This window comes from Enterococcus sp. 7E2_DIV0204 (genome assembly GCF_002140855.1).
Classification (GTDB): Bacteria; Bacillota; Bacilli; order Lactobacillales; family Enterococcaceae; genus Enterococcus_L; species Enterococcus_L lemimoniae.
On record NZ_NGKY01000001.1, the window covers coordinates 290,628 to 348,298 of the forward strand.

Consider the following 57,671-nt stretch of genomic DNA (forward strand, 5'->3'; position numbering starts at 1 on the left):
TCAGTTCATCTTCTATCTCTTCTACACGGTAGCCACAAATGACGCCCTTGATCAATGAGACATTCGGATTTATTTCGGGTGCTTGCGCAAAGAATGTTTGTAAATCAACTTTATCCTCAATTTGTTTCTGTAATCCCACTTCGTCATACCCTGTCAGCCAACAAATAACTTCATCGGCTTCGGCCTTTGTCCGACCTTTTTTTTCGACTTTTTGAATGTATAACGGGTAAATACTGGCAAACGACATTGCAAATACTCTTTGATTTTTTGCGTCCATTTTTCTTCCACCTTTTAGTATCAATTTTAATTGTTGTATACTATTATAGCCTGATTTTATTCATTATTACATTTTACTGTTTTAACTTTGTCTCTTTTAGATTATTTAGCACTACAACAAGCCGATTGATTGGTTGCTTTTTAGCTTGTGTGAGCACAGACGTAATTTGTTTGATTCCCATTGTTTTCTCTAGTTTTATTTTTTGATCTAGAGAAAAAGTCTTTACTGGTTTCTTTTTCTGGCCAATCGGACTAATTTGGTTGTTTTTATTTTTATCTATTCTTAATAGTAGAAAAAAGAATAAGACAATCGCCAGAATAATGATAAACATGCCTTTTCAGCTCCTTATTTACACCTTCATTGTTTGAATCTTGGCGAAGTATTGAGATAAGCGATCATCATACCAACAAGTACAATGATCACAACGATAGCTATTAACTGTATTTCTGGAAATAAGCTCGTTAGGCCTATTAAAGCTACGGAAATAAACAGAATTCCGCCATTGCTTTGCCTAACGCTCTTTCATTTAATGTTGCTTTTTCTTGCTTGGATGCTGTATTGTAACCAGCAATCAACCATAACCATTTCCCGCGCCACAGCTGAATCCCACAAAGTATAAAGATCAGCATCATAATCAACTTTACCATTCTTTTCACCTGTCCTTTTCCATCCTCTTGTCTTCTATTTTGCCAAATTTTTTAAGTGAATACTAGCTTTTTTGCAATAAAAAGAACCTTAACTATCACGTTAAAGTCCTTTTTATCTTTTATCCTTGTCCTAAAATATCCAAAATAATCTGCGTATGCATCCCGGCACCAACAGGGAAACATTCTTCCATAATTTTAAATTTTGGATGATGATTCATATAACCACAGCCTTCTGCTGCTGTTCCACCACCTAAAATAAAGAATGAACCGGGTCTCACATCAGTGTAAGCAGAGAAATCTTCACCGCCCATCATTTTAAGGGCTTCAAACATCCGTTCTTTGCCCACAACTTTTTCAGCTGCAGCCATCACAATATCCGTTGCGTCACTATCATTATTGACCTCACTATAACCAAGTAAATAATCTAGATCATAGGTTGCATCATACATCTTACAAATACCATCAATGATTCCTTCGATCCGTTTTTGGATAAACGCACGTACTTCTTTATTGTTCGTCCGAACTGTTCCTTGGATTTTAGCTGTATCGGGGATAACATTCGCTGTTTTCCCAGCATTGAATTCGCCAATTGAAATAACGGCATTGTCAAAAGGACTAACATTTCTAGAAACAATGTTATTCAAATTAGTGATGATCTCTACACCGATCATGATTGGATCAACAGATAAATCAGGTGTTGAACCATGTGAACCTTTTCCTTGAATTTTCAAAGTAAAGACATCAGACGCCGCACTAGCAGGACCTTTTCTAGTTCCCACCATCCCAACTGGAATATTCGGTGCAATATGCAAACCAAAAACTTGATCTACATCATCCATCACGCCTGCTTCAACCAATAACTTAGCCCCACCCGGCGGTTCTTCTTCGGCTGGTTGGAAAATAAATTTTACTGTACCAGCGATTTTATCTTGCATACCAGTCAACGTTTTGATGGCACCTAACAACATCGCAGTATGAGTATCATGACCACACGCATGCATCACACCAGGATTTTCAGACGGAAAATCTACATCTGCTTCTTCTACGATTGGTAATGCATCGATATCTGCTCTTAAAGCAATCGTTTTGCCTGGCTTACTCCCTTTTAAAATAGCAATCACACTATTTTCAGTCAATGAACTGACTTCTAGATTTGGAAAATCAGCAAGAACTTTTTTGATATATTTAGCTGTTTCTACTTCATGAAATGATAATTCTGGATGTTGATGCAAGTGTCTTCTCCATTTGACCATATCTGTCTGTGGCATTTTTTCTTGAATAGTTGTCATTTAAAATTCCTCCATTTTCCCTCAATCAATTATTTATATTGCTTATTCTATTTTTCTTATTTTTGCTTAATAAACATAATCGTCACAGCAGTCAGTAACCCAACAACTAAAAAGAAAATAAAGGTCGAAATATATTGTCCATTTGACAGTTCAACTAATTTTCCGATAAGCGTTGGTGAAACAAATCCCCCCAGAATTCCTCCTGTAGCCAGTGTTCCATAACTTGGTGCAAACTTGGCACCCTCAAAAATTCGTAATGGAATACTCATCATCGTAACAAATGAAATAATCAAAAAGAAGTTCGCTAGCCCCATCACGATCGATAGTAAAACAAGATTCGCAATATAATAAGAACCAAATGCGCTAAGTGCACCTAAAATAGCTGTAATAGCAACAATTGCTTTTTCTTTGTGTTGGAAAAATCGTCCCACAACATAGCTACCACCAATCGAACCAATCAACATAAATAAGCCACCTACACTACTGATCACGGCAGCACCATTCAAGTCTAGTCCTCGTTCACCAGTCAGGAAACTTGGTACCCAGCTGGACAATCCATACAATAGACAATTGATGAAGAATGAACTCAAAAACAAAATCCAAACCCGGATATCTGACCAAATCACCAAAATCGAGATTTTATCCGTTTTTGTTGCAACGGCCTCCGCCTGCTCTTTCCTTTTTTCATTTCTAGGAATAGCAATAATTAAGAAAATAGCAATCGCAACTGCTAAAGCAGTTAAAATCAGATACGCATTTTTCCAACCTGCATTAGTAATGATTGGTGACAGTGCCAATGGTCCGATAAAACCTGCTACTCCAGAGGATGAGAGTAAAATCCCTTGAGCAAATGTTCGTTTTTCAGGCGAAAAATTCATTGTGACTTCTTTACTTGCCGAAGAAGCATAACCTGAATGCGCCAATAGACCTGTTAAAAAGCGCAACGACATAAACATGATCAATGAAGTCCCAAAACCAAATAAAAATGAAAACAAGCCCATTCCTAACACCGAACCAATCAAGACCACCCTTGAACCAACTTTATTGATCACTAACCCCATTGGAATCTGCATGATGGCATACCCTAAGAAAAAGGCACTCATGATCATTCCTTTTGCTGCTGGCTCTAAGCCAAATTCAGTTGAAATTGGAATTAGTGAATAGCCCACTGAAAGCTTATCAATGTAAACCATGGTATAACCCAAAAATAATGCTACTAACAATAACCCAGTTTTCTTTGTCTCTTTTTTTTCCATAAATCCTCCTTATTTTAAAAGCTGAATGAGCTTGGTAATTCACCGTAACAATGAGCCATTTAGCATCGACGAAAAAATAGGAAAACATGACTGTGGCGTTTTTTATCACATTCAGTTTGTATCTTTTTTCCGAAAGGCTAGCCCGTGGAGCTGGATAACACACAGTAATAACCTTCCGCTCCATCGCATAAATAAATACCATTAGTTTAGTATAATATATTATCCCTAAAAAAAGAAGAGTAAAATGAGAAAACAATGAATAAAAGATTAGCTCAAAAACCCTCAGAATCAGGTAAATCTAATAAAAAAAACACCAATCAATAAAAACTATCGGTGTCTGGCTATATAAGTATTCATTCTTGTTACTAAAGTTACTGTACTCAGAAACTTAGCAATAAAAATAAACCTCCTAAAGCGAGTAACGTAAAAAAACCAAAAATATTATGCATGTTGATCCCAATTCCATATCCAACACGTTTAGAAATAAAATAGTGAGACTCAGAAAAATATTTCCCATTCTCTCGTTTTGATTTAATGATTGAAGGAATAGACAATATGGGATAAGCAAGTAAAATCAAAGCCACAAAACTATTTAATGTTTGATCCAAAAGAACCATCTTCTTTCAAGCATACTCCGTAATCCCCACTTTAGTACCAAATAATGTATATAGATTTTTTCTTTAATCCGTAAGTCCATTTACTTTCATCACATCAGCCTTCACAAACTTCAACATCGCAGTTTTGCCTAAACGAAAACCAAATTTCTGATAAAAAGCCTCTTTTCCTGGTGAAGCATACAACATCACATTCAACTGTTCCATTCCTTTCAACAGATTCTCCATAATCAGCCGACCAAGCCCAGTTCCTTGGTAATCTGGATCAATCGCCACATCATAGACAGCAGCCTGATAGCAACCATCTGATAAAACACGTCCGCAACCAATCAATTGAGTATGATCTTTTGTAAAAATCTGAACAATTTTGTAACTTTTTTCAAACGCTTTTTGATGTAACTCAGGTGTGTATGTACCCATACCACATTTCTTTAACAGTTGTTGAATCTCCAGACCTTGAAGTTCTTTTTTAGTCGTGCTTACGTTGTACTCCATATTTTTCACTTTTCTCCTTTTTTATGAATAAATCTTTCTTAATTCATTTACTTTCGCTTCCAATAGACTTACTAGCTCTTTTGGTGCAGTAACTGTTGCTTCTTTCCCTATGACTAGAAAAAAATCAGCTGTATAAGCAATATCTGTCTTATCAATCGTCAGTGACAATTTACCTTGTCCCTTTTTATTTTTCTGAACCCCTTTATATAAGTAACGATTTTCTAAGCATCGCATCACACCAACCTCAGTTAAATCGGCAACTAATTCTAAAGGCTCTTGTGGCTGATACTCATTTTCCCGTTGTTGAAGTGGAATCGAGGTGGTAAATGTTTCGTTGGTCACACTTAGTGTTTGGATTCGATCGATGCGAAAATGCCGTGCTTTTTTGACTTCTTGATCTAATGCAAATAAATACCAAAAGCCATTGCTAGTATATAGACCAATGGGTTCCAAGCTTTTTTGTGAAACCTGTTTAACGGACTGATAGCGAATAACCAACACCTTATGATCTAAGCAAGCGGTAATCAACTGGTTTATAAATGGTGCTGAAACAGCCTGCTTCGGGACAGAAATCTGAAAATGATCTGATAACTGGAGTAACTTTCGCTTCACCTCTCTCGGTACAACTTCCAAAAGTTTTTCTTTGGCTGTGATTGTGTTGACCTTGAATGGAAAATCTTCGTAATCAGTAAGTGACTGAATCGCAAAATACAGTGAAAATAATTCCGCTTCAGTAAACAAGACTGGCGGCAAAATCTGATTAGGCAAAACACTAAAACCACCGTTACGCCCCTTTTTCGACTCAACATACAAACCTAAATCAGCTAAATCAGAGATATAACGATAAACACTACGGATCGATAGTTGAAATTCATCTGACAATTCTTGTGCCGTAAATACTTGCTTGTTTTGAACATACCAAAGCATATCGTAAAGAAGCTTTTCTTTTTTGACTTTCCTCACTTCTTTCTATAAACTGACAATTTTTGTCATGTTTAGTCGTTATACTTAGGATAAAGGAGGAATGATCATGAGTCAAATCAAAATTCGCGGCGCACGTACAAGAAATTTAAAAAATATGGATATCACCATCGAAAAACACAAAATCAATGCTTTTGTTGGTGTTTCAGGATCGGGGAAGTCTTCATTGGTTTTTAATACGATTGCGGCCGAAGCACAACGGCAGATGAATGCAACTTATCCGAGCTATATCCGCAATCGGATGCCTCATATGGAAGCCGCGATCGTCGATTCCATTGAGAATATTTCACCTGCTGTAATCATCAATCAAAAGGCTTTAGGTGATAATATTCGTTCAACTGTAGGAACAGCAACGGACATTAATCCAACCTTACGTCTACTGTTCTCTCGGTTTGGTCAGCCCTTTGTTGGCTATTCAGATTTATTTTCCTTCAATAGTCCTACTGGTATGTGTAAAACCTGTGAGGGTTTAGGGATTGCTACTGAATTTATTTTAGAAGAGTTACTTGATTATGAGCGGTCTTTAAATCAGGGAGCAATTTGTTTTCCAACCTTTGAACCAGGTAGTTATCGTTGGAAACGTTATGTAGATTCAGGTTTATTCGATAATGGCAAACCATTGAAAGAGTATACTCAAACAGAAATGAATCTGTTATTATATTCGGAAGAAATCAAGCCACCAACCCCAAATGTGGATTGGCACAAATCGGCGACCTATGCAGGTCTGATTCCTAGAATCACTCAGACTTTTATTCAAAATCCCTCCAAGAGTTATCGACGTTATTTACCTGACATTCGACGTATCACAAAACAAGAAAAATGTCCTGTTTGCCAAGGCTATCGTTTAAACAAACAGGCACTATCGTGCAAAATCAAAGGAAAACATATTGGTCAATGTTTAGAGATGCAATTAGATGAGTTAAGAGATTTTTTGCGTAGTTTATCTCAAGAGGGTGTTCAACAAATGTTGGACAACATCTTACAACAGCTGGATCATTTTTGTCAGGTAGGACTAGAATATCTTAGTTTGGCTCGAGAAACAGGAACGCTGTCCGGTGGTGAATCACAACGAATCAAACTGATTCGTTCAATTGGAAGCAGCCTTGCAGATTTGATGTATATTTTTGACGAACCTAGTATAGGGCTCCATCCACAAGATATTCAAGCGATTGGACAGTTGCTTTGCGCCATTCAAGAAAAGGGCAACACAGTCTTATTGATCGATCATGATCCAGCTATTATCCAATTAGCAGATACTGTTTTTGAATTAGGTCCTAAAGCTGGTATCCATGGCGGTGAGCTAGTCAGTGTTGGCAGTTTTGAAGAATGGACTAGGCGGCAAGATTCACAAGAACCCTTAACTAGAGAGTGTCAGAATACCTCAGCCAATAGTTTTTTTTCAGTGGAGAATATTTCAAAAAATAACGTTAAGCATTTGTCTGTTCAACTGCCCAAACAACGATTGATTGCGATTACTGGTGTGGCAGGATCTGGAAAAAGTTCCTTTGCAAAAGCTTTAAAAGAACAATGTGGTGAAGAGATTTTTTATGTTTCACAAAAAAATCTACGTACAAGTCATCGTTCAACAGTTCTCTCTTCAATCAGTCTTTTTGACGAGATTCGTCAGTTATATAGCAACAAAAATCACGTTAATGCTAGTTATTTTAGCTTTAATGGTAAAGGTGCTTGCCCTGTATGTAAAGGTAAAGGCTTTATTGAAACTGAACTGGCTTTTCTTGATCCGATTCGTAGTATTTGTGAAGCGTGTCATGGAAACAAATACCGCAAAGACGTTCTGCAATACACTTACAATGGAAAAAATATTGTAGAATTACTTGAACTCTCCGTTGCAGACAGTTGTCATTTCTTTTCAACACAACAAAAAATTGCCAAACGGCTGTTTTGGCTCAATAAAATCGGCTTGGGATATCTCACATTGGGGCAAACATTAAACACTCTTTCTGGTGGAGAATTACAACGTTTAAAATTAGCTAGTAATCTTGATTGCCAAAATAAATTAATTATTTTAGACGAACCCACTACTGGATTAAGTACCCAAGATATTCAATCATTGTTACGTGTATTTGATGATTTACTTAGAAAGAATAATACACTTTTAGTGATTGAACACAATTTAGACTTGATTCGCCTGGCGGATTGGATGATTGAATTTGGCCCTAGTTCTGGTAAAAAAGGTGGGCAAGTGATTTTTGAAGGAATCCCGATTGACGCGATAAATGATCCTACATCAGTTACAGGTAGATTTTTACCATAAAAACCGGGGATGAGCCAAAAGTAAACATCACTTTTTGCTCATCCTCGGTTTTTAGTTACTTCTTCAACACTTCTTTTTTATGCAGATATTCTTCTTCAGTAAGATTTCCTTTCGCAAATTCTTCGTCTAATACGTCAAAAGCGGATGAATGTGTTGGTTGATACGGTGAATGGTTTGTTTCTCTTTGTTGATTCGTTCTATTTTTTAGAATATAAATAGCACCAATAATTACGACAGCAATTAAAATCCACCAAAGAATACCCATGCCAAACATTCCTCCTCTCATCATACCTCGACCGCCACTTAAAACAGTTGAACAATAACCCATATATAATCGCTCCTAACCTATTTTTGTTTAGTATAAAATAGAAATATGTCAAAAGTGTGTCGAATTATTCTTTTAGAAATGCTATAAGCTAATATGCTTGGTCAATTTTTGGTAAGAAGCATACGAAGGATACTTTGTCACTTCACTATTTTCAATCGTCAATGCCTGTTGATCAACAATTGCCTTAGTCAATTCATCTGAAAATGCTACAAATTCGTTATTCGTTGCTTCATTGTATTCTAAAGAATAGTATTTTGACTGACGATAATACTTTTTCAGCTGATCTGCACTAATTTTCTCAGGTTGATCTGCAAAGTATTCATCATAACGAGCACTATCGATTTTGCCATCCGTCACAGTCAATTGCAGTCTACCAATCAATCCATCACCAAAATCTTCAGCATAGCCAATGTATCTTGTTTTAGATGGTTGCTTGATTTCATCTGACAATTCTGCGGCAATCGCCATCAAGCCTTCTCTGGCTGTTGTGGAAGAACCTTTTACTGTTTCAAAATTTCCTGTAATACGATTTTCTTCCCGCATTTGCTTTTCAACAAAGGTGATACCGTTGACCACTGTTACTAAAGTTGTATCAGTTCTTGGATTTTGTGCTTGAAAAAAGGCGTAATCAGACAGACGCTTATTCGCTCCAGCATATTTTGAAGCATAGTAATTTTCAGCGCCGTATTCATTAAATTCAACATTGATGATCTTATTTGTATCATCTGTTACAATTTCAACGATTCCATGATTCCCTACATCAAAATAACCGTCATTAGTAAAATAGTTTCCTTCAAGTAATCCTAAAGGTGGTTGATTCGACCAGAACATTTTTTTGAGCTTTTCTTCGTAAGTATACAGGGGTTTGGGATTGGAGCCAAATGTTGTTTGGGTAGCACCAGTAACGACATCATAGTTGTATGATGTGTTCTCAAATGTGAGCTTGTTCTCCTTGTTTGCTTCTGCTGCCTCACTTGAGGCAACAGGTTCAGTTGAAGAACTATTGAAAATTGCCGGTCTTGTTGCTAGACTTGATTGTTCTGTGGTTTTTCTTTGATCTGGTTTGCATCCGACAAGTCCGATAACGCTGCCTAGGAAAAGAACAGCCAGCAGATAACTTTTTTTCATAAAATTTCTCCTTTTGATCTTCTTGTTAGGCATTAAAACGATAGCCGCTGCCCCAAATAGTTTCGATCGGAATCTCCGACAGTCTGCCTTTTTTTAGTTTTTCTCTAATTCGCCCTACATGCACAACTACTGTATAAATATCACTATCAAGCTCATCCATATCCCACACTTGTCGAAAAAGTTGTTCTTTCATCCAGACACGATTCGGATGCTCCATGAAAAAAAGTAGTAAATCAAATTCTTTGGTTGGAAAAAGGATTTCCTTCCCTAAAATAAAGACTCTACGAGCACTTTTATCAATCATAATTGCTCCTCTTTCCACTGTATCATTAACTGGATCAGTTCGAGTCAATAGCTGATACCGTTTGATGTGGGCTTTAACACGAGCAACTAATTCGCTTGGACTAAATGGTTTTGTCATATAATCATCTGCGCCTAGACCTAAGCCTCTGACCTTATCGATATCTTCTTTTTTAGCAGAAACGATCATCAATGGAATATTTTTCTTTTCTCTAATACGGCGACAAATTTCAAAACCATCCATTGACGGCAGCATGATATCAATCACAATCAAATCAAATTCTTCCGTTAACGCTCGATTCAGACCAACCAGTCCATCACGGGCAATTTCGGCTTTCATTTGATTGATTTCTAAATAATCTTTTTGCAATTCTGCAATACTTACATCATCTTCAATCAGTAAAATTCTGGATACTTCCTTTGACATCTGGCTGTCCTCCTCAAGCTTTTTTTAGTAAAATCGTGACCGTTGTTCCTTGGTGCAGTTCACTTTCGAGCTTCACCTGTCCTTTATGCATATCGATGATTTGCTTTACAATGGCAAGACCTAGACCGCTACCACCAGTATTCGTTGGCCGTGCTTCTTCTCCCCGATAGAAATGATCAAAAACAAAGGGTAACTGTTCAGTTGAAATCCCTTGTCCGTTATCAGATACACGAACTTCCACCCTTTCAGAGGTTTCAGATATAGCGATCTGAATTGACAGTGGTCGATCATGGGCTTTAAATTTCAAGCTATTTTGGAGTAAATTGATGAACACTCGATTTAACTGCATTCGATCGGCTAAGACATTGCTTATCGTTGTTCCTTGAGTAGATAATTGAAGTGACACTTGCGTTTCTTGTAACTGAAATTCTTCAATAATATGTTTTAAAAATTCATTGAGATTGATTCGTTCAAAATGAAACGGAATTGCGGCTGCATCTAATTTAGAATATAAAAAGAGTTCTTCAATCAAATCATTCAATGAGAGAGCTTTAGTGTGGATCGTTTGTAAGTATTTGTCACGTTTCTCTGGTGAATCCGCTACTCCCTCCAACAATCCTTCAACATAACCGATGATCGAAGTGATCGGTGTTTTTAGATCATGGGAGATACTAGCTACAAGCTCTTTACGGTTATTTTCAAGCTTTCCTTGTTCTTCTGTTGAATGAAGCAACGCTTCCCGCATCTTTTCAAAATCATCCGTCAACTGTTTCACTTCCATCGCAGTTTGTTTCACAGGTCTATCCACAGAGGTCTCCAAATAGCCATTACTGATTTCTGACATCCCTACGCCAAGCTTTTCTAATGGTTGGATAATTGTTTTCTTTAATAGATGATTTAAAAAAAATAGTCCGCCAAGTGCTACTAGCAATATCGTTACGATGACCAGTACGCCCCACTTTGTCATAAATTCTAAAAAGTTATTTTCTTTTTTTAAAACTAATAAGCTTCCCGGTACTTGATCACTAAAATAAAAATCAAATTTCATATAACGGTACAAACGCCCCGCATTATCGATTGTTCCTCTAGTTTCAATATTATTAGCATCAAATTGGGGAAAGTGGACAATCAGTGATTTTTCTACTAAATCCTGAGAATAATAGGCGATCGTTGCTTCCTTACGTACAACGACACCCAAGGCTTCTTTTTCAAATGTTTGGATCATTTTTTTTAACTCACCAGTTGGTTCAAGTAATTGATCAGGATCAGATTTTGCTATATTGCGTAATTTGATGTAGGCTAGTTCTTCCTCTGGGCTTAATGAGCGTTGCTGTGTAAACGTCTTATACAAACCACTGGGAGTTGGTACTTTCCCAGTTGTCACATAAAAAACAATACTGATGATTGAAAAAAGTGAAAGACAAGCGATTGCTATACCGCCAATATATGAAATGAGAAATCGTTTTTTTATGGTCATTTTTTTCTCCTTTGCTTTCATTTATAAAGGAAACAATCGCTTTGCTTCACTTCTGTTCAGGTATTTTTAGAAACTAAACGCAGGGTTGAATGCGCCTGTGTAAGGTTCATGTTCTACAAATACTGTGATATCTTGACCTGCTTGATTTTTTCCAGTTCGTTCATAGGTGAATTTCTTGCTGTTCAATTCAGTTAATTCTAGCGCTGCACCATATTTATTTTGTCCAATCGATACATGAGTCCGGATTTTATTATGGTTCAATACATCAAAATAACCAAAGTCACCACGACTAACACCAATCTCTAAATTGAAGAATTCATATTTATTCGTATCTGCAGCAAATTTTGCTAAACTAATAAAGTTTTTATTGAATGCTGTTACATCATTGCCCGACTCATCCAGCACTTTGGTCCCGTTCCATAATGTTTGACCTAAAATAGTCGCACCAGCTGTTTTTGTATCAATTTTGCCTGTAGTTGTATCTAACGGTTTTTCTTTCTCCGTAAAAGCTAACTTACTTTTATTATACGGGATATGTTCTACAAATACATCTACTTCATTTCCTGCTTTGTCTTTGCCTTTTCTAGTATAAGTAAATTTTTTATTCGTCAATTCAGTAAGGCCAACAACCGCTTGATAATTCATGGTTTCAGAAATCAACATTCGTTTCGTACCATCATTTGTAATGAAGAATGTACCACGATCGCCACGGCTTTCTTTTGTTTGAGCATCGAAAAATTCATAGCGACCCGTTTCAGCATCATATTTTGCCAAACCGATAAAGTTAGCATTTTCTGCTGTTAAATCATTTTTGTCTTTATCGTAGACCTTTGTCCCTTGCCAATCGGTTTTACCTAAAATTTTAGTCAGTTTGTCCCCTTTTGTTTTGCCATTCTCTCGTTTTGATTGCTCCGTTTGTTGTTGGCTGCTGCCTTTTGTCCCTAATGTCTCTTGTGCTCTCACACTACAACCTGCTAATAGTAAAACTAAACTTGAAACACCTGCGATAATTTTTTTGTTTTTCTTGATCATGATCATTTCTCCATTCAGTAATAAAGCTGTTTTCTTATTGCTTACTTTTATTATAGAAGAGAGATGTAAACAGGTTCTAACAAGAAAATAAACAATTTATAAACAATTTTCTGCTATGTAAGGTAGAACATTTTCATCACAAAAAAACCAGAAGTCATAAACTTCTGGTTTAACTAGCTTAAATCGCTGCTGTTTTTGGTAAATTTTCATAAAATGCTGCTTTGGTTGCAGTGATATATGGTGTTAGCCATAGATAACCGATTCCTAATGTTAACATTGCTAGGATATGCCAACCGATAAAGCTTAGGTCTAATAAGAACAATTGACCTTTATAGCCCTTCATAAGCTTTCTGCTGCGAGTGATTGAATCTAAGAATCCTGGACGTAACCCAGTTTCTTCATAACCATCATAATAAACAAAATAGGCTTGTGAATAAGAATAACCTTTGATAATTCCTGGAATAATGAATAGTAATGACCATAAAGTAACAAAAACGAGGGTCAATAGGCTAATACAAATAACACCTAAAATCACAGGTCCTGCAAAACCGCGGAATGCATCTGAAAAAGGTTTGATTTCTTGTTTTTTTCCTCTTAAAAGATCAAGGAATGTCCAAGAAATACCAGCACTAAACAACGCACCTATGATACCGCCAAAGAAACCTCCACCGCCACTGCCAGAACTACCTTCGTAGCTTGAAGTGCCGTTTACAAAATCAGGGTTGTTTTGAATGAATGTAATGGTTGGTAATAATAGTAGAAAAAATATAAGTAGTCCGATTGCAATTGAAACTAATGTCGGTACCAAACACATCAACACACTGTCTTTCCAACGTCCCCGTAAAATGTCTTTTGCTTCGTTTTTTAATTCAGCTCTTGTTTTCATAAAATTTTCCTCCTTTCATTTCATTAGTTTAGTATATCAAATAAATCATCTTAAAAGAAAACATATGCATTTTACCATTTTTTATTTAGTACAGATTATTTTTAATTAAGTTACCTTATATCAATCTATCATAAATCAGAGATGCTATAATTTATTTATACGAAAAATTTACTACTTAGAGTGGATCTGCTACTCACCAAAAATCGCATTTTCACAGCTATACTGGCGAAGCATGGAACTCTTTCCTTCTATATACTCACTCTGCAGGCTATACTTTCTTAAATATAACAAGATATCTCTTTATGCTTAAAGTACATTAACGAAAGGAATTTAGACTATGGAATTTGGAGAAAAGATCAAAGAGTTAAGAACAAAAAATCAGTTAACACAAGAAAAATTTGCGATCCGTTTGAATGTGACCCGACAAGCGGTCTCAAACTGGGAAAATAACCGAAATCTTCCCGATCTTGAATTATTGATCCTGATTTCTAGTATTTTTTATATTTCGCTTGATGAATTGATTCTAGGAGGAAGTAATGTGAATAATATGACTGAAAATCTGATCAAGGACGGTAGTAAGACACGACGAGCAAAACTAAATATGATCACCACATTGATTGGGAGTTTTTTGGTTTTGCCTGTTTTTTCATCAAAATGAATTCAGTAGAATATATTGATGAAACAGGCATTTTACACGAAAATTTTTTTCTTTTACCGATTGGATTTCTTTTCCTTTTTGCGGGAATATTGTCTTTTTAGTAACGGGGATTAGATTTATTATAGAGATTGTTCGTATAAAGGTAGAGAAAACAAACTAAATAAGCTTAAAGCGCAAGTTTAAATAATCTGCGCTTTAAGCTTTATTCTATTTACAATAAACGTTTGATCCAATAGAATTTCTTCTGATCATAAGGCGGATAAATCAATTTTGCCATTGAGTCTTTTCTACCAAAAACAACTGATTTCTTATGAGAGAATGTTTCAATACTATATTTACCGTGATAATTCCCCATTCCAGAAGCTCCAACTCCTCCAAATGGTAAATCATCGTTGGCTACATGAAGAATCGTTTGATTGATTCCACCACCGCCAAATGAAAGTTCATGTAAAATCTGTTTTTGAATTGTTCGATCATCTGAGAATAAATATACTGCTAAAGGTTTCTCCCCTTCTTTAACAAATTGAATGGCCTCACTTAATTGACCATATGTGCAAATTGGCAATAACGGACCAAATAATTCTTCTTTCATCAAACTATTCTCACGAGTCAAGCCAATATCAAATAGACTTGGCGCGACAAATCTTGTTTTCAGATCATACTCTCCTCCATAAATAAGAGAGTGACGATTTTCCTCGATTAATTGGATAAACTTATCAATCGATGAGCCCTGAACGATACGACCATAATCTGAGTTTTCTTGAATCGATTGACCGTAGAATTCGATAATTTTTTCTTTCAATACTTTGATGAATTGGTTTTTGACTTTTTCATCCACCAAGACATAATCTGTTGCAATACATGTTTGACCAGTATTCAATAATTTACTCCAAATGATTCGTTCAGCTGCAATTTCTATGTCAGCCTGTTCCGTTACGATTGCAGGACTTTTTCCTCCAAGTTCTAAGACAACTGGCGTTAAGTGTTTGGCCGCAGCTTCCATAACAATTTTCCCAACTTTAGTACTTCCTGTAAAAAAGATGAAATCCATACGCTCTTTTAAGACTGACGCATTATCAATAGAATTGGGCGATAGCACTTTGACATATTCCTCATCAAACGTTTCTCCAAGAATTGCACCAATCACCGCTGCTACATTGGGTGTTTTTGATGATGGTTTTACAATAGCACAATTGCCAGCAGCAAGAGCTCCTATCAAAGGAACAAGCGTCAATTGAAGCGGATAATTAAAGGGACCGATAATATAGACCGTTCCGAAAGGCTCTAAGAAAACCGTATTTTTGTTTAGTAAAGATGAAACTGCTCTTGGTTTATTTACAGGTTTCGTCCATTTATCTAGATTTTTAAGCATATCATTAATGGCAGAAAGAACTAGGCCTAACTCGGTAGCGTATACTTCTGCTTTAGGCTTTTTAAGATCTTTTTCAAAGGCCCAATAGAAATCTTCTTCGTGTTTTTTAACGTTTATTAGTAGCCGTTCAAGTTGTTCTTTTCTATATGAGATTGATTTTGTTTGGTTTGTGTTAAAAAAAGTATGTTGCTTTTTCATAATTGCTTGGAGATCAGATTGATTCATGGTAAGTCCTCCTCATTTTCTTTTAAGTATAGCATCGATTTTTTTATTTGAATAATAGAAGCCTGTCTTTATTGCTCAACCACTCTTTCTAAAATCAACGGTCGTGCCATTGTCCCTAAACTTTACTGAGTTGTAAAAAATTAATTAGCATCTTCGTTTTTTCATAAGTAGAAAATTTATGTCTGATTGCCTTGGTCTCATTTAAGTAGTTTAACTTTGTTTGTCCATTTCAATCATTAGTCGGAATGTTTCAACTTCATTAGTATTTTCATCTTTCATTTTCAACAGCTCTACTTTATTAAAATCAAACGTAGGCTTCATTTGTATTAATACTGGAGTTCATCTGACTTTCATCGACCTAAAATACTTTCTTGGGATAGTATCAGTTCATTTTTAAATTGATAGGAGCTAAATCTCCTCCTAAAATCAATTCATCTCCACTTTGCTCAACTTCATAATGAGGGTAAACGATAACCTCTTCTTCTTTCACTTCAAAAATGTAGTGAAATGTTTTATCATTCTTTTGATGTGTAAACACTCTATTATCTTCTGTGTACTCAATCTCCAGTTTCGTTGAATTGAAATTCAATACGTCATCATCATAAGTTATGTCATATTTTCCATAATCATAGTTCTTTGCAAACCACGAACCAACTAAAGCATGTACTAACTTTTCATCGTAATCTTTTTTCGTGTTGTCCGTTTTTTCTCTTTTTGCAGCACATGAACCCACCATAAGTGAAACGGACAATAAGAGTAGAACCTTTAAATTATTTTTCATTTTATCATTCCCTTCTTTACAATTAAGTATAGCTGAAAGTATTAGTTAGTTGAATATATAAAAAACCTCCACTTTTTCAAGAGGAGGTTTTACGTATGAGCACAAGATAAAAAATCAAAAGACCACTTGTCCCTTTTTACTTTATAAACAACTGAACATATTCATTTTTAATCGTATGAGATAAAATTTTCTCCTACCTCTGTTCTTCAAAACTGTTTTTTCTTCTTACTATGCGTTGAGAGTTATACTTTTTCTCCGTTAGAAGCTATTACTTCTTTATACCAGTAGAATGAATCTTTGGGATAACGTTCTAAACTGCCTTTTCCCGTGTCGTCTTGATCGACATAAATAAATCCATATCGTTTTGACATTTGCGATGTTCCACAACTAATTAAATCAATACATCCCCAAGGAGTATAGCCCATCAAATCAACTCCTTCTTTTACTGCTTCACGCATTTGCTGAATATGCTTCCTCATATAGTCAATTCGATACTCATCGTGAATCTTCTTATCTTCGGTTAATATATCCTTTGCTCCCAATCCATTTTCACATACAAATAATGGTTTTTGAAAACGATCATACAACTTCAGTAAAGAAATTCTCAACCCAATTGGATCGATTGGCCAATCCCACTGCGATAATTCCAAATACTCATTTTTAATTGGACTATCAAAGGTTCCAGCTAGCTTAGAAGCATCTTCTCTTGCTTCAGCCACATGAGACATATAGTAACTGATAGCAACAAAATCTACTGTACCATTTTTTAAAATTTCAATATCTTCTGCTTTACTATCAATTGTCAAATTATTTTCAGCAAAATAACTGTAAATATAGCTTGGATAATAGCCACGCGCTTGAACATCTGGATAGAACATATTCAATTGATTGGATTTTACCGCTTGCAGCTGATCTTCTGGTTTAGTCGTATGTGCATACGCTTCGATTTGATTGATCATACAGCCAATTTCAACATTAGGAACAATTGCTTTTGCCGCTTTTACAGCTAATGCACTAGCTAAAAACTGATGATGTGAGGCTTGGTAAGCAGCTTCTAAGGAATTTTCCACCAAATCTTCCAGAACTCCCGCTCCAGTGTACAAACTGTTTAAATTCATATTCATTTCATTAAACGTAATCCAGTAACGTACTTTGTTTTTATATCTTTCTAAAATAACTTTCGCATATTTTTCAAATAAAGGTACCAGTTCTCGGCTGATCCAGCCATTATATTTTTTTGTTAACGCAATTGGCATTTCATAGTGAGACATCGTTACTAGAGGTTCAATACCATACTTAGCACACTCATCAAAGACAGCATCATAAAAAGCTAATCCTTCCTCATTCGGCTCATTTTCTAAACCAGTAGGAAAAATTCGTGCCCATGAAATTGATAGTCGGAAGCACTTAAACCCCATTTCAGCAAACAACGCAATATCTTCTTTATAATGATGATAAAAATCAATTCCCCAACGTTTAGGAAATAGATAGCTCTCAGAATGCTTTGTATATTCTTCCAACTCACTAGACGTAACATTAAACGTAAAATTGTTCACCGCCCCAGAAGCATAAGGATCTTTGTAGGCTGCAAAGTCGGAAGTAGATAATCCTTTTCCGCCTTCCAAATAGGCTCCTTCAATTTGATTGGCTGCTGTAGCACCGCCCCATAGAAATCCTTTTTTAAATCCTTGATTTGTGTTCATATTTTATTTCCCCTTTTCTATTTATTGAATACACATCATTAATCTTGATGTTGTTGCTTCTACATTTTCATCGCCTGTAATAATAATATCTAGAAATTCTGCACTATTAGTGACAATCACCATTGTTGTTTCATCGTAGCTTAGACCAATAATTTCTTTCAAGTTGTACCTAAGCAAAGGTTGCCCTTTGTTTATTCTTTCTCCCTCTGAAACGAATCGCTCAAAATATTTTCCTTGTAAATTTACCGTATCGATTCCTACATGGATCAACACCTCTACCCCTTTAGCCGAACGCAATCCTATTGCATGATTTGTTGGGGTCGTCATGGTAATCTCACCATCAAAAGGAGCGTAAATCGTATCCCCCAATGGTTTAATCGCTACCCCTTTTCCCATCATTCCACTAGAAAAAGTCTCATCAGAGACATCATCTAAAGGAATTAAACACCCTTTCACAGGTGAAAAAATGTCAATAGGCTGGGTTGTTGCTTGTGGATCTGACTTTAAAGTAGTTATCTTTTTGTCTTTTGTTTCATCTTTTTTATCTTCTTCAAATCCCCATAGCATAGTCAAAACGAAAGAAATAACAAAGCTTGCAATGTAACCGATCAATGCATACATAAAATTATTGGAATTTTTCATAATGTATGTTGGTAACGCTGTAATTCCAGGAATTGAAAATGCGGTTGCTTTTACAGCGAAAAAACCAAATATTGTTCCGCCGACTCCGCCTCCAATTAAAGAGGCATAGAAAGGTTTTTTCAAACGTAAAGTGACTCCATAAATTGCGGGTTCCGTAATACCAAAGATTGCTGGAATAAACGTTGAAAATGCTAAAGATTTGGTTTCTGCCTTTTTTGATTTGAGAGTAACTCCCAAAACAGCCCCAGCTTGTGCACTATTGGCAACTAAATTCATTGGTAGTAACATAATGTCATAACCAAACTTTTGAAGACTGGCAAATGTTCCAGGAAAAAAAGCATAATGCATTCCTGTCAAAACAATTAGAGGCATTAGCCCTCCCATTAACAGCCCTGCTAATGGCCCAGCAACAGTAAATAAAGTTGTAAAGATTTGTTCCAAATATTTACCTAAAAAATTACCTAGCGGAGCAACGAATGCTAATAAAATCGGTGCTGTAATCAATAGCGATAACATTGGACTAAACACAATATTTACCGTTTTAGGAACAATTTTATCCATCCATTTATTCACAATACTTAATAACAAAACACCCAAAATAATAGGCAATACAGTAGAAGAATAATTATTTAATGGAATCGATAAACCAAACATGGATAGTGGACTTGCACCATCTGCTGCACCGTTTACTAATGTTGGATACATCAACATTGCTGCTAAAGCGACTGCTAATGATTCTTTTGTCTTAAATTTACGCGCTGCAGTCATAGCAACCAAAAATGGTAAGAAGTAAAAGACTCCATCAGAAAATACATTTAATACTACATATGATGAACTTTCCGAAGACAACCAGCCAAAAACGACAAACAGAGCCATCAAACCTTTAATTAAACCAGAACCAATAATTGCGGGCATTAAAGGCGTAAAAATCCCACTAATGACATCAAAAATAGTATCTAAGACGTTCATATTTTTCTTGTTATTCGTAGTCTTTTCGTTATTTGAATTAGTGAATTGCTTATCCATTTCCTGAAAGACCTCTGCTACTTTAGCACCGATGATTATTTGATATTGCCCACCACTAAACTGACTACCTATTACCCCATTCAACTGGTTAATTTCTTTCATATTGACCTTTGTATCATCGAACAGATTAAATCTCAAACGTGTAATACAATGCCAACTTTGGGAAACGTTTTTGCTCCCGCCTATTAGAGTCATTATTTGTTGTGCTAATAGTTGATTTTCCATATTCTTTCCCTCCTAAAAACGATAAAAAGCCCAAACGAAAAAGTTTCGTTTAGGCTTATGCTCTGTTAGATAACACACCTTTAAGTTATTTTGTTGTAATTCTTTCAATATGAATCACTAAGTAAACCAATTCATCGTCTGAGATTTTCCATCGATAATCCTTTTCTAGCATTTCTTTAATAATCAGTCCACAAGCATAGCTTTTCATATACCGTTCTTGAATAAGTTCTCTAATCTGTTCATCCATTTTTAAAGATTCTTGACTATTTTTTTGTCGAATGATGAAATAACGAATATGCGTAATAAATCGTGAATAATCGGCAGTCGTTTTATCCAGAATAGTGTCAAAGATTGTCTGCACACTTTTAACAATTTTTTTGATAACCTCAGTTATTTGTAACGTATCGGCCATATTTGGCTGATCGACTTGTGCATTGACAAAATGCAGAGCAATAAAAGACGCTTCTTCTGGTAGTAAGGATACGCTCATTTCATTTTGAACAATTTCCAATGCTTTTTTACCTATTTGATATTCCTTATAGTATAAATGAGGAACTTCCCACTTGATAGGGTTATCATTTTCCTGAATATGATTTATTGAAAATGTCAGATGATCCGCTAAAGAAAATAGTAAGCCTGTACCGAATTTTTGAGTTAAAATTATTTCGCCTGATTCAATAATTCTGGCAGCAACGCTTAAAATTTCCGGTTGAAAATTGTCAATTTTATGACCTGTTTGTTCCTCCGCATTTGGAGTAAAAATCTTGCTAATTAAACTCTCATCGATTGAATCACCTTGTTTTTTTTTAAATCCTATTCCTGTTCCAAATAAAACTTTTTCACTTCCCATTTGATCTTGAACTAAAACAATATTATTATTCAGTGTTTTTACTACGTTCATTATTCTCACCTCCTGAAAGACAAAAAAACACCAAATCGTAAAACCAAGCTTCTTTCATGAATACCTTAAGAATCACTTCGTTTTTTTGACTTGGTGGTGCCTGACTTTGGATCAGTAACACTCCTGCATCTGTGAATTTATGTTACTATATAAATTTTTAAATGTCAACCCTTACATTCCACCTATTACAAGGATATATTCGGAGCAAAATAGTCCTTTCAACCTGTATTTATAAATGCTAACTATTTTGAAACGTATACAATTAGCGATATTTAGGCTTAAGCAATTGGCTTAGAAAACAAGAAGAAGTTCACGAAAGTCACTCTTCGTATTTTTGTGAATTTCAGATTATTTACGAAATATTCTCTTCTGTTTCCAACATTTATTTAGATAGAACGATTCTGGGGCATAACATTTTAAATTATGTCTTAAACTCAAATTAATTTCTATTAGTTTATAGATCGTTTTTTTGATATTTTTTAATTCAATCTATGATAAATTTAATTCCGTTTTTTCAAACATATAGCAATTATAAAAAACTTACCAAAAATATCGCAATAAATTTATGCCTTCTTTTACCAAATAACTAAAAAAATTCCTCTTGATTGTACAAGAGGAATTTCACATATGAGTATAAGTCGAAAAGAGTCAAGAATCAGTTATCCCCTTTTGTTTTGTGACAAACCAACATTACCTATTTTTTAAATTGTAGAAAGATGTTAGGCCTTTTTACTCAGTAAGTCCACCTAATTGCTCCTCAATACATACTAATTGATTGTATTTCGCAAAACAATCTGGACAGCTTAGAGAATCAGTTTTGATATTTGTTACAAAAGCGATATCAGAGAGGATTAATTCTTCTGTTTCAAAGGCATAATAGCAATACCTTAAACCTATTTTTTCTAAAACTAACTATGGTCATTATAAAACACTCTTCTATAATTTGTGAACACCTATATAATAAATAAAACAGACAGTATTATTAAGTAAGAACCTTTGTACTTAACAATACGTTTAGATTAATCTGTAAGTTCTTTTAAAACCTTCAATCAACTATTCTATAAGAGATCATTTTAGTAGTTTATTTACTTTTCTTTAATCGAATAAATTTATCTACCTCGGTTATCATCAAAATGATCATTCCTGATAAAATCGAAATCCCCCATGCTAACATGGACATATCTTCAGTGTAAAATACTGATTGCATAAATGGCACATAAGTCAAAATCAACTGGAGAATAATCATAATCAAGATTATTAAAAAGGCTTTTGGATTACTAAAGAAGCTTTTTGAAATTACTGGCTGACTAGTACGAATATTGAATAAGTAGAATATCTTACTCAATACTACAATATTAATCATCATAGTACTAGCAACTGCCTGACTAACACCTTGTGTCAATAACCATTCATATGAAACAATACTTATTAAAGCCATTAATATTGATACATATGCCATTTGACAGATATCATGAGTATTTAATAATCGATTTCCTGTTTTACGTGGTTTCCTATTCATGATTCCCTCTTCAGCAGGTTCAAAGATAAATGCAAACTGAATCGTAATAGCCGATACCATATTTATCCATAGGAGTTGGGTTGGTTGTAACGGCATCTCTTTTTGCATCAAAATTGTAAACGCAATGATCAACCCTTCAGCAAAAGATGTTGGTAAAAGAAACAAAATACTTTTTTTTATATTATCATAAATTCTTCTACCTTCTCTAATCGCTACAGACATTGTTCCAAAATTATCATCTGTTAAAATCATATCTGCAGAGTCTTTTGCAACATCTGTTCCTTTCATCCCCATGGCTACACCAATGTCAGCTCTCTTTAAAGCGGGAGCATCATTGACACCATCACCTGTCATTGCCGTTACTTTTCCACTTTCTTGTAAGGCTTCCACAATGTCCATTTTATTTTTTGGTGTCGTTCTTGCAAATACTTGATTATGCAATGCCGCATGTTTAAATTCTTCATGGGACATATGATCAAGTTCCGCTCCAGTGACCACATGTATTTCAGGAGCCAGCCTCAGCTTTTCACCTATAGCTTTGGATGTCAATGGGTGGTCACCGGTTATCATTTTGACGTGAACACCAGCATGATTCATTTCTTCTAAAGCCTGAATGACTTCTTCACGTGGAGGATCAATAATTCCGGCAACCCCAAGTAAATCAACACCCTGGCTAAGCAACTCATGACTTACTTCTTCAACACTTGAAGAAACTTTTTTGAATCCGACAGCCACAACTCTTTTTCCTTCCTCTGAAAGCTCTGATACTTGTTGAAACCAATACTTCTCATCGAATGAAGAATCCATAGTTTGTGCCATTGGGAACAACTTATCTGGAGAACCTTTTATAAAAATAATCCGTTCTTTGTTGTTATTCTCGACTAGCTTTGCCATATATCGATAATCCGAATCAAAAGGCAACATATCAATTTCTTTATAGCCCGTTTTCTCAGGATATGGAAATTGTTTGTAAAATAGTGTTAAGAAAGAACCATCCGTAGGTTCCCCGTTAATAGTCCAGCGGTTTTCTTCTTCTACTAATACCGTATCATTCGCTTCAAAACCAGCTTCTAGAAATAATTTAAGTTGCTTATCTAAATTAACTGGTGTATTGTTGTGAAGAATTTCTCCAACAGGTTTATAACCATCTCCTGAAACTTGAAGATGTTTTTGGTAAAAAACGATGTCTTTCACAGTCATTTCATTTTTGGTTAACGTCCCTGTTTTATCTGTAGCGACAACATCTACCGAACCCAATGTTTCTACTGCTGGCAAAGTTTTAACTATGGTATTCTTATTTTTTGCCATATCGCTTACACCCATTGCTAAAACAACAGAAGTTGTAGCAGGTAATCCTTCTGGGATAGAACCGACAATCATTGTTACTACTGCAAGAGATAGAACTGATAACGAATACGTCTCTAAAATTAAGCTGAAAACAAACAAAGCTATTGCTACAGCCATGATAACATAAGTAATTCCTTTTCCAAGTCCATCAATTTCTTTCATGAGTGGTGTTTTTCTAGTTTCCGTATTATTCACTTCTGAGGAAATTTTTCCTATTTCAGTCTTTGCACCAACTGCCGTTACAATTCCTACTCCACTACCTGACGTAACAGAAGTTGAAGCAAATGCTAAATTAACTCTTTCAGCAAGCGGTACATCTGTTAATGCTAAAGCCTCTTCAATCTTTTCAACAGAATCAGGTTCACCAGTCAAAGCAGATTCTTGAATTCTCAAATTATCCGCTTCAACTATTCTTAAATCAGCTGGAACATTATCGCCAGCTTCTAAGAATACAACATCGCCAACAACTACTTCTTCAGAAGGGATATCTTTTCTGACACCTTCTCTGTAAACAGTAGCTTCAGAGGATAGCATTTCTTTGATTCGTTCTAACGCATCAGAAGCACTCGCTTCTTGATAATATCCTATCAGTGCATTTACAATAACCACTAATGCAATGATCATAGCATCTGACGTATGCCCCATTATTAATGTCAGCAATGCTGAAAACATTAAAATATAAATGATCATATTATTAAATTGTCTAAGCAGTAATTTCCATTTCGGTGTTTTTTTTGTTTCTAATTTGTTTAATCCATATTTAAGTAAACTTTCTTCAACTTGCTTCTTATTTAAACCCTTCTCTAAATCGGATAGTTCACATTTTTCTAAAACTTCTTTAATATCCAGTTGATATATATTTTTTTCATTCATAGTTGTATTTATTTCCTCTCCTAATTGACTAAATTTTTATAACACAAATAAGCCCATCATTGTACTAGACAAAGAGCTAGATACTGATGCACCACTATAATCTATTCAATTAAGAAGTAGGATAAGCAAACTAAAAGTTTCTGATCACCGTCTACCGAGTCACTTGTCAATTAAACCACCTCCCATTTGATAACATAAGGATACCAAATAAAAACTAATTTGACAACCTCTAATAATATTGTGATTAGTTAGTTCCGGTTTGTTTATTTAGTTTGCTTGTTAACAATAGATAATAGCCCTAAAACAATACTGAATTATAGTCGTTTGGTCCCTTTAAGTTATTTTATATCAGCGCTCTCATACTCACTTATAAAATAACTTAACAGTCTCTAAACATATTACTATGAGTCTTCTTTCCCCTCTATTGATATTTTAAAATAATTTTCTTCAACTGAGATTTATATGACTCGATAGTATACTTAGATAAATTATGAACCTTGAAATCTAACAGGTATTCATCTATCATTTCTGCATGCAGAAAAAATACCATCCTTTCTCTTAATTAGAGAAAGAATGGTATTCAATAATGATTGTTGGTTATAGTCCGCACTACATCAACTATCCAGTACTGCTAATTAGAAGAAAATTCAAGTTAGCAATACATTCTTTTGCATAGTACGTAACTATTGGTCTACCTAATACTTTCAAAACAGATTACTTAACAAGTAATCATAAGAAACCCTTTTATACCAAAGAATTTATTATTTGTTTTTTAAGTTGTAGAAAGATTTCAAACCTTTGTATTCAGCAACTTCGCCTAATTGGTCTTCGATACGTAATAATTGGTTATATTTTGCAATACGGTCAGTACGGCTTAGAGAACCAGTTTTGATTTGACCAGCATTTGTTGCAACAGCGATATCAGAGATTGTTGAATCTTCTGTTTCACCTGAACGGTGAGATACAACTGCAGTGTAACCAGCTTCTTTCGCCATTTCGATTGCTTCGAATGTTTCAGTTAACGTACCGATTTGGTTAACTTTGATAAGGATTGAGTTAGCGATACCTTTTTCGATACCTTCAGCTAATTTAGTTGTGTTTGTAACGAATAAATCGTCACCAACTAATTGAACTTTGTCGCCTAAAGCAACAGTTAATTTTTTGAAACCATCCCAGTCATTTTCATCTAATCCATCTTCAATTGAGATGATTGGGTATTTCGCACATAATTCTTCGTAGAATGCGATCATTTCTTCAGTTGTTTTTTCGCCTTCACCTGAATCAGCTAAAACGTAAACGCCTTTTTCTTTGTCGTAGAATTCAGAAGAAGCAGCATCCATAGCAAGAACGATATCTTTACCAGGTACATAGCCAGCTTTTTCAATTGCTTCGATGATTACTTCAAAACCTTCTTCGTTAGAACCAAGGTTAGGAGCGAATCCACCTTCGTCACCTACAGAAGTAGCTAAACCGCGCGCTTTTAAGATTCCAGCTAATGCGTGGAATACTTCAGCACCATAGCGTAAAGCTTCTTTGAATGTAGGAGCGCCTACAGGCATGATCATGAATTCTTGGAAGTCGATACTGTTGTCAGCATGAGATCCACCATTGATGATGTTCATCATTGGAGTTGGCAATACTTTCGTATTGAATCCACCTAAGTAGTGGTATAAAGGTACTTCTAGGTAATCAGCAGCGGCACGAGCTACAGCGATTGAAACACCAAGAATAGCGTTTGCGCCTAATTTACCTTTGTTAGGAGTTCCATCTAATTCGATCATTGCTTTGTCGATAGCCATTTGGTCACGTACATCGTAGCCAATGATTGCTTCAGCGATGATGTTATTAACGTTGTCAACTGCTTTAACAACCCCTTTACCTAAGTAACGAGATTTGTCGCCATCACGTAATTCAACTGCTTCGTATTCACCAGTTGAAGCACCAGATGGAACCATTCCACGACCAAAAGCTCCGCTTTCAGTGTATACTTCTACTTCGATTGTTGGGTTACCGCGTGAGTCTAAGACTTCGCGTGCATAAACATCAGTAATAATTGACATGTTTTGTCTCTCCTTTGAGTTTGTTTTATACTAAGGGGATTCGATTCCCTTAATTATGATTGTAGTGAATAAACGCGCGCTATGCAAACATTTTTTGCATAATTCATAGATTATTCAATGAAACTTCAATTAATTGCGTATATTGTTATAAGACGTAATTATTTAACAGCATCAAGTAAAGCTAAGAATGAGACAGCTTCAAGACTCGCTCCGCCAACTAAAGCACCATCAACGTTTTCTTTTGCCATATATTCAGCAATATTTTCAGGTTTTACAGAACCGCCGTATTGGATACGTACAGCTTCTGATACTTCTTTACCGTATAATTTTTCAACTGTTGAACGTACAACACCACAGATCTCATCCGCAATATTCGCATCAGCAGATTTACCAGTTCCGATTGCCCAGATTGGTTCATAAGCAATGACCATTGATGATACTTGCTCATTAGATAAACCAACTAAACCATTTGTGATTTGACCTTCGATCCATTCAGCAGTTTTGCCTGCTTCGTATGTTTCTAAAGATTCACCACAACAGAAGATTGGTGTCATGTTGTTTGCAAAAATCGCTTTGGCTTTTTTGTTGATGTCTTCGTCTGTTTCGTGGAAATACTCACGACGTTCAGAGTGACCGATGATTACATATTGAATCCCTAAGTCTGCAATAGCTGCTGGTGAATTTTCACCAGTAAATGCGCCTGAGTTTTCCCAGTAGCAGTTTTGTGCAGATAATTGAACGTCAGAATCTTTAAGGTTCCAAGCTAAAGGTGCTAAAAATAATGCAGGAGATCCAATAACTGAATCAACAACATCTTTTGATGGAACAGCATTTTTTACTGCTTCAGCAAAGCTTTGCGCTTCTGCTAAAGTTTTGTTCATTTTCCAGTTACCAGCAATGATTGGTTTACGCATGGAAAAGCACATCCTTTTCTTTTTTGTGGTATGGATTGGTCGAACCAATCCAGTTTCACAAGCCAGATCTTTTCAGTGTTACTGAAGATCTAAATGGGCTTGTTCAACTTTTTTACTTATCGTTGATTGCCGCTAATCCTGGTAATTCTTTACCTTCTAGTAATTCTAAGCTTGCGCCCCCACCTGTTGAAATGTGAGTGAATTTATCAGCAAAGCCTAATTGGATTGCTGCTGCAGCTGAATCGCCGCCGCCAATGATTGTTGTTGCGTCTGCTAAGTTAGCGATTGCTTCACAAACACCGATTGTCCCTTTAGCAAAGTTACTCATTTCGAATACGCCCATTGGTCCGTTCCAAACGACTGTTTTAGCACCAGCTAATTCTTGTGCAAATAAAGCAATTGTTTCAGGTCCAATGTCAAGACCCATTTGACCATTTGGAACATCACCAGTATGTTCTTCTGTTGGTACATCATTTGAGAATTCTGCTGCTGTGATTGAATCAATTGGTAAGACTAATTTGTCACCAGCTTTTTCGATTAATTCTTTTGCTAACGCTACTTTATCTTCTTCTACTAAAGAGTTTCCGATATTCATGCCTTTAGCTTTGTAGAATGTATAAGTCATTCCGCCGCCGATAAGAATTTTATCTGCTTTAGAGATCAAGTTTTCGATCACACCGATTTTATCAGAAACTTTTGCGCCACCTAAGATAGCTACAAATGGACGTTTAGGTGCAGTCACTGCTTCACCAACGAATTTGATTTCTTTTTCCATTAAGAACCCAGCAACGGTTGGAATACCAGTTGACGCAATTCCTACGTTAGAAGCGTGCGCACGGTGAGCCGTACCAAATGCATCATTGACAAATACATCGCCTAAAGAAGCCCAGTATTTACCTAATTCAGCATCATTGCCGCTCTCTTTTTTACCGTCGATATCTTCAAAACGTGTGTTTTCAAACACTAAAACGTCGCCGTCTTTCATGTTGTTAACAGCTGTTTCTAATTCAGTTCCGCGAGTTTCAGGAACGAATGTTACTGGTTTGCCCAATAATTCGCCTAAACGTTCTGCTACTGGTTTTAATGTTTTGCCCGCTTTATCTTCTTCTGTTTTCACACGACCTAAATGAGAGAATAAAATTGCTTTCCCGCCATTTTCGATTACGTATTTGATTGTTGGAAGTGCTGCAACGATACGGTTATCGTTTGTGATCACGCCATCTTTCAAAGGGACGTTAAAGTCAACACGTACAAGAACTTTTTTGTCTTTTAAGTCTACATCTTTGATAGTCTTTTTAGCCATTAAAAGTTACCCCTATCTAATTTTATTTTTGAAAAGAATGATTTTCTTGACCTTATAAAAAAGCGAGGAAGCGCGATGCTTCCCCGCTTATTATTTCACAGTTGTTCAAATTTCACTAATGATAAGAGTGATTCTTATAAGTTAGCGAAGTACTCTAAAGTACGAACTAATTGTGCAGTATAAGACATTTCGTTGTCATACCAAGCAACAGTTTTCACTAATTGTTGATCGCCAACAGTCATTACTTTAGTTTGAGTAGCATCGAATAATGAACCGAAAGTCATACCTACGATGTCAGAAGATACGATTTGATCTTCGTTGTATCCGTAAGATTCGTTAGCAGCTTTTGCCATTACTTCGTTTACTTCTTCAACAGTTACTTTTTTGTCAAGAACTGTTACTAATTCAGTTAATGAACCAGTTGCTACAGGAACACGTTGAGCAGCTCCATCTAATTTACCGTTTAATTCAGGGATAACTAGACCAATTGCTTTAGCAGCACCAGTAGTGTTAGGTACGATGTTTTCTGCTGCAGCACGTGCACGACGGAAGTCTCCACCAGGGTGTGGTCCATCAAGAGTCATTTGGTCACCTGTGTAAGCGTGGATTGTAGTCATAAGACCTTCAACAACACCAAAGTTATCTTGTAAAGCTTTAGCCATAGGAGCTAAACAGTTAGTCGTACATGAAGCACCTGAGATAACTGTTTCTTTACCTGTTAAGATATCGTGGTTAGTGTTGTAAACGATTGTTGGTACGTCATTTCCGCCTGGAGCAGAGATAACAACACGTTTAGCACCAGCTTTTAAGTGTAATTCAGCTTTTTCTTTTGAAGTGAAGAATCCAGTACATTCAAGAACGATGTCTACGCCTAATTCGCCCCATGGTAATTCTTCTGGGTTACGGTTAGCTAAAACTTTAACTTCTTTACCATTAACGTTGAAAGAACCTTCGTGAACTTCAACTGTTCCGTTGAAACGTCCTTGAGTTGTGTCATATTTTAACAAGTGAGCTAACATTTTAGCATCTGTTAAATCGTTGATTGCTACTACTTCGATTCCTGCTACATCTTGGATACGACGGAATGCTAAGCGTCCGATACGTCCAAATCCATTAATACCTACTTTAACTGTCATTAAAGATTTCCTCCTTATGAAAATCAAAAATTTTTTTATTTTAAAGGGTTACCCCTTTTAAAATCTCATTTGCAGCAGCTTCATCTGTGATGAGCCACGTTTGTTTTGGTGCATTTTTCATATATGCCCGAATCGCTTTGGCTTTTGATTTACCACCTGCGATTGCAACGACATTGGGAATTTTTTGAACATCTTTCAATTGAAGTCCAATTCGTGGGATCTTATAGACCACTTCGCCCTCTTCATCAAAGAAATATCCGAAAGACTCTGCTACAGCATTATTTTGCTTCAACATGACCATTTCATCATCTGACATTTTACGGCGTGCCGCCATATGCAACGCACGACCGATACTATGAACAACACAATTGCTTTGTTCGATCAGATTCAGTACTTCTTGAATCGTTGGTTCCTGTAATAAAGAGTTATATGTTTCAAGACTTAATTGCTCTGGAACATATAATGCTCTATGATGTCCACCAGTCTTACTTGCCATCACAGCACTTACTGAGTTCGCTTGAACGGTCATTGCTTCACCGATCCCGCCACGAGCTGGAACAAATAGATTATGTCGTTTTTCTGTCTCTAACGATCCCATATGCTCTGCAGTCATCGCCATCGTCGTACCACCCATTACAGCAATAATGTTCTCACCATCAGGTAAAATCAAATCTAATGAATCAGTCAAAATATCGCCAAATTCATAAAGTACTTTCTCTTGATTATCACTATTACCAGCAACTACGATACAGCGCTTGATACCAAAGTATTGACTGATCTCTTTTTCGACTTGATGCATGCCAAGCAATTGATTCATCACTGATTCTAATCCTTGGTAGACTTCTAAGCCTTTTTCGGTTAATGTCATACCGCTTTTTGAAGTTTCTATCAGTTGTAGGTTTTTTAAAAAATCTGTCTCAGTTCTCAAGACTCGTTCTGTAATCCCCATACTGTCAGATAGACTTCGGCGTCCAATAGGCTGCATCCAGTAAATATTACGAAGAATATGAAATCTTTCCTGCATTACATCGAGCAAATCTGGAGCAACTGCTTCAATCATTTTCAATTCATTTAGCATGATGCGCTCCTTCGTTGGTCTAAAAACGTCCAAGTTAGACTTAAAACGACCTATGAACTTTAAAAAAATAGGATTGACGTTCTTCTTTTTCATTGTTAAGTTCTTTAACAGTCTTAAAAGCGTCCCTCAATCTTACAAATATAGTTTACCAGTTTTCATTCTTTTTTTCAAGAAAAAGAGATTATTTTTTTGAAATGCTCCGTCTATTCTTTAAAAATAGTCTTCCTTTATGTCTGTTTACCTTTTCTGTGGTTCTATGGAACTAAAAAAATCCAGCACTCGTCTGGATTTTTTGCCTATAGCTTTTAAAGGTCCTCTTCATAAAAGCGACCAAGAATTTTTACATTATCAGAAATACTTACAAAAGCAGATGGATCAGATTCTTTCATCGCCGATTCCAAAGATGGTAATTCATAGCGTGTGACAACAGTTAAAAGTAATGTCTGCTTATCATGACGGTATGCACCTTCCGCTTCATGGATAATCGTGATCCCACGTCTCATTTTCTGCTGAATCCCATCGATCACGGCATCTGGATTCTTTGTAATGATCATAACTTGCATCTTCTTTTGTTTGGTATAAACTGCATCTGTCACTTTTCCGCTTACAAAAATCGACAAAGCACTGTAAAACATATATTGCCAACCAAACAAGTATCCTGCAACAAAAATGATCAAGCCGTTAAAGTACATCGAAATCGAACCCACAGAGCGACCCGTTTTCTTACGGATCGTAATACTAAAAATATCTAGACCACCTGAAGATAAGCCATTTTTCAATGCAAAACCAATACCAGACCCCATCACTGCTCCACCAAAAATCGCACAAATAATCGGATCATTAGAAAGAACGGTTTGAGGCACGATTTGCATAAAAATCGATGTTAAGGTCACGGTCAAAAAAGTAAAGACTGTAAATTTTTTCCCGATTTTACGCCAAGCAACAAAAAATAATGGAATGTTCAGCGCATATAAGGTAATCGAGACAGGGACTTTAAAACCTACGACTTTTGTTGATAAGGTCGTCAAAATCTGCGCTAATCCAGTAATCCCACTGGAATAAATATTACCTGGTTGATAAAAGAAGTTCATCGCAACGGATGCCAAGATCGCATAAACGATCGATACTGAAAGTTTTGTCGTGTAATCATGGACAGGTAAACTTTCGAAGAATTTTTTCATGTAGAAATAGCCTCACTTTACTTGATTCATTTGATTCTCATTATACGTGCTTTAGGGTAAGAAAAAAAGCACTATCGCTTAAATAGAAGAAAAGTATTGCGATTTTTTCATTTTAATTTGGCCGTTTCATCATCTTGCAATACGTTGCACATCAAAGAAGAGCGCTTACGGAACCTAGTCTCTTCAGTTATTATCGAATTGTACAAAACAATAATGAAATGAGGAATGATCATGCGACACATAGAATTAGAGCAATTTCCTGAAACATTTTAAACAATTCAAAAACAGCAGAGGATTAAGCCACTGCTGTTTGGTCACTATTAATATGAACGAAGTGTATTCAACATTTCTTTATAGCCTAAACTTCTAGCATAGTCTTCAGCTGTTCGTCCAGTGTTATCTTTCGATGTCTTATCGGCTCCACCTTCTAACAAAACTTTGACGATTTGTTGATAGATTTCAGATCCGTCTGTTAACGCAACTGCTTCAATCAACGCTGTATATCCATAATTATTTTGATGATCAATAGCAGCTCGACCATCTTTTAAAAGCAATTTCACATTTTCAAGATGACCTTTTTCAGCTGCTGGAATCAAAGCGTTCCCACCAAAGCGATTCACTTTTTGTTGATCTGGCACTTGTTTGTCCAGCATGTATGCTAAAATTTCTGTTTTTCCTTGGGCTCCAGCATAAAGATATGGACTATCTGAAATTTGATCTTGCACATTTATATCGGCGCCTGCATCGATCAGTTGTTTAGCAATGTCGATAAAGTTTTCATGGGTTGCAATCAGTAGTGGTGTTTCACCTTTATCATTCACTTCATCGATCAGGTAGTTCTTGTCTTGAAGTATTGTTCCTACTTTGGCAGCATCATTTTCTGTCACTGCTTGAATCAATGTCCCAGCTGGAAAGGTTTGATTGGCTTGTTGTGTGCTACTCGTTGAAACTGTTTCTGATTCATTTGTTTGACTTGTACTACTTTTTTCAGTTGTCATACTTGTACTCTCCTTTACCGATTGTTTTGTATCAGCTGTTTTAGGTTGGCACGCCGAAAAAAAAATTAAAGTAAAAAACAGGACTGATATCTTTTGGAATAGCATTTTAGTCATAGCGCTCCTCCTTTAACTACGTTTACAGTTAGTATAAAAGATAAATATAAACAAATTATAAACGTTGTCTACTAAATAGACTTTGTAACTATTATTTTCAGTGCTTATTTTCATTTTATCCAAAGACATGGCGAGTGATTATAAATAAACGAAATAAAAAAATGGGAGCAGTATTTTTACCCACTCTCCCATTTTTTATTTCGTCTATTGTTTAAAATACAACTCGACTTTTTGTGGCTCGTCAAGTCCAGCCTTTAATAGAATGATTTTTGTCTGAACATTTTTAAGTAAGTCTCCTTGATCGTTATACTCATTTTCCGAGTTTAAACTAATCGACCATTTAGCATTCTTACCATCGTTTAAAGCTAAGGCAGTGGTTCCAAATTGCTTGGCTTGCTCGAATGGATATTTTTCTACTTCCCCGTTCGCTTGGATCACAACTCCTGTTGCCCCGCTAGACGTTAAACTGGTCCTTCCATCTTTTGATACCCAAGAACCTGTCAAATTTGATAACACATAAGAATAGGCTATTTTTCGTCCACCATATGTGCCAATATATTGATGTAAGGCTTGGTCTTTTGAACGATACACCAAAACACAGGTTTCATTCGTTAGCCACGTTAGTTGATAATCCGTGACCTCCCCAACAGGTAGTTTTTCTTTTAAGCGTGCAACCACTAGATAATAATTATTGAAATAGTATAATGCATGATCATTACTTGTTTCCTTCACTAAAAAAAAACTGTTTTGCATCTGGTGAAAGGCTCATAATTGTTTTTTCTTTTGGCTTTACCAATCCAAAGAGGATACTTACTATGATAATCACCGCGATTTCAAGCCAAATTATCTGAATTTTTCTTTTCTTATCTAGGTCGATCAAGCATAGTAGCGTCAAGCCTAAAAACAAAAAGCTTCCTACTATCGCAGCGAAAAGAAGCCAATCACTAATCAAATCGAACCCTCTCGAAGAAATAACCATGAATCCACCTAAAAACAGCAAGCATAGAATCAGCAACATCAAAAAGATGATCCCGCTAATTTTTTTTATTGTTGTCTTACTCCTCATCTGCCTTTACCTCACGATCAAACACCCAATTTTCACCATTATCTTTTGAAATAAATTTCCCTTTTACTAAACCACCTCTGTAGTCACCAACTTCTCCTTGATTTAGCAAAAGTTCTAATTGATCCCCAGATTTAGCTGGCATTTCAGCCACTAAAAAAATAGCTTTATACTCTTCCGGCACCTGAATCGTCACAGCTTTCCAACTAGCTCCGCCATCTTTTGTGACTTGTACATTAGGTGCTGCTCCGAAAGATAAAAAGCCTGTATTTTCATCAACAAAACCACCAGCTTGAACCAATGATGTTTGATTGGTATTAGCCGTTTCTTCCCAAGTTTTCCCACCATCGTGTGTTAAATACGCTACTGTTCCTTCTTGACGAGCAACTCGACCACCAGAGTAAATCACATAGCCAAAATCTTTGCTTAAAAAATCGATCTTTCTAAAACGAATACTAGCATTTTCTTAGGAAATCTCATATCTTTGCCACCTTTTCCCTTGATCCACCGTTTGTATTAGCTTCAAACCTAGATCTTTATATAGAAATGACGTTTTTTCTTTTGTTAAAAAATAGCTGTTTTCCATCAACTCGTTATCATAAGAAGGCGTATATTCGCCAAATTGAATATTTTCTAAACGTTCAGGAACTTCTTCCCAATTCTCACCTGAGTCATAGGTAACATAGAGTGATTCCCCCTTGACTAATACATCCGTTTGCTTTTGACTAGCCATTTTTGGCGGTTCATTTTGCTCATGTAAATCGTTTTGTTCTGCTTCTTGCAGCCCTTTGATTTCCTTATTATATGTTTCAACACTTGTTGGTCTAAACACATAAAAGGACAATCCTACAAAAATGGTTAATACAACAACAGTCATCAAAAAGAGAATATGATTCTTATTTTTCAATTTCCCCACTTCTTTAACCAAATCTCCTATTTAAATTATAGAGGAACTATTCTTTTATTGAAAGGGCTATTTTCGCTTATGAGATAAGAAAAAAGCTTCCAATAAACGATGGTAGTTTATTGAAAGCACGTTATTCTCTGACTAAGTCAAGATTTATTCATCTATCGCAGTTACATCAATGTTCAATTCAAATAATTGTAACGGTGAAACCACACTTGGTGCACTTGTCATTGGATCAGCTGCTTTTCCGTTTTTAGGGAAAGCAATCACTTCACGAATATTGTTTTCACCCGCTAATAACATTACTAAACGGTCTAAACCTAATGCGATTCCACCGTGTGGAGGGAAGCCGTAGTCTAAAGCATCTAATAAGAAGCCAAACTGCTCTTGCGCTGATTCTTTCGTAAATCCTAGTGTTTCAAACATTTTTTCTTGTAAATCACGTTTGTGAATACGCAGCGAACCACCACCTAATTCATAACCGTTCAAGACGATATCATATGCTTCAGCATAGACTTTTGCTGGATCTGTCGAAAGTAATTCAATATCAGATTCTTTTGGTTGCGTGAATGGATGGTGAGCAGAAACGTATCGACCAGCTTCTTCATCATATTCAAATAATGGCCAATCAATAACCCATAGGAAATTAAATTTAGACTCATTGATCAACCCTAATTCTTTCCCTAAGCGAGAACGAACAGCGCCCAAAGCAGCCGCAACGATTTCTGGTTTGTCTGCACCAAACATCAAGATATCGCCAACCTCAGCATTTGTTGCTTTGATCAAGTCATCTGAAACCTCTGTTAAGAATTTTGCAATCGGTCCTTTTAGACCATCTTCTTCTACTTTTAACCAAGCAAGTCCTTTGGCACCAAATTGACTTACATAGGTACCTAGATTATCCATATCTTTTCTAGAATATTTATCTGCTGCGCCTTTAGCGTTCAACGCTTTAACATGTCCGCCATTTTCAAGCGCCATTTGGAAAACTTTGAAATCAACATCTTTGACCACATCAGCGATATCGATCAATTCCATATCGAAACGTGTATCTGGTTTGTCACTTCCATAACGTGACATCGCTTCATCATAGCTGATACGAGGGAATGGTAACGTCACTTCGATTCCTTTTGTTTCACGCATCACTTTCGCTAACATTTCTTCAGTCATTGTTTGAATTTCTTCTGGAGACAAGAAGGTTGTTTCTAAATCAACTTGGGTAAATTCTGGTTGACGGTCCCCACGTAGATCTTCATCACGGAAACAACGAACGATTTGATAATAACGATCGAAACCTGCATTCATCAATAATTGTTTAAAAATTTGTGGTGATTGTGGTAACGCGTAAAAATGACCTGCATGGACACGTGAAGGAACTAAGTAGTCACGCGCGCCTTCTGGTGTTGATTTACCAAAATAAGGTGTTTCGATATCGATAAAATCAGTATCATCTAAATAATGACGAATCGATTTTGTTACTTCATGACGTAATTTTAAGTTTGCAGTCATTTGTGGACGACGTAAATCTAAATAACGATATTTCATACGAATTTCATCGCCAACATTGTTTTCATCTTCAATTAAAAACGGTGGTGTTTTCGCTGTATTTAAAATCGTGATGTCTGTTGCCATCACTTCAAATTCACCAGTTTTCATTTTAGGGTTGATTGCTTCTTTGTCACGATAAGTTAGCTCACCAGTAATTTCGATTACATATTCACTACGGCATTTATCTGCAATTTCCCACGCCTCTTTTGAGTGGGCTGGATTGAAGACCACTTGCGCAATTCCTTCACGGTCACGTAAATCGATAAAAATAACGCCACCTAAGTCACGGCGCTTTTGCACCCACCCTTTTAAGGTAATTACTTGTCCTACTAAATCTGCAGAAACTTCTCCACAGTATACTGTTCTTTTTGCCATTGATTTTTGCTCCTCTTCATTTTTTACTTTTTATTGATCAAACATCACGGTCATCATTTCATCATAGACTTCATCGAATCTTTCATAAATATCTGATAGTGGAAATGCTTTTTCATTACGATTGGCCATTGATTTTACATTTACAACGCCTTCTGCTAATTCAGTTTCACCTAATGTCAATGCTAGTTTGGCGTTTAATTTAGCGGCTGTTTTAAATTGCGCTTTGGCTTTACGATCCATAAAATCACGATCAGCTGAAAAACCAAAATTACGAATCGCTTGAACTAGTTTTAGCGATGTAATATTTGTTTGCTCACCGATTCCAACTACATAAGCATCGATTTCATTGATTACAGGAACTGCAACCCCTTCTGCCTCCATTGTAATCAAAATACGCTCGATTCCCATCGCAAAACCAAAACCAGGAGTTGCAGGTCCTCCTAATTCTTCAACTAATCCATCATAACGCCCACCAGCACAAATCGTTGCTTGTGCGCCCATGCCAGGTGCTTCACTCATTACTTCAAAAATCGTATCTGTGTAATAGTCTAGCCCACGAACCATATTGCTATCCACTTCAAACGGGATATTCAATTCGTTTAGCATTGTTTTAACTGTTTCAAAATGTTCTTTTGATGCCTCGCTAAGATAATCTAAAATCGAGGGTGCCTCTGCTACGATCGCTTGGTCTTTTTTATCTTTACTATCTAATACACGCAATGGATTCTCGTGCAAACGACGTTTTGAATCCTCACTCAATTCAGCTGCTTTTGGTTCTAAATAATCAATCAACGCTTGACGATACGCCTTTCTTGTCGCTTTATCGCCTAAAGAGTTGATCACTAATCGAATTTGATTGATGCCTAATTGTTTGAAAAAGTCTAAAGCCATTGCCATACTTTCAACATCAACCGCTGGATCCACGCTACCGAAAGCTTCTGCTCCGATTTGATGGAATTGTCTCAAACGACCTGCTTGAGGACGTTCATAACGAAACATTGGTCCCATATAATAAGTTTTATATGGTTTCGCAAATTCAGGGCCAAATAATTTATTTTCAATAAAAGAACGAACGATTGGCGCTGTTCCCTCTGGACGTAAGGTTACATGACGATCCCCTTTATCGTAAAAGTCATACATTTCTTTTGACACGATATCTGTTGTATCTCCTACGCTGCGAGAAATGACTTCATAGTGTTCAAAAATCGGCGTACGGATTTCTTCATATTGGTAGTCTCGAAAAATCAAACGTGCTGTTTCTTCAACAAACTGCCATTTTTCGGAAGTTCCTGGTAATAAGTCATTGGTTCCTTTTGGTTTTTGATAACTCACATTCTTCATCTCCTATTTATTGTTCATTGTTTGTATTCTATTTTGGTAAAGTTTGATTGGTTTGAAGTAGCTTTAGAGCTGGTTGTAAGATTAGATTATAATTTTCCTTCGCTGATCATTGCTTTTTGTTTCGATTACGAGGTTTGGTGATTCCTAGTACGGAAACTTCTCTCACTTCGTTCGCCAAGTATTGTTCATCATCCACTCTGGCGGAGCCAGTCGTGGTGATTCACAACAAAAACTCGCCCTTGTATTAAATACAAGGGCGAGTGAATAGACACACGCGGTACCACCTAAGTTCGAAAGATTGCTCTTTCCTCCAACGATTAACGCTCGTAACGGAACGGCTTTTCCTCCGTTCATCTCCAGAATGTCTTTCGATCTTTCTAATGAAGTTGCTTTCAGCCATGGCAACTTTCTCTTCTACAGTTAGTTTGAAATCTACTCGTTCTTTCATCGATTTTTTTATAGTATCTATAAATTACTAGAGATTGGAAATAAAGTCAAGCAGAATTTCAACGAGCAGTTCATTAACTACCGTAACAAATAGCAACAATCATTATTTGCTACTCAGTGTCTGCCACACATTCAACGTGTCTCTCATCCCTTTAACATGATGAACTCGAACGATTTCTATACCTTTATTGACAGCAAATAATGAAGCGGCAATCGAGCCGAAGTCACGTGCTGTTGGGTCTGCTTCATTAGTCAATGCCGCAATCGTTCGTTTTCTTGATACGCCATACAACAACGGATAATCTTGATATCGAAAAGCTTCTGGATGTTTTAAGATCTCTATATTTTCTTCTTGTGATTTGCCAAAACCAATTCCTGGATCAAAACAAATTCGCATTGAATCAATTCCCGCTTTTTGACAAAGTTCTATTTTTTCTTGATAAAACTGTTGAATATCGTCAGCTACTGATAATTCAGTACGTCTTGGACGTGAATGCATGATGATCACACCACAATCAGGATATTTTTGTGCGATCTCAATCATACCATTCGTATCCAACCCTTTGATATCATTGATGATATTCGCTCCTGCTGCTAATGCTGCATCGGCAACTTCTGGAAAATACGTATCGATTGAAATCGGTTTGTCTGTTTTTTTTCTGACTGCTCGTATGATCGGCAAGATTCTTTCCTTTTCTTCTTTCGCTGAAATCTCTTGATAATTTGGACGTGTAGATTGGCCACCAATGTCAATGATATCAACATTTGCTGCCAACATTTCTTCACAGTGAGCCATTGCTTTAGCTAGTTCATTAAATTGGCCGCCATCTGAAAATGAATCAGGTGTCACATTTAAGATTCCCATAATTTGGGGTTCTTTTTTAGTAAAGTATCCCTCTTTTATCATCTTTTCTGCTCCTTTAATTTTCCAACCAATTGCTTCAATGCCGATACTCTTGGACTTAGATCATTCCGTTGCGCTTTGGGTAACTGAGCAAGGGTTTTATGTTTTTCTGGTAGATAAAAAATTTTATCAAAGCCATAGCCCATTTCGCCTACTTCTTTTGTTGTCAATTCTCCTTTGAGCTCTTTTCCTGAAAGAAGATACTCACCATTTGGCCAAGCATAAACCAATACAGCATGTAAAATTATTGCTCGTGATACTGTATTTTGTTCGTCAAATAAACGAAAAAGCAGTCGATTTTTTTGGGTGTCTGTCATCTCAGATTTAAAAAATCGCGCTGTCTCAACGCCTAAGAGTTCAGGGAAAGCTTCAATTTCTAAGCCACCATCATCAGCTAATACCGGTTTTCCAAGTATTTCCGCATAAAATCGAGCCTTGATCAGTGCATTTTCAGCATATGTTTTACCAGTTTCTGCGATCTCACACTCTTTTTTCGTATAGTTGGTATATGAAACAAACTGAATCTGGTCCTGAGGATAGGCGGACTGCATTTCTTGTAGCTTGCCTTGGTTATTCGTACCGACAATGATTTTCATTCTACTCATTCCTTATGCCTTAATTGCTTTTAAAAAATCATTTTTACATTCTTTATCGGTTTTAAATACACCTTGATAATGAAAAGTTTTCGTTACGCTACTAGGTGATTTAACACCACGCATCGTCATACACATGTGTTCAGCCTCAATTGCTACAGCCACACCTTTAACAGGTACATGTTCAACTAATTTGTTTGCGATCATGATGGTTAGGTCTTCTTGTACACTTGGACGTTTGGCACAATTTTCTACCAAACGGGGCAACTTACTTAAACCTAAAACTTTGCTTGCATCAGGGATATAAGCAACATGGACTTTCCCATAAAACGGTAATAGATGATGCTCGCACATTGAATAAAATTGAATGTCTTTGACTAGTACCATATCGTCTTCATTCAGACTGTCAAATAATGCATAATCATCAAACTCTGGCGCTCTTAATGAAGAAAATACTTCCTTATACATTTTAGCTACTCGAGTTGGTGTATCTTTAACGCCTGCTCTATCGGGGTCTTCTCCAATTGCACTTAGGATTTGTTTTACTGCCTGCTCAATTACGGCTAATTGTTTTTCATCCATCTTCTTACCAACTTTCTTTACTAAGCCAAACTTCTGCTTGATTCCCTGTAGTTGCGATCAACTGATCAAACGATTTTCCTTGATATGTCTCTTCTGAGTAAACATCTTTTAATGGAACTAACACAAAGGATCGTTTAAGCATTTCTTTGTGTGGAATAGTTAAACGGTCTGTTGCTATTTTTTCACCATTCATCAATAAAATATCAATATCTAACGTCCGCGGTCCCCAATGGATCAAACGCTCTCTGCCTAATTTTTTTTCAATTGCCTGTGTTTTGTTTAATAATTGCAGAGGATCATAAGTTGTATTGATTTGAATTACAGCATTATAATAGTTTTCTTGAGGAACATCACCATATGGCAATGTTTCATAAAGTTTTGATTTTTTAATGACCTGAATCTCAGGTTCTTGATCCAATAATTTAACGGCTTTTTGCAACGTTTCTAAGCGATCACCTAAATTACTCCCTAAAGCTAAATAGCTAATTGTCATATGAAGTCTCTTTCCATTTCGATTTCGATATTATCAAATACTCCTGGCATTGGTACACTATATTTTCTAACACGAACAAGAGCACTTGTTAATTTTTTGCCATGTTCTGCTTCAATATCATCTAAAATTGCTGAAGCGACAGCTTCTATTAAGTTATAAGAATGAGTGGTTAACCGTTGCGCAATTTGATCATTCACTTCAGCATAACTAACGGTGTCATTCACATCATCTGTTTTGCCAGCTTGATCTAATGATAATCTTAATTCCACATCAACTTCCAACTGTTGGCCTAAAATTCGTTCTTCTGGTAAAACACCATTTTTAGTGTAAAACTTCATATTATTGATTCTGATTTTTCCCAATTTGCGCCCATCCTTCATCTGTTTCATTACTGATAAACTCAGTTGCCATTATTATACTATAGAAAAGCCAGAAAAATTTAGCTTTCTGCTTTTTAAGACATTTTGTTACCAAAATTCCAATAGTTAATGGAAATACGCCGCTTTATTTTAGTACAAATTGAATAAAAAAAGAAATGAAGCATTTTGCCTTCATTTCTTTTTTTAAACTTAATGATGATGCAACATATCATGGACAATATCGGCGCCTGATAAATCACTCTTATAATAGGTTGGCCAATTTTCCAATTCTTTCAATAGCGTATCCTGACTCTCATCTCCAAAATACAAATGAAAATGCTCAGCTTTCGTTGGCTTGATGTTATGATCACTAAATTGAATATGCTTTGGGGCACCGCTATTTTCATCAACCGTACTAAATAGATAGCGTACACCTTTTTTACCAGAATCGTAGGTCAAAATTTTATACCCATCATATTTGTACTCTGCTTTTTGAGATGTCTCACCTTTAACAATTTCAATTGTGTTTTCTTCGACAATGATTCTTTGCGTATCTGTCTTATAGCCTGTTGTATAATACTCTTTATACTCATCAAAACTTTTGTCTTTTTTCTCTTCCGCCTTATGTTTCAGTACTTCATCTAACGTTCCATCAAGTAAATAAGGATAAATCGATTGCCAATCACCAGACCAATCTTGCAAAGTTCTATTTTGAACGTCCTCTTCTTCAAACTCTCCGTCATGTGTGTGCTTATGTTGATGATCAGGCACTGATTCTTCTTTGGGAGTCTGACTGATTTCAGAATTCTTATTTGTTATTTCTTGATGCTTATTTTGAGTGCACCCACTAATCAGTATAGCCCCTAATAAAAAAATGCCTAATACTGTATATCTTTTTTTCTTTTCCGTTTTCATAGACGAATTCCCATTTTCATTTTATTGATTAAATCAACTTTATTTGATAGCTCCTTTCTGTTTTAGCCGAAACAAAACACAATGATTACGATTTAATCAAATCATTTTATATTACCTTTTAGAAAAAAATCAACAAATGTTAAGACTTCTTTATCATCTTAGTTATTATTTCCAGTATTGCTTTCGTTTTTAAATGGCTAAAAGATCCGTTAACTCAATCATCGCTTGTTCTATTCCTTCTAGCAGTTGTCTTGCTTCCTTTTCACGATTTATTTTAGCTGAAATAGTTAAAATCACTTCTTCCTCTAAAATACCATAATACAGACCAAAACCACTTTTGTTGACGGGACCAAAGCTAAACGATTCTAAAATGTTATAAGGAATCCCAGTAGTAGAGATAAAATCGTCACCTAAAATCTTAGGCACTTCTGCAGTAAAAGTAGTTGTCTCTGTTTTGGAACGCACTGTCATTTTTTGCAAGCCAAACAGATGGCGCTCCACACCTTTACCGTTTTGGCATTGAATAATACGATTAGAATGCGCCATTGCAGCTTCAAAGAATAATGCGACTAACGCTTCTTGGTTTTGTCGCTTATTTTTATTGTAAAAGGCTTCTACAAATTGCTTTTTCTCTTCGCTGATTGAACGAGCTGATTCCGTTCGTCCCTCATAATACATACGCATTGCAACTGGTTCATAAACCGATCTTAGCTTACCAAAAACTTTTTGCTGTGCGATTGCTAAGGCAATATGGAAAAAAGCATCTGGGCTGACTTTTGCTTGCTTCATTCGTTCTTTTCCTATAGCTGAAATGACTCGCTGTTTGATACTATACGAACCATTTTCTTGTTCCACGAGCTTGTGCGCCGCTTCTAAGCTATCGATCATTTGGCTCGTCAAAGTCCACTCCATTTTTTTAGCAAGGTCAGAAGAACATTTTGTAGTTATTTTCATAGCGGGATCATTAAATGATTCAACTATTTTAGTCAGTAAGTTCAAAGTTGGTACACCATCGATCGCAGTATGCTCCATATTAAAACCGATATGACCATTTTTAGTAATGACTGCTTGGGTTGTTTTTGACAGAAATTGATGGCTCGTATTCAATAAAACTTCGGTAATGCGCTCCTCTTTTGACTCATCTTTACCCTTTGAAAAGCTTAAAATAAACAAAGCAGCTTCAATTTGTTTCAGGTTCTGATGATTGAATTCCTCTTGTTTGAGTTGTTGATAAAGCACGTAAGAACTCTCTCTTTCAACTCCAGTTAGATAAGAAATCAACTCTTCTCCTTGTTTTGGGATTATCTCCAGTGATTGAATATAATTCAGATTTTCTTGTAATTGCTCCAAAGGATAGATTTCCCCTGATGCATCAGTGACATCTAAACGAAAATAAACGCCATTCACAAAAATCATGATGTAATTTTCAGTTGTTTGAGTTTCTCCTCTATACAAGTAATCCTGCTTATTTCCAGGTATTCGACAGCTTTTGAAAAAATTTAAGTAGAAAGACATATCTACATGTTGATTATTTTTGGTAAATTCGATCGGATATGTTCCGTCAGCTAAACTTAGATAAATTTTAGTCATTTGATAAATCAACTGAGCGGCTCGTGCTTCTTTTGATTTGATCATAATATTCCTCTTTGATAATCAATGCAAAATTTGTTTCACTTTGTAAAGGTCGACGACTTTCTAAATAACTTTTTTGCCATAACGGAGCTAACCAACTACCCGTGGTTTGTTCCATTTGTTCAACTAATTCTGTTTGTAACTGCGCTCCAACAGACGTACTAAAGATTGCCGCTTTTGTTTGAAAAGCTGCTAGCTCTTCTGCTGTGACTAGAGGGCTAATCCATTCGTTTAGTCTAGCTAAGGTTTCATAGAGTTCCGGTACAGGTAGTTTTTTTAATTTCGGTTGTAATTGTTCTTTGTATTTTTCCATTGTACACCTCAACAATCGCTTGATACTTCATTATACCAAGCATTTCTATCTTAATGTGACTTTCCTTATAACTTATAAAAAAAACATCATTCCCCCGTAAATACCTTCAGGAATGATGTTTCTATTATTTATCTTTTGTATCAATAATGATCGTGACTGGTCCATCGTTGATCAATGATACTTTCATATCAGCTCCAAATTCACCTGTCTCTACAGGGATCGCCAATTCTTTCAATTGTTTATTGAATTGCTCATATAAAGGAATTGCGACTTCTGGTCGAGCTGCTTCTATAAAGCTCGGTCGGTTGCCTTTTTTCGTATCTGCATACAAGGTGAATTGCGAAACGCTTAAAATACTCCCATTAATCTCTTGTAGACTTAGATTCATTTTGCCACCATTATCTTCAAATACACGAAGTTTACTGATTTTACGAACTAGATAAGCCACATCATCTATTGTATCTGATTCATGGATTCCCAATAAAATCATAAATCCTTGAGCGATTTTCCCAACGCTTTGTTGCTCGATCACCACTTCAGCTTGTGTTACACGCTGAATCACTGCTCTCATATTTATACCTCCTAGCCATTGGTACGACGGACATTATAAACGTCCGGTATATTTTTAATTTTATCCACGATTGTTTTTAAATGTGCTAGATTTTGGATTTTCACTGTGACGTGGATCATCGCCATTTTATTTTTAGTCGGCTTGGCTTCTACACTCACTAAATTTTTAGTCATTGAACTGATGACTTGTAAGACATCATTCAATAATCCACTGCGATTATAGCCGTAAATCTCTAAATCAGCATCATACTCTTTATTCGAATTATCAGTATCTTCCCATTCCACTTCAATCAAGCGTTGGGCGAGTTCTTCTTGATGTTGCACGTTAGGACAATCAGCTCTATGAATTGAAACCCCGCGGCCTTTTGTGATGTATCCAACGATTTCATCCCCAGGAACAGGATTACAACAACGACTGATACGAACAAGCAGATTTTCAACACCTTGAATCACGATACCGCCCTCATGACGAACTTTCATCTTATCGGATTCTTTTTTGACAGGTTGTGTCATTAATTCTTCTGCTTCTTGTTTTTGGCGTTCGATTTCTTGCTCTTTTCGCTCTTTTTCTGTTAAACGATTAAAGACCACTTGAGCACTGATTTCCCCATAACCGACAGCCGCATAAAGATCATCTTCTGTTTGGAAATTAAAACGATCTAGTGCTTCCGCCATTTTCGTTTTACTTAGAAATTCTTTTGGCGTAAAACCGTGTTCGATCAAGTACTTACTGATAGCGTCGTGACCTTTGATAATGTTGACTTCACGATCTTGAACTTTAAAGAATCGTTTGATTTTGTTCCGCGCCTTACTGGTCGCAACCATTTTCAACCAGTCACGACTTGGACCAAAAGAGTTTGGCGAGGTCAAAACTTCAATAATATCTCCATTTTTCAGTGTGTAATCCAATTGGACCATTTTTCCATTGACTTTGGCACCCGTTGTTTTGTTCCCGATTTCAGTATGCACACTATAAGCAAAGTCTAACGGACCAGAGCCTTTCGGCAATTCGGTCACTTCACCAGTTGGAGTGAAAACATAGACTTTATCGCTGAAAATATCGCCTTTAACACTTTCCATAAATTCAGAAGCATCGTAGCTTTCATCTTGCAGTTCCAGAATTTCACGGAACCAACTCAATTGTTTCGTATCATTATCTTCATCGACTTTTTCAGTCTTACCTTCCTTATAAGCCCAGTGAGCCGCAACCCCAAATTCAGCGATTTGATGCATTTCGTGAGTCCTGATTTGAACTTCTACAGGGTTGCCTTTTGGTCCGATAACGGTCGTATGGATCGATTGATACATATTAGCTTTTGGCATTGCAATATAGTCTTTAAAACGTCCAGGCATTGGTGTCCACTTTGTGTGAATCGCGCCTAAGACAGCATAACAATCTTTGATCGAATCAACGATTACACGGATTGCCAATAAATCATAAATTTCATTGAATTGTTTTTTCTGATCTTTCATTTTGCGATAAATCGAGTAAATATGTTTTGGACGTCCATAAATTTCAGCATAAATATCTAAATCTTCTGTCGCTAAACGAATGTCTTCCACAGCTTCTTCAACATAAGCTTCCCGTTCGTCTCTTTTACTTTGCATTAAATTAACGATTCGGTAATATTGATTTGGATTGATATAGCGTAGTGCGGTATCTTCCAATTCCCACTTGATCCGGCTGATCCCTAAACGATGGGCAAGCGGTGCATAGATTTCGATTGTTTCTTGTGCAATCCGACGCTGTTTATCTTCCCGCAAATGTTTTAATGTGCGCATATTGTGCAAGCGGTCAGCTAATTTCACCATAATCACACGTAAATCTTGCGCCATTGCTAACAACATTTTCCGGTGATTTTCAGCTAATTGTTCTTCGTGAGATTTATATTTTATTTTACCAAGTTTGGTCACACCATCCACTAACATCGCAACGTCAGCACCAAACTCATTTGCTAGATCTTCCAGTGTTACGTCAGTATCTTCTACTACATCATGTAAAAATCCTGTCGCAACAGTATGTGGATCCATCCGTAATTCAGCTAAAATTCCAGCCACTTGGATTGGATGGATAAAATAAGGTTCACCTGACTGTCTAACTTGACCCTCATGCGCTTTTTCTGCGTAATCGCAGGCTTTTTGAACAAACGCAACATGTTGAGGCGCCATATATTTTGACACGAGCTTAATGACTCCAGGTCCTGTCATAATCTCCTCTTTTGGCATGCTTCTCACTCCTTTTACTTTTGGGTCCGACCTTCAACTCTTAGTGCTTTAGCACTTAGAATTTGATGAGATCGAAACGTCAGTGTAGTGTCCTCTATCTCTACGTCGCTTCGCTTCCTAGAATAGAGGCACTCCTTTTACTTTTGAGTCCGTTATCTTTATTTATGTAAATAATCGATCTTTTAAAAAAAGAAAAGCACCACTTGAAACAGTAGCACTTCCAATCTCTTTTATTATACTAACATTTTTCTGGTTTTTCAATTCCTCAAATTTTAGCTCCATTTTGAAATCAACGGTAAAATCTCACGACCATTGCTAATACCGATATAAGATGCTCCTGCTTGAAAAAGAAGCTCGATTTCAAGTAACGTTGGTGCTTTTACATTAACTTGAAAGGTCATTTGTTTTCGTCGACCCGTTCGGAAAATACTCATATCATAAATCGCTTGTTCCATCGTTAAATTTAATCCTAATGAAATTGCATTGATTTTTAATTCTGCTAGATCCATCGTTAATCTTTGTTTTTGACTATCCGTCAAGTGGCTACTGTCTAAAAAGAATCCCAGAGCATTCCGCCCAAATGATAGTTGTTCTAAAGCTTGATAACTTTCATTGCCATAAATTTCTAGTTGATCAGGTGCCATTGTTACAAAAACATCTGCTGCCCCATCTCTATACAACTGTCCTGTTTCAAATGCCTTTTTAGCTAGCGTTCCACCGCCTAACGGAAAATCAACAAAGCTACCTACTTGGATCGTAGTTCCAGTTAATAACTGTTTTGCTCTTGCAACATTGTATGGTAAAACAAAAATAGAACGCACAGAAAACTCCTTCAGGAACAGGATTTCTTCTGTAAACCGTTGATCCGTAAGTTCCGGATCCATTAACATAATTGAAAGTCTTTGCAACTCTAACTCCATAAAGAACCCCCTAAACCTTACACTAATTCAAATTGATAACTAATAGCGCTCAACGCATATAATGGCGCTGTCTCTGTTCGTAAAATACGCGGTCCTAATCCACAAATAATACCGCCATGATTCTGAAATTCTGCTATTTCCACAGGAGCAAAGCCTCCCTCTGGACCAAAGATGATCAAAAGCGATTCGCCTTGTGTCAATTCGGAAAGCGCCGTTGCAAAAAGACTGCGTTCCCCAATTTTTGCAGACTCTTCGTAAGCGATCAACACTTTATCGTAACTAGAAAAACCATCGATCAACTCTTGCTCTTGTTCTAATAATACAACATCCGGCGCAAACTGACGATGTGATTGTTCAGCAGCTTCTATAGCAATTTTTTTCAAGCGTTCTGTTTTTTTAGCCAGCTTTTTGTGATCCCACTTAACAACGGATGCTTTAGCAGGAAACCCAATAAATTTATGACTGCCAAGCTCAGTTCCTTTTTGAACGACCCATTCCAGTTTATCTCCTTTAGGATAACCGCAAGCAATCGTAACATTAATAGGCAACTCTTTTTCAGCTTGTTCTTTACTAATTTCTTTTAAATAAACCGCTTCTTCGGTAATATCGGTTATTTCAGCAATGATTGCCAAACGGTCACTAAAAGCTAAAAACACTTGTTGTTTAGGTTCCATTCGCATCACTCGCACAATATGATGATAGTTTTCTCCTGTGATTAGATACTGTTCTTTGGCTTCATAAGGCTCAGTTAAAAAGTAGCGTTGCATCTTACTCTTCCTCTGTTTTCTTTAATATAATCGCATACCAATCCCCTTGTTGGAAAACTTGATCCACAAGAAAACCCTGTCCAGTCATTTTTTCAATGACCATTGCCTTTTTCTCATGAATTATTCCCGAAACGACCAAGGTACCGTCATTTTTCAATAAACGCCAAGCATCTTCGATCATCAAGGTAATGATATCTGCTAAAATATTGGCTACGATCACATCTGCTTCAATGGTTACTTCTTTAAGTAAGTCATTTGCCGAAACCTGAACATCACTGGCAATCGGATTCATGTCCATATTCTCTTTGGCCGCCGTCACAGCGACTTCATCTAGGTCGTAAGCATAGACATTTTTAGCCCCTAGATATTTACTAGCAATACTCAATACGCCTGATCCTGTTCCAACATCCAGTAAAGTTTCGCCACCACGTAATACTGTTTCTAATGCTTGTAATGTTAAGCGAGTTGTTGGATGCGTTCCTGTTCCAAATGCCATTCCTGGATCTAGTGTGATAATTTTTTCAAACTCATCTGGCGCTTCGTATTTTTCCCAGCTTGGCACAATCGTCAAAAAGCGGGTAACGCGTACTGGGTGATAATATTTTTTCCAAGCAGTAGCCCAATCACTTTCAGCTACTTCACTTACGGTTACATCATTTTTCCCAATGCTTAAACCAAATTCTGGTAAACGAGTAATGCTTTCTTTGATAAAAGGCAATATTTCCGGTAAAAAAGTTGTTTCAGGAAAATAAGCCATTACTAAAGCGCCATCTTTGATATGTGTGAATTGTTCTTTGTCTAGTAACTCTCCGTAAAGGTCACTTTGAAAATTTTCCACATCTAAAGAATCTTCGATGGCAACGCCACTGGCACCTGCCTCCATCATAATATTGGAAATTGCTTCAACCGCTTCACTAGCTGTTTCAACTTTTACTTCTGTCCACTTCATACGATCACCGCTTTCTAATAGCTTGGATAAGCGATATATGTGTCGCCATCGGCTTTTTGATATTGTTGTACAGCTTTTTCAAACGCTTCATCTGACCATTTCAGTTCAAATATTTCCTGATTTTCATCTGTTAAAAAATCTAACAAGTCACTTTGTCCTTCAGTTAGCACCTCATTTAAATAAGTAACAAAACCGTCTAATACAGATTGTTTGATGCCTTTTTTACCTTCATAAGGGATAACAGCTAAATAGTCGTCTTCATCTACTGAAGCTTTTTCAGGGTTATAAAATAAAACGCCATCCTCAAATTCAATGATTTCTTCTTCAGAAACAGTTCCTATTGCATCATCAATTTGTTCATGAGCAGTATTTTCAGCGAATAAACGGAAAACCACTTCGATTGAATGATTTCTGGTATTCCAGTCAAGTGCGACATCATATTCTGTAATATTTTTGGTAATTTGTTGATCTAAATAAGTTAACATTGTTTTTTTTTTCATTTGGTTTCTTCCTTCCAGCCAAAAGCCTTTTGATCGACATCACTTCTTCGTTGCTTAGAAATATAAGGATTCCCAGAAACAACATATCGTAACGGTAATTCTGTCCAAATCCCTTTATTCGGAATGCCAATTCTAGGCAGTGAGATAATTTGCTTGGGTGTTCTTCTTTTTTCAGGAACAATTCGTAAAGAGCTGTCAAAAATCGAGTCTCCATATAAGTCTCTATCAATACCTAACGCAGCTACCAATTTACCAGGTCCGTTTGACAACTCGATGCCGGTTCGTCCATTACGGTTTATTTGCATCTTATCGATACCTTCAACTGGCTCAAGAGCACGAATCATGACTCCTTGAGGTTTCCCTTTTTCTTGAGTCACCATATTTAAAATCAGATGGGTATGCATAGTATATAAATAAATCGTTCCAGGCTTTTCATACATCGCCTTTAAACGAGGAGTATCTCGCAACCCAAAACTATGGGCTGCTTCATCTTCTGGACCAAGATAAGCTTCTGTATCCACAATATAACCTGCAAGGGTACCCGCTGCTGTTTTGTGTTCTAAGTACATTCCCAATAAAAATTGAGCTATTTCTTCTGTTGATTTTGTATTAAAAACATTTATTGTCTCATTCATTATTTTTCACCACCTCCTATAATACACGATTCTAAGCCTATTATCCATCGAAAGAAGAAACGATTAGTTAGATAAAAGCTGATTTTTTCCTGTTTTGACTGGTAAATCAACGGACAATGCAAACGTACGTTCTTTGTGGTATAATGAATGGATAACGAAATTATTATCAAGTTTTGTTGGTAAAATAAGCCTATTGCGCTCTTAAGATTATCTAGCTGCCTGGGCTAACTCTTCGGAAAAAAGATAAATTATGAATGAGGCAAAAAACACCTCAGTCATAATTCCCTATTTTTCTGTCAGAGCTGAACGAGCCCATTGCACTTTTATGGTTATCTAGCTACGCTTTTAAATAAGGAGGTCCAACTATGCAAAAACCTTTAGCTTATCGTATGCGTCCACGTAATTTAGATGAAGTCGTTGGTCAACAACATCTTGTTGGACCTGGAAAAATCATTCGTAGAATGGTAGAAGCACGGATGCTATCTTCTATGATCTTATATGGTCCGCCTGGCACGGGTAAAACAAGTATTGCTAGTGCCATTGCTGGTTCCACAAATTATGCTTTCCGTTTATTGAATGCTGCAACTGATACGAAAAAAGACCTACAGATTGTTGCGGAAGAAGCCAAAATGAGCGGTACTGTGATTTTGTTATTAGATGAAGTTCATCGTTTAGATAAAACAAAGCAAGACTTTTTATTACCCCACCTTGAAAGTGGTCGGATTATTATGATTGGGGCAACAACGGAAAACCCCTATATCACGATCAATCCAGCTATTCGGAGTAGAACGCAAATTTTTGAGGTCAAACCACTGACTGAATTGGATATTCAAAAGGCCGTCAAAGAAGCATTAGTTGATAAAGAACGTGGCTTAGGCGAGTTTCCAGTTGTGTTAGAAGAAAAAGCATTGCAGCATCTATCTCGTGCAACAAACGGTGACTTACGAAGCGCCTTGAACGGACTGGAATTAGCCGTAAAGTCAACACCTGAAAATGAGAATAAAGAGATTCAGATCAACCTTTCGATCATTGAAGAATGTGTACAGCGGAAAGCGCTGACTCATGATAAAAATGGTGATGCTCATTATGATGTAATTTCAGCCTTTCAAAAATCGATCCGCGGGAGTGACGTTGATGCGGCTCTGCATTATCTGGCTAGGTTAGTTGAAGCTGGTGACTTACCGATCATTTGTCGCCGTCTGATGGTGATTGCGTATGAAGATATTGGTTTAGGTAATCCGCCAGCTGCGGCACGGACTATTACAGCGGTCCAAGCTGCAGAGAAATTGGGCTTTCCTGAAGCTCGAATCCCTCTTGCAAGTGTCGTGATCGACTTATGCCTATCACCAAAATCAAATTCTGCGCTTAGCGCAATCGATGCTGCTTTAGCTGATATACGTGAAGGAAAAGCTGGGGATGTACCTGATCATTTACGTGATAGTCATTACTCAGGTGCAAAAGATTTGAATCGTGGGATTGGTTATCGCTATCCTCATAATTTTGAGAATGCTTGGGTCGATCAACAGTATCTTCCAGACAAAATAAAAAATGCTCATTACTATGAACCGATTGATACCGGAAAATATGAACAAGCATTACACCAACAGTATCAACGAATCCAAGATTGGAAAAAAGGAAAGAAAACTTAACAGTAATCCGCTTTCAAATTTAAGCACTCTCATTGCTGTTTGCTCTATATTGTGCTATTATAAAGATGGTAAATCTGTGATGTGCGCGTTGTCTTTTTTGTGTGTTGACCGAACATTTTATTGATATCTAGGGATCCTTCTGGTACCTAAGCTGGTAACATGCCTTATCATTTGGTAGTTCAAAGCTGTCAGTCGTGGAACCCACCTGCTTTGTTTGCGGGTTCAATACTATAGGACGAATAACGGCATCGACGGATTTTACCATTTTTTTAGATTTTCGAACAATTTGCGAAGTGCAAATTGTTTTTTATTTGATGGAGGTTCAATGCATGATTCGCATACTTATTTTTGTATCTGTTGCTTTATTAGTTATTATTGGTATCTATTTATTAAAAAAGGCAACTGTTTTTCTACCTTTAATGCACAACGGTGAACCAGATGAGAACACGCAATTTTTACATCAATTTGGTGTTTTTTATTTAATTTTAGCTGCTATCGGCATTTTAGTTGGAATCTTTAATTTAAAATTTTTTTCTTTGTTCTATATTTTTAGTTTGCTTGTAATTTCAGCTGTATTCAGTGTTATGTTTGCCAAGAAGATTCTATAACAGTCTCTTCTTTTTTATTTTCCTTTTTTGTGATTTTGTTCTACAATTAAAGTATCCAATGCTAGGTATCTTCAACTATTTGAAAAGGAGTGATGTATAATGTTACAAAATTATCGTAAAATTCTGGTGGCGGTTGACGGATCAGCTGAGGCAGAATTAGCTTTTCAAAAAGCAATGAATGTTGCTATGAGAAATGATGCTGAACTATTGTTAGCTCATGTTATTGATACACGGGCATTCCAATCTGTTTCTTCTTTTGATGGTGTTTTAGCTGAACAGGCTACTGAAATGGCGAAACAAACACTAGAAGATTATAAAAAACAAGCTAAGGAACATGGTTGTGAAAAAGTGTCTAGTGTCATTGAATATGGTTCTCCAAAACCTTTGATTGCAAAACAATTGCCTCAAGATCATGACGTTGATTTGATCATGTTAGGCGCGACTGGTTTAAATGCTGTTGAGCGATTATTTATTGGATCTGTTTCTGAGTACGTTATTCGCAATGCTGCTTGTGATGTGCTAGTAGTAAGAACTGACTTAGACAATAAAATCCCAGTTTTAAAGGATGAAGATTAACTTTTAATCATTAAAAGAAGCAACTCGACTAAAGTCGAGTTGCTTCTTTTTTGAACAATTATTTTCTTAAACGCTCAACGTCACGAGCAATCATCAATTCTTCATCAGTTGGAATCAATAATACTTTAACTTTAGAGTCATCTGTAGAAATCACTGATTCTTTTCCACGAACATTGTTTTTCTCGTCATCTAATTCACAACCAAACCAAGTCATGCCTTTGATTACTTCACTACGGACATGTGAATCATTTTCACCAATTCCAGCAGTAAAGACAATTGCATCAACACCGTTTAATACAGTTACATAACTACCGATGTATTTACGGATACGATCTGTGAAGATATCGTAAGCTACTTGAACAGCTTCTTTATCCATATTTGCTTCTAAATCACGCATATCACTAGAAATACCTGTTAAACCAAGTAAACCTGATTTTTTATTTAAGATATCGATCATGTCTTTGATATCAGTCAATTCAAGTTTTTCCATTAAGTAAGCTAATAAAGAAGGATCGATATCACCTGAACGAGTGCCCATTGTTACACCAGCAAGTGGTGTGAAGCCCATTGAGGTATCAACCGATTTACCACCATCAACAGCTGTAATTGATGCACCATTTCCTAAGTGACAAGTAATAATTTTTAACTCTTCAATTGGACGTCCAAGCATTTCTGCTGCACGATCGGCAACATATTTGTGGCTTGTTCCATGTGCACCATATTTACGAGCTGCATATTTGTCATAGTACTCAGTTGGAATACTATATAGGAAGTTGTGTTTAGGCATTGTTGTATGGAATGCAGTATCAAAAACCGCAACACTGATAATTTCAGGTAAGATTTTTTTAAATGCTTTGATTCCCATTGCATTTGCTGGGTTGTGTAATGGTGCAAGATCTGCTAATTTTTCGATTTTCGCTAAAACTTCATCATCGATAACAACAGAATCTTTAAAGTCTTCTCCACCAGCAACAACACGGTGTCCAACACCTGTAATTTCGTCATAAGAAGCTAGGATATTCAATTCAGTTAATTTATCTAATAACATTTTTACAGCAACATCATGATCATTGATATCAATGACTTCTTCATATTTTTCGTCGTTTCCATATTTGATTGTAAAGATTGAATCATTTAAACCAATTCGTTCAACGATTCCTTTAGCGATTACTTCTTCAGTTGGCATTTGGTATAACTGCCATTTTAAACTTGAACTTCCAGCATTGATTGCAATTGTTTTAGACATAATACTCTCCTCTTTATCGGTTGTTTTATTTTAAATTTGAAGACTTCCAAGCCTCAAATTGTTGAAAAAATTGTGTGATTTTTGCAGGGTCTTTTAATGAACCTAATTTTGCAACAAGTACTTCTTTCGCTTGTTCACTATGCTCACCTTTATTTTGGACAAACAAAATACTTTTTCTGGATTGGACTGATTTAAACAGTTCATCCGGTAGCTGGATCATTCCTTGGAGATAAACATTTTTTTGCAACCAATTTTTGAAGAATGAACTCTGTTCGGTCTCTAAAATATTGGTTGGTATCAAAAATAGTCCATAACCATCGGGTTTTACAAATTTCATTGCTTGCTCCATCAATAAATGATGGGCATAACTATGTCCTTCTTCTGCTGCTGAATCAAATTCTTTAGCCTTCTCATCATTTGGATAATACCCAATTGGCAAGTCACTGACTGCTACATCAACTGGGTCAACAAGTAAGTCTTGTAAGCCATCTTGATGGAATAGTTGTATTGCCGCTTTTGTCCACTCATTGTTAGTAGCCGAAACTGAAAGCAATGTATCGTCAATATCTACACCAAAACCTTGAGCTGGATAGTTTGCTATATTCAGGTTAAGAATGATCGTTAAAAGAAGATTTCCCATACCTGATGCAATATCTAATATCTTTAGTGAATGGTCTGGTTTGTATAGTTGTTCGATCAAATAAACAAACAAGAAACCGATACTATCCGGCGTTAGCTGATGATTGGCCTGTAAGGACTCAGCTTTATTCCCTTTAAGTAAGATCAACTGTGACAAACGTCTAATTTCTTCTGGATCTAGCTCTATTGCTTGTAGTTGTTGATAAATGGTTTTAAGCTTTTGAACAGTTTGCTCATCAGGGACTCCATCCAACACACGTACTTGGAAATTATCAATGATATTTTCGCCATTTTCAGTGTATGCATCTAGAAATGATGTGTCTAAAGATTGTTTAAGCAATTGGATCGACTGCTCCATTAAACCGAAAGCCTTTTCTATTTTCTCAGGGAACAAAAGAAACACCTCAATTTCCATCTATAATATAACAATTTTCATACCTGTTCTATTTTAACGAAAAACCTGACAATAATCAATCAATTTCCCAATATTATTTATAAATCGCTGAACTACTCTTATTTTTTTAAAAATAATTTAATGTACCAAACAGGTTTTCTTTCAAAAAACATCCCTCTGTATTAGTTTTTTTAAATTTTAGTTTGAAACACGTTTCACAAATTTTGAAATGCGCTAACTTTACTGATTATCTATTTATTTTTTAGTTGTATTTTTTCTATTTCATTTTCTTGATACTCTTCTTGAAATTTGTAAGTTTTTTGATTTAATTGAACTACAAATTTCAGCACCGCTCGATCATATTCATAGTGTACTATTCCTGCTGAAAAATTCTGTTGACCTTTATTTTTAAGCTTTACATTTCCTTGTTTAATATCAGAAATAAGCATGCTTACCATTGTTTTAGCGATGTAATATTCTTTTGTTCTTTGTGTAAATTGCTGTGTTAACTGAAAATCATCTAAAACTTGGATAAAAATGAAGCTAAATAAAAATACAAATAGTAATGCGGTAAGTAAGATCCCCCCTTTATAGTTATCATTCATGCGTATGATTCCCAGTAATGATCCATTTTGCAGCAGCGTAAACATCATTTTCAAACGTTACTTCTATCATGACATACTTACCTTCCTCTTTAAATATAGCTTGTTTGACCTCTGTAAGAAGTGGTTGATAGCCACCATTTTCTACTTTTACAATCTTCCCAAGTTTATGTTCAATCCAGACCTTTTTATTATTTTTTGTATTTGTTAGTATAATTTTATTTGCTTGGGTCTTTTCGTAATGACAATTTTTCACTTCATTTTCTAGCTGAATCATAAATATTTGCCATTCTTTTTCTCTTTCACTTTTTAAACGAGTTGTCACGACAACAGCATTTTTGATAGAGGCAGAAAAAAGCAGACAAATAATCGATAATAACAATAGAGCGAGTAAACATTCTATTAACGTAAAACCTGAAAACTTATGTTGTCTATTATTCTTGCTTAAGT

General features: G+C 36.2%; 56 protein-coding genes, 1 other RNA gene, 3 pseudogenes and 1 other annotated feature (3 of these 61 running past the window's edge). Of the genes and pseudogenes, 6 read left to right on the forward strand and 54 right to left on the reverse strand.

The window, feature by feature from the left end; all coding sequences use genetic code 11:
• From A5819_RS01425 to A5819_RS01460, 8 genes are all read right to left on the reverse strand, one after another.
• Nucleotides 1–277, reverse strand: the 5' portion of a protein-coding gene (locus A5819_RS01425; protein ID WP_086280721.1) for a DUF2200 domain-containing protein. It extends 80 nt beyond the left edge of the window; 277 of the gene's 357 nt are visible here — the first part of the coding sequence; its start codon is at nucleotides 275–277; the stop codon falls past the left edge of the window.
• Between the two features lie 73 nt (nucleotides 278–350).
• Nucleotides 351–608, reverse strand: coding sequence for a hypothetical protein (locus tag A5819_RS01430; RefSeq protein WP_086280718.1), 258 nt, complete (start codon nucleotides 606–608; stop codon nucleotides 351–353).
• Nucleotides 609–753: 145 nt separating this feature from the next.
• Complete coding sequence (locus A5819_RS19610; RefSeq protein WP_139843322.1) at nucleotides 754–924, reverse strand: DUF3784 domain-containing protein; 171 nt, start codon at nucleotides 922–924, stop codon at nucleotides 754–756.
• Nucleotides 925–1,043: 119 nt separating this feature from the next.
• The gene (locus A5819_RS01440; RefSeq protein ID WP_086280716.1) at nucleotides 1,044–2,213 is read right to left on the reverse strand and encodes an amidohydrolase; all 1,170 of its coding nucleotides are present in this window, start codon (nucleotides 2,211–2,213) and stop codon (nucleotides 1,044–1,046) included.
• A 56-nt stretch (nucleotides 2,214–2,269) separates the two neighbouring features.
• Nucleotides 2,270–3,469 (reverse strand): MFS transporter, encoded by a 1,200-nt coding sequence (locus tag A5819_RS01445; protein ID WP_086280713.1) that lies wholly within the window; start codon nucleotides 3,467–3,469, stop codon nucleotides 2,270–2,272.
• 380 nt (nucleotides 3,470–3,849) lie between these two features.
• Nucleotides 3,850–4,077, reverse strand: coding sequence for a hypothetical protein (locus A5819_RS01450; protein WP_086280709.1), 228 nt, complete (start codon nucleotides 4,075–4,077; stop codon nucleotides 3,850–3,852).
• A gap of 72 nt (nucleotides 4,078–4,149) precedes the next feature.
• On the reverse strand, nucleotides 4,150–4,578 hold the full coding sequence (locus tag A5819_RS01455) for a GNAT family N-acetyltransferase (protein ID WP_086280706.1): 429 nt from the start codon (nucleotides 4,576–4,578) through the stop codon (nucleotides 4,150–4,152).
• A 21-nt stretch (nucleotides 4,579–4,599) separates the two neighbouring features.
• Complete coding sequence (locus tag A5819_RS01460; RefSeq protein ID WP_139843321.1) at nucleotides 4,600–5,541, reverse strand: YafY family protein; 942 nt, start codon at nucleotides 5,539–5,541, stop codon at nucleotides 4,600–4,602.
• 67 nt (nucleotides 5,542–5,608) lie between these two features.
• Here A5819_RS01460 and A5819_RS01465 point away from each other — a divergent pair, with 67 nt between their 5' ends.
• Nucleotides 5,609–7,834, forward strand: a complete 2,226-nt coding sequence (locus tag A5819_RS01465; protein WP_086280700.1) for an excinuclease ABC subunit UvrA — start codon at nucleotides 5,609–5,611, stop codon at nucleotides 7,832–7,834.
• A gap of 55 nt (nucleotides 7,835–7,889) precedes the next feature.
• On the opposite strand, the gene A5819_RS01470 is transcribed toward A5819_RS01465, so the two are convergent.
• From A5819_RS01470 to A5819_RS01495, 6 genes are all read right to left on the reverse strand, one after another.
• The gene (locus A5819_RS01470) at nucleotides 7,890–8,162 is read right to left on the reverse strand and encodes an SHOCT domain-containing protein (protein WP_086280696.1); all 273 of its coding nucleotides are present in this window, start codon (nucleotides 8,160–8,162) and stop codon (nucleotides 7,890–7,892) included.
• Between the two features lie 81 nt (nucleotides 8,163–8,243).
• Nucleotides 8,244–9,290, reverse strand: coding sequence for a hypothetical protein (locus A5819_RS01475; protein ID WP_086280693.1), 1,047 nt, complete (start codon nucleotides 9,288–9,290; stop codon nucleotides 8,244–8,246).
• Nucleotides 9,291–9,315: 25 nt separating this feature from the next.
• The gene (locus A5819_RS01480; RefSeq protein WP_086280691.1) at nucleotides 9,316–10,017 is read right to left on the reverse strand and encodes a response regulator transcription factor; all 702 of its coding nucleotides are present in this window, start codon (nucleotides 10,015–10,017) and stop codon (nucleotides 9,316–9,318) included.
• Between the two features lie 13 nt (nucleotides 10,018–10,030).
• Nucleotides 10,031–11,494 carry a cell wall metabolism sensor histidine kinase WalK gene (locus tag A5819_RS01485; RefSeq protein ID WP_086280687.1) on the reverse strand — a complete coding sequence of 488 codons (1,464 nt, stop codon included), beginning with the start codon at nucleotides 11,492–11,494 and terminating at the stop codon, nucleotides 10,031–10,033.
• Nucleotides 11,495–11,560: 66 nt separating this feature from the next.
• Entirely contained in the window at nucleotides 11,561–12,526 is a 966-nt protein-coding gene (locus A5819_RS01490; RefSeq protein WP_086280684.1) for a DUF4822 domain-containing protein, read from the reverse strand.
• Between the two features lie 178 nt (nucleotides 12,527–12,704).
• A complete protein-coding gene (locus A5819_RS01495) occupies nucleotides 12,705–13,412 on the reverse strand; it encodes a DUF975 family protein (RefSeq protein WP_086280681.1) in 708 nt (235 codons plus the stop codon).
• Between the two features lie 337 nt (nucleotides 13,413–13,749).
• On the opposite strand from A5819_RS01495, the pseudogene A5819_RS01500 reads away from it, so the two are divergent.
• Nucleotides 13,750–14,171 (forward strand): annotated as a pseudogene (locus A5819_RS01500) (DUF3955 domain-containing protein).
• A gap of 110 nt (nucleotides 14,172–14,281) precedes the next feature.
• Here the strand turns inward: A5819_RS01500 and A5819_RS01505 are convergent.
• From A5819_RS01505 to A5819_RS01660, 35 genes and pseudogenes are all read right to left on the reverse strand, one after another.
• Nucleotides 14,282–15,667: an aldehyde dehydrogenase family protein gene (locus A5819_RS01505; RefSeq protein WP_086282423.1), complete on the reverse strand. Its 1,386-nt coding sequence runs from the start codon at nucleotides 15,665–15,667 to the stop codon at nucleotides 14,282–14,284.
• Between the two features lie 382 nt (nucleotides 15,668–16,049).
• Nucleotides 16,050–16,448, reverse strand: coding sequence for a hypothetical protein (locus A5819_RS01510; protein WP_086282426.1), 399 nt, complete (start codon nucleotides 16,446–16,448; stop codon nucleotides 16,050–16,052).
• Nucleotides 16,449–16,690: 242 nt separating this feature from the next.
• A complete protein-coding gene (locus A5819_RS01515) occupies nucleotides 16,691–18,151 on the reverse strand; it encodes a glycoside hydrolase family 1 protein (RefSeq protein ID WP_086282428.1) in 1,461 nt (486 codons plus the stop codon).
• A gap of 21 nt (nucleotides 18,152–18,172) precedes the next feature.
• A complete protein-coding gene (locus A5819_RS01520; protein ID WP_086282430.1) occupies nucleotides 18,173–20,044 on the reverse strand; it encodes a beta-glucoside-specific PTS transporter subunit IIABC in 1,872 nt (623 codons plus the stop codon).
• 85 nt (nucleotides 20,045–20,129) lie between these two features.
• The gene (locus A5819_RS01525) at nucleotides 20,130–20,945 is read right to left on the reverse strand and encodes a PRD domain-containing protein (protein WP_176271335.1); all 816 of its coding nucleotides are present in this window, start codon (nucleotides 20,943–20,945) and stop codon (nucleotides 20,130–20,132) included.
• Between the two features lie 729 nt (nucleotides 20,946–21,674).
• Nucleotides 21,675–21,812: pseudogene (gene eno / locus A5819_RS18895) on the reverse strand (phosphopyruvate hydratase); the annotation flags it as partial.
• 214 nt (nucleotides 21,813–22,026) lie between these two features.
• The gene (locus tag A5819_RS01530) at nucleotides 22,027–24,684 is read right to left on the reverse strand and encodes an HAD-IC family P-type ATPase (protein WP_086280676.1); all 2,658 of its coding nucleotides are present in this window, start codon (nucleotides 24,682–24,684) and stop codon (nucleotides 22,027–22,029) included.
• A gap of 761 nt (nucleotides 24,685–25,445) precedes the next feature.
• Nucleotides 25,446–26,744 carry a phosphopyruvate hydratase gene (eno, locus tag A5819_RS01535; RefSeq protein WP_069661790.1) on the reverse strand — a complete coding sequence of 433 codons (1,299 nt, stop codon included), beginning with the start codon at nucleotides 26,742–26,744 and terminating at the stop codon, nucleotides 25,446–25,448.
• A gap of 158 nt (nucleotides 26,745–26,902) precedes the next feature.
• Nucleotides 26,903–27,658: a triose-phosphate isomerase gene (tpiA, locus tag A5819_RS01540; protein ID WP_086280673.1), complete on the reverse strand. Its 756-nt coding sequence runs from the start codon at nucleotides 27,656–27,658 to the stop codon at nucleotides 26,903–26,905.
• Nucleotides 27,659–27,770: 112 nt separating this feature from the next.
• Nucleotides 27,771–28,961, reverse strand: coding sequence for a phosphoglycerate kinase (gene pgk, locus A5819_RS01545; protein ID WP_086280670.1), 1,191 nt, complete (start codon nucleotides 28,959–28,961; stop codon nucleotides 27,771–27,773).
• A 134-nt stretch (nucleotides 28,962–29,095) separates the two neighbouring features.
• Nucleotides 29,096–30,097 (reverse strand): type I glyceraldehyde-3-phosphate dehydrogenase, encoded by a 1,002-nt coding sequence (gene gap, locus A5819_RS01550; RefSeq protein WP_086280668.1) that lies wholly within the window; start codon nucleotides 30,095–30,097, stop codon nucleotides 29,096–29,098.
• A 40-nt stretch (nucleotides 30,098–30,137) separates the two neighbouring features.
• On the reverse strand, nucleotides 30,138–31,175 hold the full coding sequence (locus tag A5819_RS01555) for a sugar-binding transcriptional regulator (RefSeq protein ID WP_086280666.1): 1,038 nt from the start codon (nucleotides 31,173–31,175) through the stop codon (nucleotides 30,138–30,140).
• A gap of 305 nt (nucleotides 31,176–31,480) precedes the next feature.
• Nucleotides 31,481–32,356, reverse strand: coding sequence for a YitT family protein (locus tag A5819_RS01560; RefSeq protein WP_010764253.1), 876 nt, complete (start codon nucleotides 32,354–32,356; stop codon nucleotides 31,481–31,483).
• A gap of 320 nt (nucleotides 32,357–32,676) precedes the next feature.
• Complete coding sequence (locus tag A5819_RS01565; protein ID WP_086280663.1) at nucleotides 32,677–33,468, reverse strand: ankyrin repeat domain-containing protein; 792 nt, start codon at nucleotides 33,466–33,468, stop codon at nucleotides 32,677–32,679.
• 204 nt (nucleotides 33,469–33,672) lie between these two features.
• Nucleotides 33,673–34,221, reverse strand: a complete 549-nt coding sequence (locus A5819_RS19620; RefSeq protein ID WP_254907188.1) for a hypothetical protein — start codon at nucleotides 34,219–34,221, stop codon at nucleotides 33,673–33,675.
• Nucleotides 34,184–34,420, reverse strand: coding sequence for a hypothetical protein (locus tag A5819_RS19625; protein ID WP_254907189.1), 237 nt, complete (start codon nucleotides 34,418–34,420; stop codon nucleotides 34,184–34,186). Before A5819_RS19625 ends, A5819_RS19620 begins: the two co-directional genes overlap by 38 nt.
• 103 nt (nucleotides 34,421–34,523) lie before the next feature.
• Nucleotides 34,524–34,940 (reverse strand): exo-alpha-sialidase, encoded by a 417-nt coding sequence (locus A5819_RS19630; protein WP_254907190.1) that lies wholly within the window; start codon nucleotides 34,938–34,940, stop codon nucleotides 34,524–34,526.
• Nucleotides 34,941–34,997: 57 nt separating this feature from the next.
• A complete protein-coding gene (locus tag A5819_RS19635; protein WP_254907191.1) occupies nucleotides 34,998–35,438 on the reverse strand; it encodes a hypothetical protein in 441 nt (146 codons plus the stop codon).
• 153 nt (nucleotides 35,439–35,591) lie between these two features.
• Nucleotides 35,592–37,361: an aspartate--tRNA ligase gene (aspS, locus tag A5819_RS01580; RefSeq protein ID WP_086280660.1), complete on the reverse strand. Its 1,770-nt coding sequence runs from the start codon at nucleotides 37,359–37,361 to the stop codon at nucleotides 35,592–35,594.
• 30 nt (nucleotides 37,362–37,391) lie between these two features.
• Nucleotides 37,392–38,693: a histidine--tRNA ligase gene (gene hisS, locus A5819_RS01585; protein ID WP_086280659.1), complete on the reverse strand. Its 1,302-nt coding sequence runs from the start codon at nucleotides 38,691–38,693 to the stop codon at nucleotides 37,392–37,394.
• A gap of 258 nt (nucleotides 38,694–38,951) precedes the next feature.
• Nucleotides 38,952–39,159, reverse strand: a binding site (T-box leader).
• A 93-nt stretch (nucleotides 39,160–39,252) separates the two neighbouring features.
• Nucleotides 39,253–40,056: a dihydropteroate synthase gene (folP, locus tag A5819_RS01595; protein ID WP_086280654.1), complete on the reverse strand. Its 804-nt coding sequence runs from the start codon at nucleotides 40,054–40,056 to the stop codon at nucleotides 39,253–39,255.
• Nucleotides 40,053–40,649, reverse strand: a complete 597-nt coding sequence (locus A5819_RS01600; RefSeq protein ID WP_176271336.1) for a non-canonical purine NTP pyrophosphatase — start codon at nucleotides 40,647–40,649, stop codon at nucleotides 40,053–40,055. The genes folP and A5819_RS01600 overlap by 4 nt, the downstream gene beginning before the upstream one ends.
• A gap of 12 nt (nucleotides 40,650–40,661) precedes the next feature.
• Nucleotides 40,662–41,228 (reverse strand): GTP cyclohydrolase I FolE, encoded by a 567-nt coding sequence (gene folE / locus A5819_RS01605; protein ID WP_086280647.1) that lies wholly within the window; start codon nucleotides 41,226–41,228, stop codon nucleotides 40,662–40,664.
• Nucleotides 41,229–41,232: 4 nt separating this feature from the next.
• Entirely contained in the window at nucleotides 41,233–41,721 is a 489-nt protein-coding gene (folK, locus tag A5819_RS01610; protein WP_086280645.1) for a 2-amino-4-hydroxy-6-hydroxymethyldihydropteridine diphosphokinase, read from the reverse strand.
• Nucleotides 41,718–42,083, reverse strand: coding sequence for a dihydroneopterin aldolase (gene folB / locus A5819_RS01615; RefSeq protein WP_086280644.1), 366 nt, complete (start codon nucleotides 42,081–42,083; stop codon nucleotides 41,718–41,720). Before folB ends, folK begins: the two co-directional genes overlap by 4 nt.
• 207 nt (nucleotides 42,084–42,290) lie before the next feature.
• Entirely contained in the window at nucleotides 42,291–42,995 is a 705-nt protein-coding gene (locus A5819_RS01620; protein WP_086280642.1) for a metal-binding protein ZinT, read from the reverse strand.
• A 189-nt stretch (nucleotides 42,996–43,184) separates the two neighbouring features.
• Nucleotides 43,185–44,630, reverse strand: a complete 1,446-nt coding sequence (locus tag A5819_RS01625) for a choline/carnitine O-acyltransferase (RefSeq protein ID WP_254907192.1) — start codon at nucleotides 44,628–44,630, stop codon at nucleotides 43,185–43,187.
• Nucleotides 44,578–44,940 carry a choline/carnitine O-acyltransferase gene (locus tag A5819_RS19640; RefSeq protein WP_254907193.1) on the reverse strand — a complete coding sequence of 121 codons (363 nt, stop codon included), beginning with the start codon at nucleotides 44,938–44,940 and terminating at the stop codon, nucleotides 44,578–44,580. Before A5819_RS19640 ends, A5819_RS01625 begins: the two co-directional genes overlap by 53 nt.
• A gap of 124 nt (nucleotides 44,941–45,064) precedes the next feature.
• On the reverse strand, nucleotides 45,065–45,511 hold the full coding sequence (gene dtd, locus A5819_RS01630) for a D-aminoacyl-tRNA deacylase (protein ID WP_086280640.1): 447 nt from the start codon (nucleotides 45,509–45,511) through the stop codon (nucleotides 45,065–45,067).
• A gap of 11 nt (nucleotides 45,512–45,522) precedes the next feature.
• Nucleotides 45,523–47,736, reverse strand: coding sequence for a bifunctional (p)ppGpp synthetase/guanosine-3',5'-bis(diphosphate) 3'-pyrophosphohydrolase (locus A5819_RS01635; protein WP_086280639.1), 2,214 nt, complete (start codon nucleotides 47,734–47,736; stop codon nucleotides 45,523–45,525).
• Nucleotides 47,737–48,008: 272 nt separating this feature from the next.
• Complete coding sequence (locus tag A5819_RS01640; RefSeq protein WP_086280634.1) at nucleotides 48,009–48,656, reverse strand: deoxyribose-phosphate aldolase; 648 nt, start codon at nucleotides 48,654–48,656, stop codon at nucleotides 48,009–48,011.
• Nucleotides 48,657–48,673: 17 nt separating this feature from the next.
• Complete coding sequence (locus tag A5819_RS01645; protein ID WP_086280631.1) at nucleotides 48,674–49,423, reverse strand: 16S rRNA (uracil(1498)-N(3))-methyltransferase; 750 nt, start codon at nucleotides 49,421–49,423, stop codon at nucleotides 48,674–48,676.
• A gap of 1 nt (nucleotide 49,424) precedes the next feature.
• On the reverse strand, nucleotides 49,425–50,372 hold the full coding sequence (gene prmA, locus A5819_RS01650) for a 50S ribosomal protein L11 methyltransferase (RefSeq protein WP_086280628.1): 948 nt from the start codon (nucleotides 50,370–50,372) through the stop codon (nucleotides 49,425–49,427).
• A 14-nt stretch (nucleotides 50,373–50,386) separates the two neighbouring features.
• Nucleotides 50,387–50,872 (reverse strand): DUF3013 family protein, encoded by a 486-nt coding sequence (locus A5819_RS01655; RefSeq protein ID WP_086280625.1) that lies wholly within the window; start codon nucleotides 50,870–50,872, stop codon nucleotides 50,387–50,389.
• Nucleotides 50,808–51,507 (reverse strand): annotated as a pseudogene (locus A5819_RS01660) (DNA-3-methyladenine glycosylase). Before A5819_RS01660 ends, A5819_RS01655 begins: the two are co-directional and overlap by 65 nt.
• Nucleotides 51,508–51,872: 365 nt before the next feature.
• Between A5819_RS01660 and A5819_RS01665 the strand changes: the two are divergent.
• From A5819_RS01665 to A5819_RS01680, 4 genes are all read left to right on the forward strand, one after another.
• The gene (locus A5819_RS01665) at nucleotides 51,873–53,156 is read left to right on the forward strand and encodes a replication-associated recombination protein A (RefSeq protein WP_086280622.1); all 1,284 of its coding nucleotides are present in this window, start codon (nucleotides 51,873–51,875) and stop codon (nucleotides 53,154–53,156) included.
• A 68-nt stretch (nucleotides 53,157–53,224) separates the two neighbouring features.
• Nucleotides 53,225–53,418, forward strand: a non-coding RNA gene (gene ssrS / locus A5819_RS01670) — 6S RNA.
• Nucleotides 53,419–53,485: 67 nt separating this feature from the next.
• Nucleotides 53,486–53,764 (forward strand): hypothetical protein, encoded by a 279-nt coding sequence (locus A5819_RS01675; protein ID WP_086280618.1) that lies wholly within the window; start codon nucleotides 53,486–53,488, stop codon nucleotides 53,762–53,764.
• A gap of 99 nt (nucleotides 53,765–53,863) precedes the next feature.
• Nucleotides 53,864–54,340, forward strand: a complete 477-nt coding sequence (locus A5819_RS01680) for a universal stress protein (RefSeq protein WP_086280616.1) — start codon at nucleotides 53,864–53,866, stop codon at nucleotides 54,338–54,340.
• Nucleotides 54,341–54,398: 58 nt separating this feature from the next.
• Here A5819_RS01680 and A5819_RS01685 read toward each other — a convergent pair whose 3' ends face one another.
• Nucleotides 54,399–55,586 carry an acetate kinase gene (locus A5819_RS01685; RefSeq protein WP_086280614.1) on the reverse strand — a complete coding sequence of 396 codons (1,188 nt, stop codon included), beginning with the start codon at nucleotides 55,584–55,586 and terminating at the stop codon, nucleotides 54,399–54,401.
• A gap of 25 nt (nucleotides 55,587–55,611) precedes the next feature.
• Complete coding sequence (locus A5819_RS01690) at nucleotides 55,612–56,619, reverse strand: class I SAM-dependent methyltransferase (RefSeq protein ID WP_086280611.1); 1,008 nt, start codon at nucleotides 56,617–56,619, stop codon at nucleotides 55,612–55,614.
• A gap of 251 nt (nucleotides 56,620–56,870) precedes the next feature.
• Nucleotides 56,871–57,224 (reverse strand): competence type IV pilus minor pilin ComGG, encoded by a 354-nt coding sequence (gene comGG, locus A5819_RS01695; protein WP_086280607.1) that lies wholly within the window; start codon nucleotides 57,222–57,224, stop codon nucleotides 56,871–56,873.
• A protein-coding gene (comGF, locus tag A5819_RS01700) for a competence type IV pilus minor pilin ComGF (RefSeq protein ID WP_086280604.1) crosses the window boundary here: on the reverse strand, nucleotides 57,217–57,671 show its 3' portion. The gene runs 19 nt beyond the window's last position; the window shows 455 of its 474 coding nt (coding positions 20–474); its start codon lies beyond the right edge, outside the window; it ends in the stop codon at nucleotides 57,217–57,219. The genes comGG and comGF overlap by 8 nt, the downstream gene beginning before the upstream one ends.
• Nucleotides 57,656–57,671, reverse strand: the 3' end of a protein-coding gene (gene comGE / locus A5819_RS01705) for a competence type IV pilus minor pilin ComGE (RefSeq protein WP_086280601.1). The gene runs 308 nt beyond the window's last position; only the last 16 of its 324 coding nucleotides appear in the window; its start codon lies beyond the right edge, outside the window — the gene reads right to left on this strand; the stop codon is at nucleotides 57,656–57,658. Before comGE ends, comGF begins: the two co-directional genes overlap by 35 nt.

What these genes read in the sequence shown, in the direction of transcription:
- A5819_RS01430 (WP_086280718.1), bottom strand. Translation starts at nt 608, where the DNA reads ATGTTTATCATTATTCTGGCGATTGTCTTATTCTTTTTTCTACTATTA.
- A5819_RS19610 (WP_139843322.1), bottom strand. Translation starts at nt 924, where the DNA reads ATGGTAAAGTTGATTATGATGCTGATCTTTATACTTTGTGGGATTCAG.
- A5819_RS01440 (WP_086280716.1), bottom strand. Translation starts at nt 2,213, where the DNA reads ATGACAACTATTCAAGAAAAAATGCCACAGACAGATATGGTCAAATGG.
- A5819_RS01445 (WP_086280713.1), bottom strand. Translation starts at nt 3,469, where the DNA reads ATGGAAAAAAAAGAGACAAAGAAAACTGGGTTATTGTTAGTAGCATTA.
- A5819_RS01455 (WP_086280706.1), bottom strand. Translation starts at nt 4,578, where the DNA reads ATGGAGTACAACGTAAGCACGACTAAAAAAGAACTTCAAGGTCTGGAG.
- A5819_RS01465 (WP_086280700.1), top strand. Translation starts at nt 5,609, where the DNA reads ATGAGTCAAATCAAAATTCGCGGCGCACGTACAAGAAATTTAAAAAAT.
- A5819_RS01470 (WP_086280696.1), bottom strand. Translation starts at nt 8,162, where the DNA reads ATGGGTTATTGTTCAACTGTTTTAAGTGGCGGTCGAGGTATGATGAGA.
- A5819_RS01475 (WP_086280693.1), bottom strand. Translation starts at nt 9,290, where the DNA reads ATGAAAAAAAGTTATCTGCTGGCTGTTCTTTTCCTAGGCAGCGTTATC.
- A5819_RS01480 (WP_086280691.1), bottom strand. Translation starts at nt 10,017, where the DNA reads ATGTCAAAGGAAGTATCCAGAATTTTACTGATTGAAGATGATGTAAGT.
- A5819_RS01485 (WP_086280687.1), bottom strand. Translation starts at nt 11,494, where the DNA reads ATGACCATAAAAAAACGATTTCTCATTTCATATATTGGCGGTATAGCA.
- A5819_RS01490 (WP_086280684.1), bottom strand. Translation starts at nt 12,526, where the DNA reads ATGATCAAGAAAAACAAAAAAATTATCGCAGGTGTTTCAAGTTTAGTT.
- A5819_RS01495 (WP_086280681.1), bottom strand. Translation starts at nt 13,412, where the DNA reads ATGAAAACAAGAGCTGAATTAAAAAACGAAGCAAAAGACATTTTACGG.
- A5819_RS01505 (WP_086282423.1), bottom strand. Translation starts at nt 15,667, where the DNA reads ATGAATCAATCTGATCTCCAAGCAATTATGAAAAAGCAACATACTTTT.
- A5819_RS01510 (WP_086282426.1), bottom strand. Translation starts at nt 16,448, where the DNA reads ATGAAAAATAATTTAAAGGTTCTACTCTTATTGTCCGTTTCACTTATG.
- A5819_RS01515 (WP_086282428.1), bottom strand. Translation starts at nt 18,151, where the DNA reads ATGAACACAAATCAAGGATTTAAAAAAGGATTTCTATGGGGCGGTGCT.
- A5819_RS01520 (WP_086282430.1), bottom strand. Translation starts at nt 20,044, where the DNA reads ATGGAAAATCAACTATTAGCACAACAAATAATGACTCTAATAGGCGGG.
- A5819_RS01525 (WP_176271335.1), bottom strand. Translation starts at nt 20,945, where the DNA reads ATGAACGTAGTAAAAACACTGAATAATAATATTGTTTTAGTTCAAGAT.
- A5819_RS01530 (WP_086280676.1), bottom strand. Translation starts at nt 24,684, where the DNA reads ATGAATGAAAAAAATATATATCAACTGGATATTAAAGAAGTTTTAGAA.
- eno (WP_069661790.1), bottom strand. Translation starts at nt 26,744, where the DNA reads ATGTCAATTATTACTGATGTTTATGCACGCGAAGTCTTAGACTCACGC.
- tpiA (WP_086280673.1), bottom strand. Translation starts at nt 27,658, where the DNA reads ATGCGTAAACCAATCATTGCTGGTAACTGGAAAATGAACAAAACTTTA.
- pgk (WP_086280670.1), bottom strand. Translation starts at nt 28,961, where the DNA reads ATGGCTAAAAAGACTATCAAAGATGTAGACTTAAAAGACAAAAAAGTT.
- gap (WP_086280668.1), bottom strand. Translation starts at nt 30,097, where the DNA reads ATGACAGTTAAAGTAGGTATTAATGGATTTGGACGTATCGGACGCTTA.
- A5819_RS01555 (WP_086280666.1), bottom strand. Translation starts at nt 31,175, where the DNA reads ATGCTAAATGAATTGAAAATGATTGAAGCAGTTGCTCCAGATTTGCTC.
- A5819_RS01560 (WP_010764253.1), bottom strand. Translation starts at nt 32,356, where the DNA reads ATGAAAAAATTCTTCGAAAGTTTACCTGTCCATGATTACACGACAAAA.
- A5819_RS01565 (WP_086280663.1), bottom strand. Translation starts at nt 33,468, where the DNA reads ATGACTAAAATGCTATTCCAAAAGATATCAGTCCTGTTTTTTACTTTA.
- A5819_RS19620 (WP_254907188.1), bottom strand. Translation starts at nt 34,221, where the DNA reads ATGCAAAACAGTTTTTTTTTAGTGAAGGAAACAAGTAATGATCATGCA.
- aspS (WP_086280660.1), bottom strand. Translation starts at nt 37,361, where the DNA reads ATGGCAAAAAGAACAGTATACTGTGGAGAAGTTTCTGCAGATTTAGTA.
- folP (WP_086280654.1), bottom strand. Translation starts at nt 40,056, where the DNA reads ATGATAAAAGAGGGATACTTTACTAAAAAAGAACCCCAAATTATGGGA.
- A5819_RS01600 (WP_176271336.1), bottom strand. Translation starts at nt 40,649, where the DNA reads ATGAAAATCATTGTCGGTACGAATAACCAAGGCAAGCTACAAGAAATG.
- folE (WP_086280647.1), bottom strand. Translation starts at nt 41,228, where the DNA reads ATGGATGAAAAACAATTAGCCGTAATTGAGCAGGCAGTAAAACAAATC.
- folK (WP_086280645.1), bottom strand. Translation starts at nt 41,721, where the DNA reads ATGACAATTAGCTATTTAGCTTTAGGGAGTAATTTAGGTGATCGCTTA.
- A5819_RS01620 (WP_086280642.1), bottom strand. Translation starts at nt 42,995, where the DNA reads ATGAAAACGGAAAAGAAAAAAAGATATACAGTATTAGGCATTTTTTTA.
- A5819_RS01625 (WP_254907192.1), bottom strand. Translation starts at nt 44,630, where the DNA reads ATGATCAAATCAAAAGAAGCACGAGCCGCTCAGTTGATTTATCAAATG.
- A5819_RS19640 (WP_254907193.1), bottom strand. Translation starts at nt 44,940, where the DNA reads ATGGAAAAATACAAAGAACAATTACAACCGAAATTAAAAAAACTACCT.
- dtd (WP_086280640.1), bottom strand. Translation starts at nt 45,511, where the DNA reads ATGAGAGCAGTGATTCAGCGTGTAACACAAGCTGAAGTGGTGATCGAG.
- A5819_RS01635 (WP_086280639.1), bottom strand. Translation starts at nt 47,736, where the DNA reads ATGCCAAAAGAGGAGATTATGACAGGACCTGGAGTCATTAAGCTCGTG.
- A5819_RS01640 (WP_086280634.1), bottom strand. Translation starts at nt 48,656, where the DNA reads ATGGAGTTAGAGTTGCAAAGACTTTCAATTATGTTAATGGATCCGGAA.
- A5819_RS01645 (WP_086280631.1), bottom strand. Translation starts at nt 49,423, where the DNA reads ATGCAACGCTACTTTTTAACTGAGCCTTATGAAGCCAAAGAACAGTAT.
- prmA (WP_086280628.1), bottom strand. Translation starts at nt 50,372, where the DNA reads ATGAAGTGGACAGAAGTAAAAGTTGAAACAGCTAGTGAAGCGGTTGAA.
- A5819_RS01655 (WP_086280625.1), bottom strand. Translation starts at nt 50,872, where the DNA reads ATGAAAAAAAAAACAATGTTAACTTATTTAGATCAACAAATTACCAAA.
- A5819_RS01665 (WP_086280622.1), top strand. Translation starts at nt 51,873, where the DNA reads ATGCAAAAACCTTTAGCTTATCGTATGCGTCCACGTAATTTAGATGAA.
- A5819_RS01675 (WP_086280618.1), top strand. Translation starts at nt 53,486, where the DNA reads ATGATTCGCATACTTATTTTTGTATCTGTTGCTTTATTAGTTATTATT.
- A5819_RS01680 (WP_086280616.1), top strand. Translation starts at nt 53,864, where the DNA reads ATGTTACAAAATTATCGTAAAATTCTGGTGGCGGTTGACGGATCAGCT.
- A5819_RS01685 (WP_086280614.1), bottom strand. Translation starts at nt 55,586, where the DNA reads ATGTCTAAAACAATTGCAATCAATGCTGGAAGTTCAAGTTTAAAATGG.
- comGG (WP_086280607.1), bottom strand. Translation starts at nt 57,224, where the DNA reads ATGAATGATAACTATAAAGGGGGGATCTTACTTACCGCATTACTATTT.